Source organism: Methanobacterium spitsbergense (assembly GCF_019931065.1).
In the GTDB taxonomy this organism is placed as follows: domain Archaea; phylum Methanobacteriota; class Methanobacteria; order Methanobacteriales; family Methanobacteriaceae; genus Methanobacterium_B; species Methanobacterium_B spitsbergense.
On sequence record NZ_JAIOUQ010000017.1, the window covers coordinates 1 to 57671 of the forward strand.

Genomic DNA, 57671 nt, shown 5'->3' on the forward strand with positions numbered 1-57671 from the left:
CAGTTGGTAGCAAGTTTAACAGAGCCCGCCCCCTTATAAGAGAGATGACACAGGGGCTTGTATCGATAAATGAGTTATTGACTACGAAGATTTATCATGAATCTAGTTACAAAGAATCTTATTTTGAATTATTAAAAGGTGAGATAGGTCGACTTGCCCCCGTAATGCCTATATCTCCAAATATTATTGACAGCCTTAGTCAAGGCTTTAATTATCTGCGTAAACCAAGATTACCTTCAAATTTAAATCCTAATGTAAGGAGTACAATAAGATGAGTCCAACAAATAATGAAACTGCAAATATTCCTATAATGGGAAATGATGCTCAAGATAGGATGTTTAATGCTATTCAAAGATTTGATTCATCTTTCCGTTACCATGAATTACTCCAAGTATTAGATTTCCCATATGCAAATGAATATGAATTAGTTATGCATTATACACGTGGAAAAGCACGACCATTTGTTGATATAAAAACTCATGCTGATGTAGGGGTAGGTTTTGAATTAAACCCTGTTGGATTTAAAGATGATGCAACAGGTGACGATGCAAAGGAAAAGGCTGAAGCATTTATTAAAGAAATTGATTTAAATGGTACTTTAAAGAATTTCCTGAGATGGTACCGTATCCTTGGAAGAGGATGTATCATTGAAACACGTGATGGACTTGGTAATTATTATCAAGATCCAAATATTGGTGTTACAGGGTTTGATTCGATAAATCCTATGACATTAACATATGAAAGTATCGATAATGTAATGTCAGATCCAACAGGATTAAAACAATATCAACAGAATACAGCTTTAGGAGGCAATAAAACAGCCCCAACATTCAGTCAAGACCGTGTTATTTACCGAACTAATAGTCTTTCAAAACTATCTGTGATGGGAGATAGTAAACTTCAAAACTGTATAGTAGACCTAAGAAATGCTGGAAGATTCCCACATAATAGACGTGACCTTGCTAAAATTTACAGTCAAATATCACGTATTGTCACACTTAACATCAAACAGTTAAGAGAATTAGAGATGGGTCAAGCTGCAACTGCAACAAATGAAGCATTACAAGCCCATATGGATAATACAGCCGAGTTTTACCGTAGACAAGAAGAGAGAGGAGGAACCTTTGTTGTTCCTGATTGGGAAACTGTTATTCAATCAAGCTTTGCAGGTAAAGAAGTTAAAATGGTAGAGCTTGAGATGCAAACCTATGAAAGCATAGGACGTGAAATGGGAGTACCTTTAGCACTTGTTATGAGTGTAGCTGCAGGAGATATGAACCGTGCAACTATGGAATCTGTGACAGATCTATTTGTGAGCATGCAAGAGAAAGGTACACGTGACGAGATAGTTACCCCAATTATTGAGAGATGTGTTAATAATTATTTAAATAGTCAAGGCATAACTGAAGGAAGATTAGAAGTTGAATATAATCCATTCTTACCTGTAGATATGGAAAAAGTTGGAAGGATCATACAATACTTATGGCCTACAGGTGCAATAAGCAGACCAGATGTTAGACAGATGGCAAGACTACCAAATGCCCCATATATGGGAGGTCAAGAATGGGATGGAATGGACCCATTCCCTACACCTCAAGAAGCAGCAAGTACACCAACAGCAAGTACAGGTGAAACACTCTCAACTGTTAAAGATTTATTATTCAGGAAAGATTTACTTAAAAGATTATAAGGTCTAATTCTCATGAAAGAATGTAACGATTGTAAACACCTATCAGGGATGGTTGCAATCGATGAACTAACATTAGACGTTTTAATAACCAAAGCAGTTAACAACAATAACCAAACCAATACATCAGATAAACCTACTTTTGAACCAAATGAAAACTTTGGTGAAGGTACACCTACAAAAGATGAACTAGATTATCGTGGAGATTTAACCGGATATCTTGAAACAATCTACGATAAAACAGTTAAATTTTTATTAGACAAGGAAACATTACCTGAAGATAAAATAAAAACAATAGACATATTCATCACATCATTCATTAAAGAAGCCCAAGGAAGAGTCGAACCTTTAATCAAAGACAGATACCAAGAGGGTTATGATGGGATGAACTCTACCTTAAAGGGATATGATGTCAAACCTCCAAAACAAAAATCAAAACAACCCAGATTAGACAGTATTCTCAGACAGCAATTAATGAATATTGAAGACATTGGACTTGTCTTGAGAGGGAGGATACGACAGATATTCAACATGGATGATATCAATAGCTATTATGCATCAATAACCCAATCATCTGCAAAGACTAAAGCCGTGACCATACCTTCTACATGGACACAATGCATGAAAGATGCAAGTAAAGATCATCCCGAAATGACTGAGATAGAATTAAGAGAATATTGTGAAAATCTTGGAAGTGCAAATAGTGCATTTAATGATTCCCAAAACCGTTTAGATATATTAGGGATGTTCGGATGGGTTGAAAGTCAAAAGACAGGATGGTTAGAGGCAGGATTATTTGCAGCTGCAACTTTAACATTAGCAATAGATGTTGACTGGGTAACTGTTGGAGATGATAGTGTCTGTGAATATTGTCAAGATAATGAAGATAACAATCCATGGAGTATAACTAACATCCCTGAAGAGCACTATGGAGGACGTTGCAAATTAGTTGTTGCAGGTGTCGAATTTGATGCTTAGGATTTGAACTATTTAATTTCAAATATTATTTAATATCTTCTAAAATTGACATATAATAATCCTTAAACTCAGTTATACAATTAGAACATTCTCCTATGGGACTATTTAACCTTAAAATAATTATTCTTTCTATATTTTCTCTGGTTGTTCCTACTACTTCTGCAGTATACTTATATTCTGATAATTTTTCATTAACTTCATTTATCTTCTCTAATGGTAAATTTTCATCAAAGAAAGTTAAAATGGTTTTTTTATCCCCAATATGTCCTATATATTCTAACATTTTATCACCATTATTTAATTAAATTATACACGCTTAATAATTTGTTATTTTTTATTAAACAATTTTATAGGAGGTTAGATTAGCTTATGCAAGATTCAAAAATACTTAACAAAAGATTTAAGTTTAAAATGCCATTAATAACCAAATCGGCTGATTTTAAAAATGCTGATAGGGATGAATTTGGTTGTAAGCATATTTCGTTTGGCCTGAGTACAACAGTCGAGGATCTTCAAGGAGATACCATGACCGATAATGCCATGAATAAAATGGTCGAACTACTCAAAGAAAACCCAATAGCAATCAATGATGGACATAATCACAGCTTAAGAGATGAGATAGGCCCTACAACTGATGTATGGATTGAGGATACTGATTTAATTGTTGATCTCCGTGTCCGTAAGATGTGGGAAGATGAAATTGAGGATGTATTAAACTCAGGACTTCCCGTTGGAGGCAGTATCGAAGGTGTAACATTAGCAACTAAAACAATAACACAAAAATCCATGGATGATGGATTTATTCTTAAAAAGGAAATCATAGATGACCTTCAATTATTCGCAGGTGCATTAACTGCTATTCCTGCAGCATGGAATCTTAGAGGCACAGCAAAATCAAAAACATGTACTCATTCAATGTGTGCTCAGATTCAAAAGTCTATGGATATGAAGAATCTTGGAGTTGTCAAAATCAAGAAATCAGATTATGAATTAAATAAAGCAATGGAGGATGATACGATTTCAGTAATAAATACTGATGGCTCTTTTGAATCATTAAGAGCCGATATAGATGAAGCATTATCAGCCAAATATGCAGATAGTGAAGGGAGTGGAATGAGAGGATGTTGGATCAGATACACATTCCCTGATAAAGTTGTAGTCGAACCATGGGTTGGTGATGATGTATATGTTATACCTTATGCTCGTGATGTTAACACTGATGAAATAACACTCGGAGACCCTACAGCTGCAGAAACGCAGATAGTAACTAAAATGATTAAAGAATTTGAAGCTACAAACGATTTAGAAAAAGCAATGAAGACATTCAATGATAAAGGAGGAGATAAATTGACTAAAGAGAAAGATGAAGGATTTGTAAAAAAAATAAAAGGTTTATTTGACTCAGGACATTTAGATTTCATGAAATCAAATGAAGTTGAACCAATAGAAGAACCACCTGTAATTGATGAACCTGAAGAACAGGGAGGAGAACCTATGGAAAAAACAGCAGTACCTAGAGAAGAAATTCAGAAGATGATAGATGAAGGTGTTGATGCAAAAACTAAAGACATGAAAACTACTTTAGAATCCATCACATCAGAAAATAAATCTCTTAAACACAAAGCTTTGATTACAAAAGCTTTAGATTTACATAAAAAGATTAACCCTACAAAAGACGGAGAAACCGATATAAACGAAGAGGACTTCATGAAATCTCTTGAAGAATCCATGATAGATGAAGAGGATCCAATGTTTAATAAGGATGCATTTGAAGCAAATCCTGACTTCTTTGTTAAAACTGAAGTTAAGAGTATGGAACGTACACTTAGCAAAACTCCAGATGGAGATATTCCAAACTTTGTAGATAAAAGCCTAGAAAAACAGGCTACAGCAAATGCTGAGAAAGCTAAAAAAATTAGAAAAGATTTAAATGAACAGGGTAGGTGATTAAGATGGGTCTACAACCATTTAACGGACATGAAATAGCAATAGAAGTCACAGCAACTGAAGTTATACCTGCTTATGCTATTGTTAAATTTAATGCAAGTGATAAAACTAAAGTTGACCTTGCAACTGCAGGAGATATCCCATTAGGAGTTGCAATACCACATCCTGATGAAATGATGCCAGATGGAAACGGCGGTTTAATAAAGAGAACAGGATACCAGATAGGAGAAAGAGTTACTATCTACGATTCAGGAACTGTTTTTGTTAAATGCGGAGTTGCTAATGTAACAGCTGGAGATAAATGTGTACCAATGGCAGGAGGCCTTGGCGCTAAACTTGCAACCGACACATTCACAGATGCAGCAATAGCAACCCATGATGATGCTAAAATTAACGCTGCAATTAATGGATTAATAGATGAAGTACAGGCAGCAGCCACGGCTAAAGACACAGTATTAGGTAAATATCTAGTAACTGGTGTTATAACTGATTTAATACCTGTAAGGATTAAAATATAAAGGAGGAGATGAAGAATGGGAAATTTACCAAGGTCAATAACTGATTTTTTCGATGTAAAAGCTATACTAGCATATAAAGCACCTTTGATTGGTACTACTGTATTAGCTAGAGGTGTTGATTTACCTCTAGGAACTGGAACAGTTTCTAGGGATCAAGTCGAATATCCCGTAAGTAAAGCTAAAAGAGGGTATAGGGTAAGGGAAGTTCCAAGGGAAACTGCTGAGAGAACACCTAAAACCGTAACTGTCATAGAACATACTCATGGTTTTGATTTACATAAAAATGTATTAGCTGCATATGCTAGGATGGGTGAAGCTGCTCTTAATGGTACGGATGCCACAAACTCAGGTAGATTAGTAGCCGAATCATTTGATGATGTAGTATTCAACGGGGATTCAAATGCAGGTACAAAGGGTATTTACTCAGATGCAGGACTAACACCTTATGCGGTAGACGATGGTAAGGAATGGAATGATCCTACAGGTGCAGCCCCTGATGAGGTAATTGTGGAATGTATAGGTGAACTTGAAGCATCTCAAAAATATTTGGGACTTGATAAAAAACTCATATTATCACCATTACCATATAATGCACTTCTTAAAAGAGTTCCACAAACTTCAGCTACTTATATGGATTTTGTTGCTAAACTTTTCAAGAATGGGGTTAATGATATCTATAGAACCACTGCATTAGCTAATGGTACCGGACTTCTTGAATATTATGGTACTGAGGTTGCAGAAAGGAATGTTGAACTAGATATAGAGACATATGCTGTACAAGGAGGGGTACCTGATAAAAACAACCTGATCTATTTCAATGTTGAAACTTACCAGGCAACAGATATCCATCATTTAGATGCATTCCTTCCAATCACCAATCTCTGGGATACCGGTTAATAAAACTGATTCCATCCTAAAATTCCATATTTTTTTAATAGAAGGAGGAATTGATTATTATGCCAAAAAAGAAAGAAGAGCTAGAACAACCTGTTAAAAAACAGGAAGAAAAACCAATAGAACAACCAGTTAAAGAGGTTATAGTTGAAAAACCTATTGAAGTTAAAGATTTATCACAGACAGAACGATCTAATCTCATAGAACAGGTTAAACAACAGGATATTCAGGACCATTTAGATGCTGAAAAACAGAGGATAGAATCTACAATATGTCCTAAATGTAAAAAATCATTAAAATTAAATGCAGAAGATTATCTTAAAGAAGGGAATACACCCAAGATAGTTGAATGTCCTAATTGTGAAAGATTAATAAGGGCATATGTTAGATATCCCGGACCTATTGAAATATTTAAAGCAGAAATTACAACAAAATCTAGAGGATATGCATTTGCTACCCAAAAACCAGGGTTATGGTCTGATAAAGATACTGTTAAATGGATTGAACAGGAAGTTGAAAGATCAGACAATGGTAAATCTAGCCTATCAGCTGAAGGCCAGAAATTGTTCAGAATACAACAGTTAATCCTCAAAAAACAGAAGGTAATCAAATAAATTCTTGGAGGTCTAATTTATGACAGGAGATAAACCAATAAGTATACCTCAAGAATTAAGGAAACTGAGCAATGCAATATTAACTAAAGCATTCGCAACCGCTAACACAAATGGGACACCAACAAACGCCCAACTTATAAGTGCATTTGGAGGAGTAGCAACCGTAGGGGCAGGGTTCCAAGGAGTATTCCTTGACAGTCATGCAAGTGGTAAAACATATCGTGTCATTTGTGATGGTGTTAAATACTTTGTGAATGAAGCCACAGCAGCTGCATAATTCTATTTCTTTTTTTTGGAGGATAAAAATATGAGTTATGCAGATTCTAGTGTTGTGGAGACATTAACAAATCGATTAAAACCCGACAAGAATACTGATAAATATGAGGCATTACTTAGTGTTGCAATTGATGATGCTGAAGATATAATTAATGGAGAATTGATTAAAAACAATATCCCAATACCAACAATACTTGAGAGTATAGATCCTAAAGATCCATTGAATACACTTATAAAAGCGGGAAACCTTTATACTGCATCATTTATGTTCAATGCTTATTATTCAGACAATGAATCATTAAGTCCCACATCCAAAGCATATAAAGAATCTGCAGACGATAAGGTTAAAAGTTATATAGATATTATCCTTGGCGGATATGATGAGGATACAAAGGAACAGGGGAAACCAGATTTACCTCCTGTTGGATCATTAGTGAATAGATACTAATTGATTTATTTTAATTTACTACTTTTTGGAGATATCTTAAATGCCATCTGCATCTTTAACTTTTAAAATTGGTAAAGATAATGTATATAATCTCTATCAAAAGATAATTGATGGGTTACCAGATGATACAATTCTACTTTTAGATGATCTCGCAGAAATTTATAAGGATAATATGGACATTGAAGCTCCAAATTTAACAGGTTTCCTTATATCAATGCATGTCATTGAACAGTTAGGAACTTATGATCGTTATATCTACAGTGAAGCTTCTTATTTTGATGATGTAGTTAGCGGCCATGCAGTTTATGGACCTATCTTCTCAGATTTACAACGACGTTGGTGGTTCTGGTATTTACAGAATGTTCTCGGAGGAGAATATGAAAATAGAACAGATGGCCGTCAACCAGGAAACGATTACCCTACAAGAGCATATCACAATGCACAAAGCGCCATAGATTACAGACTTCATGAATATATAACCAATATAGGAAGGACTTAAATGTATGATTTAGAAACTGTTAAAGCAACATTCAAGACTAAACTCAAAGATTTAACAGATCCTTGGGATATATCTGAAGATCCAAAACCAATTATTGTAAATCTTACACGAGGAGAACCTGATCTTATCAGTTTACAAGATGGGGTTTTAGCAGGTCTGGTTTTTATGGGTGGTATGGAACAGCCTTTAGGACTGAATAAAAGAGGACCCATAAATGCCGTTATTAGTAAACCGAAAAGGCAAGTATGGCAATCAGATATAACTGGGGCAGTTGTATTATTTGTACCTGGAAACGATGACGATGCAGATACTGTTGCAACCCATTTAAGTGATGTTGTAAGTGATTTTTTTAAGGATCCTGATTGTTTAGGTTTACCTGGTGTAATTGTAACTCCTTTAATTACAGGAAATAGTATGAACTGGAGACCTTTAACAATAAGTTTAGAAAATACAAAAAAACCTATTAAATCTTTAACAGCTGCTATTAAGTTTAGTATTACAATTGATGATAACAAAAAACATTGAATTCACTTTTTATTTTAATTAAATTTTATTATACTATTTTTAATGGAGGTGTCTAATTTGGGAAAAATGGATAAAACAACTCTCAAAAAGATTGTTAAAAAATATACTGATAAAGGAGATGTTGAAACTGCAAAGGAACTCCTATTAACATGGGGCCCACGAATAGAAGATTTTAATATTAAAACTGAATTAAAGAAACTGGATAAAATTAAAAAATAATATTTAAAGGAGGAATAATATGCCACCAATAAGTCAAGAACAGGTTTTAATGCAGCAGAACTTTGATGTATATCTAGGAGACAAATATACGAGAGTCGCATTAACAGGATTAATAGATGGAACAAACACGGATTTTTATTTAACAGAAAATTATTACCCCATCTATCCTGGAGAACTAAGGATCACTCCAACAGTTGATGATATAGTAATAGAAACAGAAAAGGATGACGTATACACTACTGTCGCATTTGCATCCCTATTAACCACAAGAGACGATTATGGAAATGAAGTATTTGCAGGCGTGCGTCTTGCAGAGGCACCTGAAGCAGCAAGTGTGGATAGTGTTGTAGGAACTGGAAGAGCTCAATTTGCACCTGTTGTTTGTCAATCATTTGAAATGCCAACAAAACAAAAGATGGATGATGTTGAAGGTATAGGTACTACAGATGTTATATATGGGTTTGGTTCAATCAAACAAACCTTTAAAGCAGATTTGATAACATCTAAAAATACTATATTGATATCAAAAAGACTTTTCTATATCTCAGATACAACAGGGGATGAAGTTGAACCTGGTTTTGATGCAGGGGAAATGGTAAATGCACCTAAAATTCTATCAGGATTTATGGCAATTACAGATCCTCAAGATGAAACTATTATTCTAGGGTTCTATAAATTTGAACAAGTAATGATAAGTCCCGATACTCCTGGAATTAAACAGGGAAAAGCTGGAGATCTAAAATTAGAAGCAACTATCGGAGCAAAACCAAGACTCTTAACTCCACAAGTAGAGGGATCTACAAAGAGTAGAACAAGAATGACAATGACACCTAAATCCGCATCTGCAGGAGCTGCAATCACAAATCTAACTGCAGTTTTAGAAGATGGTGAAGGTAATTTAATCAGTGGAAAATCTATTACTTTCATTGTAGATGGAGTTAGTGCTGGAACAGCTACTACAAACAGTTCAGGCATAGCAACACTCGCAACATACACACCATCACCTGCATTAACTGCAGATAGTTATACACTTATAGCTGAATTTTTAGGAGATACTGCATATGCACCTTCTAATGATTCAAGCGTATTGGTGTTAAGTTAAAATACCTTATTTTTTTTAAATAAATTATTTCTTTTTTCGGACTGTACTCAGTAAAAGCCTATTTGGATGTTCAAATCATCCCAGTCCGTATCTAAAATATTTTTGGAGGCTTTAAAATTATGTTACCAAATTATTATCCAACATCAACAATCAAAGTAAATGGTAAAGAAATTGAAATTGAACCATATCGTGTAATTGAAATAAGAGATTATATCACACCTTTAGATAAAATTACAGCTAAATTATCCGGAATAATATCTAAATTAGAATATTATACTGGGGCCACTATTGACGATCCATCACTTCCTATTGTACCTACGAAAGATTTATCATTAGAAGACATTGATAAAATGGCTGAATTAGGAGAGGAAGCTGTTGATCTAAAGTTACAGGCAATGGAATTAAGTTATAAAGTAGCACAATTAGGACTTAAACGTGCATTATACAAAGAAGCTTATACTAAAGTTGGTAAGGAATTGGATGAATTTAAGGATATTGGGGTCACAGAATCCCAAACCCAAATTGTTACAAGACTTATGATGAAACTTGCAAATCAGGACATGCCCATGGTCGCTGATACAAAAAATCGGTTGAAGGACAAAAGGGAAAAAAAGAGATCTGGGAAATAATTGAAGGATGGGCATTAATTATAAGTCGAGAATTTAACAAGTTTGATTTTGAAGATATTTTAAGATGGAACATGTCTAAATTTTGGAAACATGTTGATTTTCTCATCCCTGAAGATAAAAAAGTTCAAATCACAGAGGAAGAAGCAAATATTAGATCAACCAATTCAATGAACGCTTTAAGCAAAATACAAATGAAACAGGTAAACAAAGACAAATAAACTACTTTTTTTTATTAAAGAATAACCACCAAATAATAAATCCCAGACCTAAAAGACCTATTGGGAAAAAAGCAATAGCAGTAAGTAAACCAACAAATATTAAAAAAATTTTTCCTACAAGTTTAATACTAAAAAAAGTAGCACCCTTTACATCAATATGCGTTTCCATTTTACGCCCTACATCACTTTCTTTAAGGAATTTATCTTCTTCATTTTGATCCAAACTACCTTTAAATTTTAGAGTACTTCCACATTCACAATTATTATCAAAATCTGCAGGTAATTCTCCTTCTTGGAGTTCATAATATTTGTTACATTTTTCACAAACCAAATAACTCATTATATCAATTTCCATTTTTACTTTGGAATTATTCTTATTTAAATTATCATATTATTTTTTTACATATTAATTTGCTATTTTAATTTTATTTGGAGGAATCTTTATCTCAGATACACAACAACTAGGAATCGAAGTTTTAGCAGAGGTTCAATCTGCTATCGAAGATTTAACTAACTTATTAAACACTATTAATGAATTTCCTAGTGATAAAGTTACATCTATTGATATTCAAACAGAAAATGTTGAAGCGATAACTACTGTTAAAGAAGATTTAGCAGGTATTGTAGATAAGACCGTTGATGTAACAACTGATGTTGATGAAACAGAACTTAAGAGTTTAGAATCTGAACTAACAAGTATTCCTGATAAAACAGTGGATGTGGATACATCTGTTGATGAAACAGAACTTAAGAGTTTAGAATCTGAACTAACAAGTATTCCAGATAAAACGGTAGATGTAGCTACTTCTATTGATGATTTAAATTTACAAAATCTTCAGAGTGAATTGAATAGTATTCCAGATAAAAATATTAATGTTGATATTACTGATTCGGGAATGAATGAAGTATCAACGGATGTAAATAATTTATCAACAGATTTAGAGGATGCAGGAACAAGTGCTGAAAAGTTAGGTACTGATATTGATAATATAGATCCAACTTCCATTAAACAGACAGATGAAGCAGTAACAGAATTAGATGCAGATTTGGGAGGAGTTAGTGGGGGAATGAATGATACCACGGCCTCAACTGATAATGCTAAAGGTTCAATGAGTAGTTTTACAGGAGTACTGGCAGGACTTGGTATTGGTGCATTTATTTCTCAGGCAGTATCTGGTGCAGGTAGATTTGAAGATAGTTGGACTCGGATGGGTACAGCGTTAGGAGATTTTGGATTATCAGGAGATGGTGTTAAAGAGAAATGGGGCAGTACTATAAGTAGTATTACCAGTTCTACTGGACGTGGAGCAGGGGATGTGAGAGAATTTTTTACCCAGATGGGAATTGCAGGAATCACTAATGCAGATATATTAACTGCAGGATTTGGAACCATATCTGGAGCAGCATTTATTACAGGTAAAGATATTGGTGCTATTGAGAATACTTATCAGCGTGTTGTTGCTGCAGGAACATTTAATTCACGTACTATTAAACAATTAGGATTAAATGATCAGGATGTTTATAAGGCAACTGGTAAAAGTGTTGCCCAAGTTGCTGAAGAAATGAAGACTATGGATTCTAATCAGAGAGCAGCATATCTTAATGGTATTATGTTTTCTAAATATGGATCTGATGCTAATGAGGCATATAAAAATTCATGGCAACATGTAAATGATCAACTAACTCGTTCAGGAGAATTCTTATTAAGGGTAATTGGAGGGCTAATATTACCCCTTGTTGTACCTGCCTTAAATGTCGTAAGTGGAGTTCTAGGAACTATTGCAGGTACTATTGATAAAATGAATGGTCCTTTGGGTAATGCTGCCAAACTTGTTTTAGGCGGGGTTGTAGCATTTGGGGCGTTAGTTGCTATTATCGTTGGTTTGTCCTCCGTTTATAGAGTTTTACAAATTGAACAAGCATTGATGATGACCCGTCAATTATTATCTACTGCTTATACTTATGCACAAACTGCAGCCCAGGCCGCATATGCTCTTGCTACTGAAGGAGTAAGTGGAGCATTAGCTGTTTTACGTGGCGTAACAACATTAGAAATAGGAACTGCTGCAGCACATGCAACAGCAATTAATGGAACAACTATTGCACAGAATGAAGGAAGACTTGCAACAATAGGTGCAAGTTTAGCTAGAGCTGAGAACACAGTTCAAACCGGATTATCAACAGCCGCCACAACACTTTTAACAGCTGCTACATCTGCTTATAATTTTGCTACAGGTGGAAGTGTACTCTCAACAGTAGGAGCTGGAGCGTCTAGACTTGCTTTGGCCGTTGCAAGTGGTGCTGCAACTATAGCAACCGGTGCTTTATCAATTGCTACTGGTATTTTGAACGTAATAATGGATGCAAACCCGATTATGTTAATTGTTTTGGCTTTAGCTGCTTTAGTTGCTGGTTTAATTTGGGCTTATAACAATGTTAAACCTGTTCATGATGCTGTTAATTGGCTTTGGGGATTACTTACTAGCTTTTGGTCTTGGATGACTGGTAGTGCTGGGTCGGGGGATATTTGGAATTGGTTATGGAAGGGTGTTAAATTTGCTTGGGATATGGTAACTCTTCCATTGACAATAGGGAGAATATTAATTGAAACTTTTATTAACTGGCTTACAGGTGGAGCGGGAGCATCTGGTATTTGGGATTGGATCTGGAAAGGATTGCAAGGTGCATGGGATAACATATATAATTTCTTCCAAGAACTTGCAAATTTCTTAATTGGTCTTCCTGCTAACATGAACAAGTGGGGTCATGACATAATTCTTGGATTAATTAACGGTATTATAAATGCCATACCGGGATTAAGACAAGCATTATCTGCTATTGGTTTAAATTTCCCACAATCCCCACCAAAAGAAGGACCATTAGCAGCCGTTACAGAGGATGGTGCGGAAAGTTGGACTTCTGGTATTGCGGGTGCAATGAGTAAAGGGTTATCTAAATTTAGTTTAAGTAATATTTCAAAACTTCCTTCATTATCTAATATTCCCTCTACATCTGCAGCTGTAAATAATGCAAATTCACCACAGATGACATTACATGTTGATGAAGGAGCGGTTGTAATTAAAGGAAATGCAGATAAAGATGTTATAAAGAATGCTGGAACAATCCTAGGAGAAAGCATATCCGATTCAATTTTAGAAGGATATGTTTCCAAAGGTGGTAAACCGATGGTAATGATGAGGAAGTGAATATCTATGGGAAAATATGATAACTGGCTAATCAATGGAGTACATCCAAAATGGATTGTAAGTGTGGATAAAAAACTTCCTAAAATAACACTACATTGTGCATCACAACCAGGACCTGAATTTGAAGATGCTCAAGATGAAATAGAATTATTTGAACAAATTGCATGTAACACCATTAACAATAAACCCTTGATAAATGGGGGAACAGACCTACAAACAAGCATAGACGGCAAAGTAGTAACAATCACTGATGGAATCCACACATGGGATGGTGCTATTGAGTATACGGTTCCAACAATAGATGATACTTCTGAGACATTGGTTAAATGGGATATGGTAATATATGTTCAACTCGAAAGTGCCTCATCAAAATTACCATACAGTATCTACAGACCAGATTTCCGATTATATGGAAATATAGAATATGAACCATGGACAGATAATATTTACCTGATCACTTCAGGCTATGGTAGGCCTGTTACTGGTAAAGGAGTTGAAACTGATACTTTTGATCCAATAATTTTTAATTGGGATGGTAGAGGTAAAATTTATATTGCTTCATCATGGATGGGTGTTGCAAAGGATAATCTGATAGATATAGATGATGAAATCATTGTATCCAATGGAACAGAAACAATAAGACAAGCTTATAATACTAATATTTATGCTCCCGGTAAAGCCCTTAATATCACTTCATTATTGGTAGAGGGGGATAATGAGATAACAGTTTCAATACATGATATTTATGGAGCAAAGATTGGATGTGGGCCTTTATATATTTTAAGAGATACTCTTCCATTTAATAAGGGAGGCACTGTTCAGAATGTTCCTTATGATGTATCTCAAGATAATAGTAGTGATCTTGTATGGGATAATTTAGAAACTATTCAAGAAACAGATGAGAACCTTGCAAGTGTTTATAATAACAATATGGGTCAAAGCATGGAATCTTGCAAGATAATTGCAAAAGATTTCGGTTTTGATATCCCTACAGGCATGTTAATTACAAGATTACAAGCGAATATAATGGTTGCTAACAATATTACTGAAAATATATCATCAGCAACATTAAGACAGAGAACAAAGATTAAATATCCTACCGAAGCTCATTTTCCTACAGATCCCGGCAGGTTAATTCCATGGGAAGATTTAACAAATATATTGGTAAATGATGAAACAAATCTTGCTCATGCAACAAACATTAGTACTACCGATCCATTGAAAACCACAGAAATTAGTGTAGACGATTTCGGTTTTGATATCCCTGCTGATGCAATTGTTAAAAGATTAAAAGTAAAATTAGGATATGCAAATAATAGTGAAGTCATAGATACAAGTTTAGCTGCAAGATTAAGAACCCAAAATAAATTCCCAACAGTATTTGAACAGGAAAATACTGGAATACAATGGGAAAATTTAGAGAATATTGGCGCTGATGATGATGTTTTAGCAACAACATTATCAAATACAGGAAGACCTGCATTCACTTCAAATATAACCATGAAAGATTTTGGTTTTGATATTCCAGAAGATGCAGTTGTAACGGGAGTAAAAGCAAAATTAAAGTATGCAAATAATAGTAATACTTTAGGATATACTAGAACAAGACAGGTAACAAATACTACACAAATTCTAGGTAATTTTGAGGATGGATATAGTGATCCTGATCCTTTAATAACAACTCAAAGAAATAATGTTAATGCTGGTGGAGATTTATGGAAAGGTAACCAAACATGGGACGGGATAAGTAATTCAGAGTATGCGGGTGTAGGTAATGTTGTATTAATGCAACATGGACCTGGCAATGGAAAATCAGCATTATATGTTGCCCATGTTAATTATATCCCACAAATTCCGGAGGGTTCAACAATTGATAGGGTTAGAATCCAAGTTAAATGTGGTTCACAAAATGCAAATCCCGTTTCTCCTAATGGCGATCTTGTAATATGGAGAGGGGATATAAATAATCCATCAAGTAATTCTGGTATAAATTTAGGTAGGCATCAAAGAGCAAAAGATAACCTTGAAACAATCACGGTTGATACCAACACACTATCCTCTCATTTTACATCACTTCTTTTAAATGCTGATAATTTAAGGGCTGATAATCTCTATATTGGATTTAGTGATATTGTAGGCGCAAATCAGTACAGTTGGTTAGAATATATAAAAGTTATTGTAGATTTCACTATACCAGATATTACTAAAAATAATGTAGTAAATGTAAATGGTTTAGAAACTCTAAGTGATGCGATTATTCAATCAGCTCAGAATAATCTAAAAGTGAAGGAATGGAATTTAACTAGATTTTCAAATAAACCTTCAGTATATAATAATCCGGAATTCTTTGTTGCTTATCATGCAACTGTTGGAGTAGATGATTTTGCATATATGGATAGTTTAGATGTTACAATAACCTATGAATTGACTGTTGAAAATAATGTTCATATCATAGGAGTGAATGGCCAAAAAATAGTTAGGAATTATATTAAAAGTGAATCAGATAGACTTCAAGAATTATTATTAGATAGTAATGATGGAAGTATTAATTTAGTTTCAACAGATCCTGCAACATATAATGATCCTACTTTTAATATTTCATATCAAACAACATTATCCACTTTAAAAGAAGCGTGGGTAGATTATATTGAAGTTGAAATTCTTTATGAATTAGCCATGTCTGGTAATCAAATTATTAATGTTAATGGACAAGAAATATTCTGGAATTTCAAAAAGGGTACTAACCCTAATAATATGGAACTTTTAAAATTAGACACATTGGATGGAGGCATCCCTACATTCTCAGATGATCCTGCAGTATATAATGATCCAGAATTTTATGTTTCATATAAAAATTCAGTAGGTTCCTTCAATACAATCTGGATAAAATATATCGAATTTATAATAACCTATAAAGTAGGAACATTAGCACCAATAACTAGGACTGATCCAAATGCTGAAGGGTATGAATTTGGGTTCATGCAAATAACAGAAACAAGATTAGTAAAAGAAGTTCAGGTCGTAGGAAATGCATGTAATTTACCTGCAACATTAACATTAAATGGCATTAAACAAAGCATGCATTACAGCCATGATCATAATGGGGGAGATATTGGATTGGATGGACAGGAATCATTAAGTTATACATTAAATCCACCAGTAACAGTATTAGAATTTGTATCTGAAAAACATTTACCTCCTTATGATGGTGAAGATCTAGCAGAGAATAATAAAGGAATACGATTAAGCCAAATCAAGGTGATTTACAAATGACTGAACTAGCAACATTAACAAATGCGAGTATATTGCCAGTGAAAGGAAGTATAGATGGAGATTTATACGATTACGTTGTCAATGTTACTGTAGCATATTCAAATCAAATTAAGACTGATTTCAGTGATCTACGATTTGCAGTGAATAATGTTGAAGTCAGTTACTTCTTAATAAACTATATTGAAGGCGTAAAAGCTAATTTCTATGTTTTAATCCCTAAATTACCTGCAAGTCCCGCAATTACTAATATTGCAATGTTCTCAGGGAATCCAGTTTTAGCAGATATAAGTGATACTGAAATTTTTAGTTCTGATTTCTTTGATCATTTTGAAGGAACAAGTTTAGACACTGATAAATGGGAATTAAAAAGTGGAGAAATTACTGTTGCAAATTCTATTGCAAATATTAATGGAGTTATACAATCAAAAAGAACTAATTTTGAATCTTGTAGTGTTTCAATGAAAGTTAAGATGCCTTCTATTGTTATGCCTATCTCAGCCCATTTTCTTTTAGTAGATCCTGAATCCGAAAATTTATCCTATTGGGCGGCTGATTCTACTAAGTTTATGGGATTTATAGCACAAGCCAATAATTGGATGGTAAGAACAAGCAATCCTACAGAAGGCATAGTTCCACAATATTGTACACAGGAAGTAGATACAGGTATTGTTGCTAATGATACATGGCATATATTAAGATTTGATTTCTTTAAAAAACAAGGCACAGCAATTGCGGATGATGGCGGGACCTATGTTTTAAATAATTCATTTCAAATCAAATACTATGTTGATGAAGTGTATAAAGGGGAAATTCATAATGTATTATGGTATTTTTATGGAGTCCCTGATGGTACATTTAAACTTCAATTGGGAAAAGAACAGGGTATTGCAGATATAGATTGGATAAGAGTAACTGATATTATAATGAGTTCTCCTGTTCTAAGCGAACAAACCAATTGGATTACAAATGCAGATATTTCAATTACTGATTCTGAAGGTAATAGTTTGAATACTATTCTTGTTGAATCATTATATCCTAATGATAACAGTAGAGATCAAACAATAAATCTTGGAAGTACATTACATGATCTTAAAAATGTTACAATAAAACCCGCACCATTATCAGGCGAGGACATTCCGGAAGCGATGGTAAGTGCAAGTCAAAGTTCTTATCAGTATGTGGAATTAAGTTTAGATAAAAAAAATTATTATAAAGTTTTGTATGTTCCTGAAATCAAAGCATTTACAAATCAGCTTTTATATATGCGGTGCACAATACCGGATTATTCTTATGACGGACCGTTTATGTGCGGTATTGAAATAACAGCAGAATCAGGATAAAAAATATTTGGAGTAGTGATATAATATGGCAGATCCAGTTGTAAGTTTTTATAAGGAAGATGATATTACAGAATTAAATGATTTAAATCCCGAAGATCATGGGAGTGCAATTATAGGTAGTGAAAGTGAACCTCAAATAATTCACATATGGAATGATAAAGAAGCAGTTGCAGGTTCTACACCAATGTATAACGTAAAAATTAAAGTTGTGACTGAATTATTAGGAGATAGTGGTGGAGAAAATGCAGATGGTGCTGAACTTGTTGAAGAGAGTTGGGGTTATATTAAATCAATAACTAATGAAGATGTAGAATATACTCAGATAGGGGCAGGAACAGAGTTCATAATAGGTGAAATTGATAGTGATAATTTTGTATCAATTGAACTTAAAATTGATGTTCCTTCTGATGCAACCCCAATAGTTCCAGATGGAGATATAAGATTTAAATTAGCAGTTATTTATGACTTAACAGAAACATAAATAGGTTTAGGAAGGAAACAATATGCTCATATTTAATGATGATTTTTCAACAGATTTATCCAAATGGAGTTATGTTCCCTCTGGCTGGGATATTGTTAATGGAAAATTAGTTGCACCAGATTCAGGTTATATTGATAGTGTTCCATTTCTTGTTCCAAATGATTTTATTGCAACTATTATTCACAATAATAATGGGTATGTTCCTTCTTCTTATTGGTTAGAGTTATCACTATTTAATGATGATTGGACTTCCTATATTGATTTTGGATTTAAATTTTATCCAAATAATGGAACAGCAGATAGTCATATCTTTGGAATAAGCGGTGAAAATGATAATAATGATATTCCAATTAATTTTGATGAAGATATATATATTGAAATTAGTTTAATAAATTCTGTTTTAACAATGAAAGTTAATGGTACTGTTGTAAACACCACAGATACAGATACTATTCATGGAATCATACCACCTTTTACAGGATTTGAAATATATACTACTGGACAGGGTGTGAGTTTTGATAATTTAATTATAGAATCTGTAACATCAGCCCCAAATATTTACATGGAGTATCTTGAAAATAAAGTTAATATTAGAGAAAATAGGAATATAATATATCTTGAAAATAAAATCAATATAACTCAGAATATTAGTCTAATAGAATATCTTGAAAATGAAATTAATATACGCCCAAATATCAATATAGAATATCTTGAAAATAAATTAAAAATAATACCACATAAACTAGTATATCTTGAAAACAAATTAAATATCCGGACAAATACTCAAATAGCCTATCTTAAAAACTTTGTAAATGTGACCACAAATCAACAAGTGGTTACTCTTGAAAATAAAGTTTCAATTCGTAGAGTTTGGCAGAATACTTTAACAATCCAAGGTAATGTCTTCTCAGATAGTCCAATGAATCCACCAAAACCGGATGAAGATATTGTTTTTGTTGTTGAAGGAACAGAATATCCAAATTTATCTTCCTTTAAAACGGATTTAAGAGGTAATGATTCATCTGCAAGTTTCAGTATAGTGTATGATAGCAAAGATGAACTCCTATTATTATCAGGTCAGAGTATAAGATTACGGGAAAGGAATAGTGATCCACAAGGATTTTATGAAGGTACTATACAAAAAGTTGGAATTCATTCCGAGGCAGGACAACACCAATACAGTTTATCTGGTAGAAATTTTGCATCAAAACTTGTAACTGAACCATTTGGATTAAATGCAAGTATAAATTCCCCTACATTATATGCCTCAATGCAATTATTATTAATGATAATTGATGGAACTGGAATAACATTAGGTCCATGTGTTGATATTGATGTAGGGATCAGTGGGATATCTAGTAATAATATGGCATATAATGGTTTTGCAGGTAATTGGAATACTAAAGCAAAGGCATTGACAGATTTACTTGCATTGGTAAGTGTTTTAAAAGGAAGAAATATAAATTGGTTTGTTGATTCAAAGAAATTATTAAACATATATTATACAGATATTCCGGATTCAAGTATTGGTATAATAATAAGGGAAGATAATCCTAGATTGTTAAGTATGGATACTATTGATGATTCTGAGAGTACAGCAAATAAATATAAAGGATTTGCTGGAGCAAATAATGAAATTGTTGTTGAAATGGAAGATGAAGAAAGTATCAATGGATATATCGATGAAAACACCGGTATAGAATGGCCACCATTAGGGGTTATAATAGGAGATGACTTCCAGAACAGTTCTATATTAAATAGTCAAGATTTAACAGCAAGAGTTATAAATGAATTATATCTTCATGGAAAAAGAACATTCAGTGTTTCAATTCTTTTATCAGGATTTCCAAGTGTTCAAATAGGACAGCCATTATATTTACCGGATCATTACATGTTTAAAGGAATGGTATTTATTGTAACTAATATCACAAGAACAGGTGATAATGCATCAAGAACAACACAAATAGTAGCAACAACTGATAGGGCAGTTTTAGGTCCATTAAGTAATTATGAAGCAATAATAACGGTAATTAAATCAGTGTTACAAGAATATAGTCCTACTGAAGGAAGTGTTATTGAAGTAGGTACAGATCCAAATGAGGGAATTGTTACTGTAAAACCAGTTGATAAACCTGCAACTGTAAATGTGAACAATATAGGAAAAGCATAAAATGAGTGAACAAGATAAAATACTTATTTATAAATTTCCATCTGGAAAAAGTGTTGCATTAAATCCACAGAAGGATATAGGAGACAGCGACAAAGTACTGTTACATCACACGATGAATGGTAAAAAGGAAGCTGGTCAATTTTATCCAGCTGAAGTTGAAGATACTGTTTTCATGACAAAAACTGATGCAATAAATGGAACTGGTAGCTTTTGTGATGATTCCTTTCTTGATGATACAAAAGAAATAAAAAATAAATTACTTGATAATGGAACAAGAATAGGAACAGATACAGTTTATGCTACACTTAAACATACACCATGCCAGATTGTTGAAATAAACCGTGATATAAAAATTCCACCTGCAACTGCAGTCGGTTGGAAGTTAAGTCAAACTTGTAGTGGTAGTTTTTTAGATAGTTATGGAAGTTTAGGAGATTGTTTGAATCATGCATGGCAATCTGCTTTTAAATGCCAACAAACTGAAGATCCTGAAATTTGTGCAAGTGTTAATGATCCAAATCTATGTTATCTGAATGAACCAAACCCCCTCGGTGCAGATTGGATATGTTATTTTGGCGAGTTGGGGTCATATAAAATAAGTTGGGGAGATTATGTTCAATATGATGATTTTGGTTTATATATTCAACCGGGAAGACAAATTACGGGGAACATATATCAAGAAGGAACAAGTGCATCAACCCCATTTTATGATGAATTTCCATTAAATTCTGATATATGGTATGGGTGGGTTATGGAGGATAGAAGTAATCTTTATATGGAACCATTGCCATTAGAATTTCAGGGTGAAGATAAAGATTGGTTCTATGTATCACCACTACCAGATAAATATCCTCATTGTCAAAAATGGACTAATAACAAATTTAAATATGGCAATAGTGCAAATATTGATAAAGGAACAATATTTAGGGTAGATGAACTTACTCATGGAGTTGGTACACAACCACAACTAGATATTTGGTTGATAATGGATAGGGAATTAGCTGAAGTACACCCTGAAAGATATGAAATACAATCACTACAATCAGATTCACCATGGTAAAATATTATATCAGCATATTAAAAAAATAATGAATATTTAAAATGAATGACTAGTTGCTACATTACCTGCATCAGCTGATGTAGTTTGAGTTGCTACAACATTACCATTACCATCAATAATTTGTATAGTCAAGGTGCTTGTATCAGGTGTAACTGTTCCATTAGTACTTGCAGTATTTTTTGTATTGTCTTTTGAGAAACTGATTATTACCATTCCAGGATTCTGACTTAATTGGAATGTTTGTGAACCTGTTCCTGAAACTGATTTACTACCAGAACTATCTTGTATTTGTCCCATCCATGGACCTGAAGCAATTACCTTAACTGTAGGTATTTTTCCATTTGTTGAAGATTGTGTATTTTGGCTTTGAGACTGGGACTGATTGGACATTGTTGTATTATTATTACTACTTGTACAACCTGAAGCCATAACAACTAAAACTAATATTCCGATTACACTTAATATTCCTATTTTAGATTTTTTCAAAATAAAATACCCCAAATAAATAGTATTATTTAAATGATTTAATAAATTTTGTCTTTTATTTTTTATAGAAGAAAATGAAATATACAATCAATGCAAGAACAATTAAACCTAACGGGAATAAAATAATAGCTATAAAAAATGCTCCTAATAACATTAATCCTTTAATTACCAATTCAAAAATATAGATAAAATTAATAGGATCTCTTTTACCAACTTCATGAATATCATATCCTACAGAACTTTCTTTTAAATACTGTTTATCATCATCTAAATGATGTTTTAAGCTACCGCCACAACCACATTTAGAGCTGAAGTCTTCTGGTTTTTCTTCTGGTAAAAGTTCATATTGTTGTTTACATTTATTGCATTGCAAATAATCCATATTATTATTTTTTAGTTTACTAATTATTAAATTTTTTGATTTATAAAACTAGTTTATACAAGGAGGCGTTTAATTTATGACAGGTAGAAATGAATCCGCTACAGGTGCACATATATATTATAAAGATGAAGATGGGAAAGGACATAATATTCCATTACAAGGAAAAGATGGAGCAGCTTTTGTTATTGATATTCCAAACAAGATTGTCCATACAATTATTGATAATGATACTTTTGATGAGACTGTTGAAAGTGAGGATATTGATTTAAGTCTTGTTAAAAAGGGTATAATTACCATTGTTACAGGTACAGTTACCGATACTTGTACAATGGACGTTAGTCTACAAATAAAGGATAGTAATAATAATTATATGGATTATCTGGATTTTATTGCCCCTGTAGATACATTAGATTATACAAGTATCCCTAAAACTGGCCGTATTGTATGTACCAAAGGTGGTAATGGTAGTATTGCTGGTGTTACTGTTGAATTAACTGTATATTAAGGAGGTGTTGATTTATGGCAACTAGAACAGCGAGTGTATCTGGTAATTGGAGTAATATAACAACATGGGGAGGGTCAGCTGTACCCATAAATGGTGATGCTGTTGTGATTGATAGTGATGTTGAGGTTTTATTTGATGTTGATGAAACAGTATTTACAGGATTAGCTTCAATGGATATAAATGGTATATTCCATGTTAAACCTGATATGGTTACTTGTTTAAAGATGAATGGGAATATAATAAGCACTGATGGAACGGGTGCATTATATATTGGTAAAAGACTTATTGTATCAGATTTTAGTTTAACAACAGATAAAACTAATGTTTATGAGGTAGCAAGAACTTTACTTGTTGGTACAGTTGAAGAAACATTAGGAGTAGGGTTTAATAATGCACTTGATATATTGGTGGATATTGCTGTTGATAATGAAAATATACGTCTTAAATCATTAGGCGAAGATGAAATGATGCTAGATATTTCACAAGAATTTAGAGTTAATTATCGTTCAACAGTCAGTTTATCAACAATTTTAAATTATATCGAAGATCATACAAGCACATATTATTATGATGAAACTGGGAATAACCTATATATTCATACATCTGATAGTAGTAATCCATCAACAAAGACAATAACTGTTATAGAACCAATTAATAGACCTGCTGCTGGTTCTGAAAGTAGATGTCAATTAATATTTAATTCTACTGGTACAATCAATATTCCAACTATTCGTATGTATGGGTGGTATCCAGATAAGGAATTTACTCAATTAGATGCTGATGCAGATTTAAATGCTACACAAATAGTCTTAAAAGAAGATTTAGGATTGCAAGCAGGGGATAAGATAGGCATTGGTTGTGGAACTGTAAACGGACAATTAACTGAAACAGCAAAAGGATATTACACCGTTTCAAGTTATAATGCTGAAACAAAAACAGTAACACTTACTGCCGGACTACAAACAGCAAGGTTAATTAATGATTATGTCTGTATTGGGTCACGACCTATTAAAATAAGTCGAACAAGCGGTACAGTTGAATATATTACTACAAAAATTGACAATATAGTTTTGATAGGAGTATTAATAGATACATATTTAGTACGTTATTCTGCATTAGCAACATCCGTTTATACCGAGAATACCATTATAAACCACTGTACATCCTCAAACAAATCAATAGGAATTGGTTTTATTAATTCCCAGATATTGAACACAACACGAGTTGGAGGAGCATCTAGTAGTATTTGTGGAAAAATATTTTCTTCAATAATAGACAACTGTGTTTCTATTTCGGGAGTTTTACCAATATCTGGAGGTTTTAATAGTATAATAACTGATTGTATATGTCAAAATAATGATGATACTGCCACGGGAATGAATATTAAAAATTGTATATTTAAAAATTTAAAAATGATTAGCGATTCGTATAATAAAACAAGATATAAAAATTGTGAATTTTCAAGTGCAGAAACAATAACAGAACCAACATCAACAAATTATATTTGCACAGCCATATTTGAATCCTGTATTTTTAAAGAAAATACAATCGGATATTTTCCAAGCGCATTAGGAATAAAACTTTTTAACTGCCTATTCGAAGGAACTGAATTACAAAACTATAAATGGGTTGCAAGAGACCCCTCCCAGATCATTGAAAGTTTTGATCACAATCAAATTGTAGGTAATTATAAAGCTTGGATGAAAGGTGGAAAAATAATCACAGAAAATAATAGACTTAAATTTATCTGTGAATCCTCTAGTTATCCTGTATTCCGTGACTATAAAATCCTGGTTCAAAAGAATAAAATAGAAAGATTCCGTATAATAGGAATTAAAGACTTCACCGGCGGAACAATCAAAGCTGAATTAATAGACCCAGCAAACGACCCACTCATAGATCCCACAGCAACACCCCTTGTAACTTCCAGTATGGCAGATATCAAAGATACCGATGTATCAATGAATATTAATTACAAATCACTAAAAGCCCAAGAACTCATCTTAAGAATTTCAGCAAAAAACAATACAGGAAATTATATTCTAAAAGAACTAGTACGGTTTAACCGTCGAAGTAGAGAAGTAATTCAATAAACTATTTTTTTTATTTTATGAGGAGCAGGGAGTGTTTATCCACCTATTGGGGGGGACCAATTCGGGGTGGAATTGGTAAAAAATTAGAGAAGAAAAACACATCCCATACTCCTATTTATTATATTGATTCTAAGTACATGTTAAAAATTTTGTAGGTGTTTCTATTAAGGGAGTATACTGTGATTTACTATTTAATCTACCCATATACTGCCATCTGGACCTATATTCACTACATTTAGACAGTTTATGTTTTTTTGGCCAGAAGTTTTTAAACGATTAGTTTTAGTGGTTATTTCCATAAATTCATCGGTTATAAGAATTTTAATATCTGGAAAATAGAATATTCCTGTTATTTTAAAATGATTAGGGCTAATTTCTTTAAAATCCAATAAAATCTCTTTTGTAGTTTTATTTGTTACTACTATTCGTTTATTTTCTATTTTAGTATCATATTCATCTTTAGTTGGTAGATTTTGTATAGAATTACTGTTATTCAATACTACAATAGGATCCCCCTTTTTATTTCTTAAAGTACAGTTTAATAATATTTTCCCGTCATCCCCTTCCCTGAATCTAAGTGGCTGTTTATTAAGTCCTTTCCCCACTAAATTAATAACTCCATTACAGTTTATTGCTTTATTTGAACCAAGATCAACATTAAAGTTTTTAGCTTCCACTTTAACCATCTAATCCCCCCTAATTATTAATTATTTTTTTATTATAAGGAGCAGGGAGTGTTTATCCACATATTTTGGGGACCATAGTATGGGACTTTGGTAAAAAATTAGAGAAAAAACAACATCCCTACTCCTATTTATTAGAGTGATTGAATGTTCTATTTTAAATTTGGCTTATTTTATTTTTAGATATTTATAATTAGGAGGCGGGCAGGGACGGATTAACCAAACTTCCATGGCACCCAAAAATAAAAAGAGATATTTTTTTGGTAAAAAATTGAGGTAGACAATCCCCACCCTATTTATTATATTGGGTGAATGTTGTATTTGATAATTGGGTTTATTATTTTTAATTAAATAAGGAGTAGGGGGATGTAATTCTTATTTTTGAACAATTACTTTGGGGACGGCAATATGTTAAAAAAAATGAAGTGTACATTCCCCTGCCCTATTTATTATATTTATTTGATGTTCATATGAACCCCGAACAATTCGCTTTTTAAATATGGGTTTTATTGTATTCTAATGCTTATATTTAGGGCTTATTTTTTTTTTAATTTTTTATTTGGAATTAGTGTAAACAATGGAGGAATTATTTTATGAGAACATTAGAAGCAGGTATGAGTGGAACAGATGTAACCACATTAAAAACATGGCTAAATAAATATGGATTCAAAGATGATAAAGGACTAAAACTAAACACTGGAAGTAACCTATTTGATGTATCTACCAGACAAGCACTTAAAAGATTTCAAAGGAAAGTAGGACTCGTGGACACCGGCAAATTTGATGCCATTACACAAAAAATGTTACCAAAATATAAGCCTGGTGACAGTGTACCAGTACAAAAAGATATTGATGGTTGCTGGACAAGTCCACGCTATTTGATGGATAGTAACATGAAACAAGACACTAATACATGGTGTGCCTTAAATGTAATCCAACAGGTCTGGAAAGAAATGTTTAATATATTCATCACAGAGGAAAGCCTCTATAAATATGGATACACCGGTCCATCAGGTACTGGTCCCGCTGAAATCAAAGCAATACTAATGAAATTAGCAAATAAATACAACGTCAAAATCAAAATAGAAACCTACAGTAAAAAAGAAATTTCATGGGATGACATAGGGATAGCAGTTGCCAGAACAGATAAAGGCGTATTCTAACATGAATTATACATGGGCAAGTGGGGACATTGGGATTACTGCGTATCAGTCTGTGCAAAAAATATTTACATGGCAAACAGTCTGCAAGGTAAAGTCATAGGATACCTAAAATCAGTAATGGAATCCTGGTTTAATGGAATTACAAGTGATGACAGTATATACATTGTATCGAGGGGTTAAAATGCCAAAAACAGTTTATATGAATAGTGATTTAATAAAAGATGTAAAAACAGACTTGAATTTCTTACAATCTGTGGGTAAGACATTAGATTTTTATGGAGTGCCATATAAGGCATTTGCTTATCCTAAAGAGAAAAGTCCTCATTATTGGATTTTAAAGAATGCTCCCAAAGATGCGGTGATATTACATAATTCTTTGATGTGTGCTGGCACTATTGTTGATGTTTGTACTGCCTCTTATCAGAAATTAAAGGCAAATAGGAAGTTTTTATGGAACTATTTCACACCAACAGAAGATTATGCATTCAATGTTAACACACTTCCGAGGGCCAGGGATGATAATTTCAGTCCCGCATCATTAAAAGAATTAAATCAACCTGTTAGATACATGGTACAAAAAGGAAAATTCAATATTAGTTCCACTGTGGATCCTAGAAAGATTGGAAGGCAACTTGCAATGATGGCTTATATGCCATAGGGAGGTGTTAAAACGTGCACTCCACAATCAATAGTAACATGCAACAAATGCGGTGAAATCTACAATACAGAAGTATTTGAATTCTGCCCTAAATGTAGCTCAACTGAAGACGTTAAACCTTCTCATTAATTTGAGAAGGAATCTTTTTTTATTATATGAATATGGATAATATTGCAACAATACTAGAAATTACAGCTGCAATAGTTCCTATATTTGAAACTGATTTAACAGATTTACACAGCCATTTAATAGGATCATGAATATCAGTTCCCGCAATTATTACTGTTGCTTGAACTCCATTTTCTTTGCTTTTCTCATCCATTTCATGAATTTGATTTTCAATAAGTTTAACAGATTTATGACTATAAAAAGCTAATACGCCAAATATCAAAGCTATAACCATCCATATAACAGTTTTCATGTCAAACATTAAGAGATTCTCCTTTAATTATATATCTAGATTTTAGTGACCGAGTATTACATAAAACAAATGATTATCAATTTTGAATGAACAAAGAAATTTAATCTAAAAAACATTAAAATAATTTTGAAAGATCATTTCCATTGTTATCGATTTTACGACCACAAAAGGGACAAGGAAATATATCTACATAAGATTCCTTTATCTCATTACGTGCTGTTATGTACTCTTTTTTTATTAATTTAATTTCTCCTCTACCACAAATACATAGATGAAATTCATTAATTGTTTCTGACAAAATTATCACCAATTAATAATTAATTGTATACTTAGATAAAATTGTTTAAAAGAGAATTATGTGATGTTTATCACCAAAAACCAGTCATACGTTGCGAGTGTAAAAAAAATAGAAGTAAAAAAGTAAAAAAGTATTATTCTAATGCTTTAACTGCTAGTTCAATATCTGATGCTTTAACAGTTACTCTTCCTGCGTGTTTTGCAAGTAGAAGTGCTTGTTTGGAGATATCTTCTCCACATTGTTCTAAAACTTTTGTTAAAGCTTCTTTTGCATCTTCACTTACTCTTTTTGCACCGGAATTTTTTATTATTCTTCCTATTGGAGCTATTGGTAGTTCAGTCATTTTTTATCACCATATATAATTAATAAGTTCATTTATTTAAATACATTGAATTTTAATGGATTTTCATAACGATATATACTTTTTATAAAGATTTTGTGATTATAATCACCAAAAACCGTGTAATATTAGTATAAAAAAAATAAAAATAGTTTTTAGGGAACCCCCCCTGGAACCCTAATGTTATGAATCCACCTATAACAGTTACAAATATATTATATAATCCTAACTTATTAATACTTTTATATCTAAAAGCATATATTCTTGTCCCATTTCCAGGTAGATGTTTTTTTTATCCACCTAATTGGTTTATTATTTTTTGTAGTTGGGTTTTTAAATTTTCCATTACCTTATTATATTGCTTCAGATTATTGGCACTACTTCTCAAATCCTCAGCATATGCTTTATCGTCTCCATTTTCAAAGTCATTGGCACTTTTTTGATCTATGGCTGCTGATTCGTTTGTTAAAGACGATAGGTTATTAGTGATATTCGATAGATTACTTATTTCATTAGCAAGAGTTCCTTTTCCTATTAGTTTATATGCTAAAACACTACCCGCATAAAAATTATTATAATCGGTAAAATTTTGATTTAAAAATCCAATTGGTGGAGAATTAAGATTTCGCATTTGATTAGCCATTTCAGATCTCTGGCTCTGAGACATAAACTTCAATGAAGGGTTACTCTCAATAATATCCGCAGAATTTTCTAGATCACTAATAGTAGAATTATTATTCACTGGAAGTTGAGGCATTCCATTTAAATCATTATTAAAACTATCTAGTTCCATTGGCATTAAAACATTTGTTACTGCAACATAAAACAATCCATAAATACCAATTACAGCTACTAAAATAATCAATATTAAAATTTTTTTGTTCATCTTTCACACCATTTACATCACTTAAATTGAAATTTTGTTGAATATTCCATGGAAAGTTTGATTAAAAAGATCATTCTTCATTATTATCATCTATTACACTCTGATTTAATTAAATGTTTTCAAAATATTTGTTGGTATTAAAATAAAGAAATTCAATGATAATATAAGTAATATAATAAATAAAGAATATTCTAGAGGTTCGTTTATATCGTATTAATGTTAATATATTTTGCTAAAATCTATTTAAGAGGTTTAAATGTTAAGTCGACTGCCAAAACCTAAAATTAAAGACCCTAATCATACTTTAATTGGTATTATAATCATTCTAGTGCTAATAGTAGGGTTTACTGGAGGATATATCTTATTTTCTCACTCACAAACTCCGGTTATTACGTCTAATACTAGCAACAATACTACTGTAAATAATACAACCTCACCTGTTAGCAATCAATCAATAGTTAAAAAAGAAGTAACTAATCCGCAAAAATCAAATCCACATAAGTCCAAATCCAAAAACTGATCCCTTTATTGGTTAATCATTAGTACATGTCTGATTTAATTAAATGTTTTCCAAAAAAAATATGACTAAGACTTCAACTAATAGAAATTTATTTAGAAAAATTTAAGCTTTAATAACTTAAATTGTTGATTGTAATACAGTAAATTATTTGGGGTGATATATTGAAAATTAGAGGGGATTTTGTTACTAATAGTAGTTCTGTAAGTTATATTTTAACTATGAAAGAAGATCTATTCGATATGCAAATTAAAAAATTTAAAGAGTATAAACCCGAAATAATACCTTTTCTTAATTATATTAAATCAAAAATCAAAAGTGGAGGAAATAAAGTCTTTATTGATAAAGAAGAATTATACTTTATGAAATTACAGTTTGGCAGTACTGATATTAACCATCCTGAAGGATATTCCGAAGAAAATTTCTGGTCTAATACTGATTTTAGTAGTATAAAAGATGATGAGCTAGAAGAATTGTTTAAATTAGCAATAGTAGGAGGGCAGGATTTATTCGGTATTGGTGCAACTCAAATTCTTGCTAAATAATTTAAAAAAGCTATTCGGAGGGAGTTTAATGAAAATTAGGGGAGATTTTGTAACTAATAGTAGTTCTGTAAGCTATATTTTAACTATGAATGAAGATACCTTTGATGTAAGCATAGCTCAATGTGGAGATAGTGGTACTGGTCAATTCCTTAAGTTTGTAAAAGAAAAAATTAAAAATGAAGGAACTAGAACAGTTTTAAATGACGAAGAAATATATTCTTTGAAAATAACTTTTGTTACGGATGAGGCTAGACCTATAGCTGGAATAAGTGATGATGGAACAATGGCAGAATTTTTAAATGTAATGCGTGATTTGGATATAAATAACTTAACCAATGAAGAATTAAATTCCTTTTTATATTGGACAATTTTATATCCAAATTACATTTCTAACATTGGAGCAACTAGAGTGGAGACTTATTAATTGGAGTAAAATGATTAGAAAACATTTTGAGGATTATAATTTCGTTGGGATTCCTGAAACCGGTGTAACATTTAGATGGGGTAATAATCTTAAAGAAAATCCTTATATGGCTCCATGGCCTGAATTGGCTGATATTTCCATATCCAATTATTGTACCAATGAGTGTGAATATTGTTATAGGTCTAGTAGTCAAGATGGCAAATTAATTTCTATTAATGACTATGAATTCCTATTAAAACAATTGACAAGTGATAAATATGGTGCAGTATTTCAAGTTGCGTTAGGTGGAGGGGAACCTCTTCTTCATCCTGATTTTAATGAAATTTTAAAGATAACACGAGAAAAATTCAATATTATTCCTAATTATACTACAAGTGGAAAGTTTTTTGATAAGGAGAATATTGAAGCTACGAGAAAATATTGTGGTGCAATAGCAATTTCTTATGACCCATATAGAGATTTATCTTTAGATGATATCTCAGAAATTGGGGCTAATTTAAAACAGAATAATATTAAAGCCAACATTCATTATGTCATTTCTGAAAAAACATTAAATAATGCAATTGAGATAATTGAAGGAAAATATGATGAATATCTCATGAGTTTTAATGCAATCATTTTTTTAACTCACAAACCCTTTGGAAGAGCAGATAATCAAGATTCTATCAAATCTCCAGATATGCTTAAATCATTCTTAAATTTGATTGATAATCCTATTTCTAAAGTTAGAATGGGGTTTGATGCTTGTTTTGTTCCTCTTCTAATGAAAAATACTGACGTTGACAATAAAATGATAGATAGTTGTGAATGTGGATTTTTTTCAGTTTATATCGATGAAAATTTAAATGTTATGCCATGTTCGTTTTGTAATGATGATAATTTCAAATATAATCTAAAAGAATTTAATTTTGGAGAAATATGGTTAGATAAATTCTCGGATTATAGGAACTTAATAACTGAATATGGTAGAATAGATTGTGATGATTGTGATAAATTAGATGATTGTAGAGGAAAATGTCCATTTTTCGATGAATTATTTTTATGCAAGTTGATATCTTAAAAAAAAATTGATATTATAATCGTTATATTCCCATTGGTACTTATTTTTCATAACTAAATATTTTTATGGAAAATTAACAATGTTATTTGGAGTGGGTACGAAGCATTTACAAACAATATATTAAATAAAAATTTTTAATAACAATTCTTTATTAATTAGCTTTTACATATGACTTAATAATGACTATACCGTCCTTATTAAATGATTACAGAAAATTTGAAAATATAGATAAAAATCCGGATAGAGATTATATGGATTTATCTAATATTCCATTTGTATCTCCAGCAATGCTATTGCCCACTATACATTATGCAAGATCTAATTCAATTTTAACATTACACTGCCATAATAATGCAATTGGACATATAAATAAAATTTTGGGGAAATCTAATGGTAATAGTAATATGATTCCTCTAAATGTAATTAAGCTCAAGAATTATGATGATGAGGTTAAAACTAACATTATAACAAGTATTGATCAAAAAATTCGTAAATTACTATTTCCCCATAATAAAAGAGGGCATGTTGAGTATGGAGGAGTAGGGGTATTCCCATATATAACTGGAGAAATATTCAGTAATGTGGAACAACACTCTAATGCTAATACAGTATACACTTATAGTCAAATATATCCAAATGAAGGATATATTGATGTGGCTATTTTAGACGATGGAATTTCTATTCCTGGGAAGTATGAACAATCAAGACCAGAATTCATTAATAACGACATTAATCCATACGAATTTAAAAATGATTGTGAAGCAATATTTAGATCATTGAATGGTATATCTACAAAAGAAGGGTTCAAAAAATCAATGAACGGATTAGCATCTGAAGAGGATATTGTCAGAAATGATAATATAGGTTACGGTATTAATACATCAATTAGAACAATAACGGAAGGGTTAGGTGGAAGTTTCTTAATTGCTTCTCGAAAAGGTATATGTCATCTTACTCCTAATATGAAGAAAAAGTTTATAAAAGTTAAAGATAATAATATTCTTAATGGTACTTTAATTTGTATTCGATTTAAAAAAATTCAATTAGAACAAAACGAATTCGAAGGGTATATAGAAAAGCATATTCCTATTCAAATTGAAGATGCAAAGTGGTAGGGGGTTTTATTTTATGCAGTCAATAAATGAAATAATGATCAGTGAAAAAATCAATCCAAATCTTACGATAAGAGGAGGAGCAAAAATATTTTTTGACTATATTAAAAATATCCCTGGTGATGATATATTAATTAATTTCGAAGGGTCTGAGTTCATAAGTCGCTCTTTTGCCCAAGAATATTTAAAACAAAAAAGGCTAATTAACAAAAATATTAAACAAGTTAATGTTCCCGAAAATATTAACTCCATGTTTAAAATTGTAGAAAATTCTCCTAATCCTAATATTAAAAAAATACTTGAAGGATTATAAGATTCTTAATCTACTTTTTCATTTTTAGTTTTTGATATATGTCTATGTGACATTAGTAGGATTCAAATTGGAAATGTTGATTGTACTTCTACTTTCCTTTTAGATGCTGTAACGTTTTTATGAGTAGTTTTAACTGTGTTATATATGGATGCATCTAGATAGGTTTGTAATGATGGTTCTTTTGTTAATATTGATTCCATATTCACATCTATGATGTGCACTTTTTCCATTAGTTTGGGCCAGTATCCTATTAATTTCCAGTCTTCATTTCTATCCAGGTACAGATCTATTTTATTAATATAGTTTATCTGTTCCATCATTGAAGTGTAAAAGCGGTTAAATTCATTTCTTGTAAATACAATGACTTCTTCATGGTCTTGGAACATTTCAGGGTTGGATAGTTCTGCTATTCTTCCATTGGGTATTCCTTCACTAACTCTCATAATATCATCAACTCCACTATTTTCATGGAATTGAATTTATGATATTTAGATTATAACCCACTTGAGATAGAGTGTCTGAGAAGTTTTAAAAAAATAATTATTAATAATTTATATTAATATTAATTCATATATAGATATTATAAAATATAGTTGGAGGATTTCAAATGAATGAAAAACAAAATATAATCCTTAGGAGTATTGTAGATTTGGCAATTGAAAAAGATACCCAAATAATATATTTTAAAGATATTAAAAATAAAATAAATTATTCAAACATATCCGATGAACAATTATACAATTCATTAAAGGGTTTACAATTAGAAAATTATTTAAAAATCAAGAGAACTAGCGGAGGACTCGAAAATTCAACTATAAATCTATATGTATTGGGATTTATGAGATACTTTGATAGTATAGATAATTCTGCAGATATCTGCAAATCTATTTCTTCAGCCATCTATAAAGATAATATTCTTTTCAATAAACAAATCATTGATCAAACTCGTGCTAAACCCATAATTGTTTATTATATAATTAAATACTTTGAATCCATGGGTTATATAATTTTAGATAGACCATTTAAGAAAGGTATTGAATCGATTAAAGACATCACATATGATGGAGAAAGATATTTTAAACAGTTATTAAATTGAAATCTAACAAACAGGTCATATATCTATTACTAAACTCCCAGTCTAGGTAATACTTTTTATGTTTGATACGAGCTGTACAGCTGCATGAGGTCCTGCAAGATCTTTGTTTCCCGGACAACTACCAATACTCATAGAGAATGTTTATTTTGATAAAATAAGAATGCATATCTCTTTAACTAAATTTATCTAAAAATACACTTGATATGCCAATAGTAATACTTTTTAATTAATGTTCCAACAGTGGGAACATTATATTAAATATCCCTAACACAATAATAATCAAGAATTGGAGGAGTATTATGGGAATATTAGATGTATATCAATGTCCAAACACAGACTGTTGGTGGAGTAAAAACACAGGGAAAAAGGGAGAACACTGCCCTGAATGCGGAACTGAACTAAAAAAAGTAGGATTTCGTGAAGGAGCAAAAATTACTGCCGAAAAAGATAAACTCAAAAATGATCCTGAAACATATAATAGAAAACAGGCATATAAAGAAGAACAAAAAGCACTTAAAGTACAAGAAAAGGAAGAAAAACGTTTAGCACAATTATTATTTTCAACTAGAGTTACCGATGACGATCTTAAGAGATCCATAGAATCTGATATGAGTAACCTTGCAAGTCATGAAGCCGGTACAAAGTGGATGCGGGTCGGTACACTTCTAAGCTTTAATAGTACAGAACAGATGATAGGAGCCGGTTTTAAAGCAATCATAGACCAAAACAAAATAAAAATTAAACAGAATGAATTAATTCTTCGAGAACTTAAAAAATTAAATTCAAAATAAATTCAAGAACTGGGAACTAATTAAATCTTAGTTTTAATTAATTGGAATAGTAATTAGTAGTCAGACTCTTTTTATTTTGGATAGTCTGCTATTTCTTTCTTAAACCTCCAAAAACTAGTTCTAGATAATTCTTTTTTTGCTTGTTCAATTATAAAATCAGGATTTTCATATTCCCATTCCATTCTTTGATAAAATTTGACATCCTGTAATTCTAGAAGTTCAAAGGGAGTTAAATCATTAACATCTTTTTTTAGAATATTATTGGGGTCATGATTTTTAGGTTTGAATCTATCCTTGCGACCTTTCCATTGTAAAACAAATTTCCATATTTTCGATTTATATTTTTTACCATTTCTCTTTTCTTTGTTTTCTTTTAAATGACGTTCACGATATAATGCTCGTTTAATATCGTTATAATTCCATTTTATATCATATTCTTTAGGCAACATAAGATATAATAAATTAGTAATCTTTTCATACCCATACAATTCACATAGTTGGCTTAAATAATAAACAGCTGAATCTTGTTCATCATTTTCAATTATGGAGTCTTCTAAATAAACTGATAACTTCAAATGATTCCATGTTTTTTCTAGGTTCATTTCTTCCATTTTAATCACCACGTCTATCTCTGATTTTTGAACCTTATAAAATGTTTCAATTTACAGTAATTTGAAACAAATATAGTCGAAAAACAGATCTAATTTTTAACATATCAGAAATTCCTAATAATTTATACAAATAATATGTCAAATTGGTAGTCATAAAAGTAGTCAAATTAACAATAGGTAATAAAAAACTTTAAGAAAGTATAGTAAAAACAGCCCTAAACCATAGTTCTTTTAAGATAGAACCAAAGTATTTCCATTTAATATCACCATGAATTTGTTACAATAATGTTTCAATTAAATTCAGAACAATTTAAATCATCAATTTGTTAGAAATTTTAAATTCAAGTTTTCATGTGCTTGATTTATTTTACTATCTTCCTTATTATTAGTGAAGTGCTTTTGATACTAAAAAAGGTTATTGTTTAATGGGTATTGTAATCCATATCAATCCTAATTTTTATTAAATTCAAAAGTATACTTCAATGTTGGTTAATTAGTGTTAAATAATTTTATTTTAAAAATAATTGATTCTTCAGTTATATTATAAAAAAAATTTCGAAAATATAATATAAACTAATACCATTTTTAAAACAGTTTTTATCCATTAATTATAAATTTTAGGTTTATTTATTGGTTAATAACCAAAATACTTATATATTTTCCTTTATAAACTATATATTAACTGTTTAGGAGGGTGAAATGATGAAAGAACAAACGAAAGAAGTTAAATCACAAGTTGCTGGGACCATTTCCACTTTGATGACTGTGGCATTTGGTTTAATTGCTGCTCTGGCTTGGAACTCAGCTATTCAGGCAATTGTAAGCCAGTTATTTCCAAAAGGAAATGATATATTAGGGTTGTTAATTTATGCAATAATCATCTCAATAATAGCTGTTGTTGCTACCATAGTAATTGCTAGAGCACTTGGAAAACCACCTGTACAAGAAGTAAGAATAGTGGAATAGCACCAAAAAAAGGAATTATACCCTTTTTTTATCATTTTTTAGAAAAAATCTTTTAATACCTTAACTCAAAAATCTATTGGAAAAAAATAAATTACCTCAAATCTAAAACATTCCAATCTTCAGTATTAATGTTTATATCATCAAGCTGATCTTTAACCGACTTTTCAGGGCTGTATGGTAATATCTGACCATTTATATAAGGTTTTTTTTGGTTCAATGATCTTATGTTATCTTGTGCTGTTTTTTGCCAGAGTTCAAGCCAACCATTTATTGGTTGATTTAGAGATGTTATTCCATATCCAAGATGTTCATTCCATAAGGAGTTTCTAAAACTTTCAATAGAATTTTTTGAACCTTTATTATCCAAGATCATAACATTTATTTCCATACTTCTATGAAATTTTGAATCAAAAAATCCTTTAAGTTCATTTACATGGGTTAGAGATGTACCATCCAAGTTTGCTGTGCCCACAGTAGCCCATATATCATCAATTACAGCAGCTTTAGTATGCACATAGATTGGTTGTATTTCATACTGATTCTCTCCCCATCCTGAAGACCATAAACTGAAAAAACCTATCTGTGGATGTTTCAAATTATCTTCAGTATTTTTAATTCCAAGTTTTTTAATTGCCTTATTCTGCCATTTCTTATATCCTGGTAACTCAGGATCTTCATTTATCAAAAATATAACTTGAAGATCATCGTTGAATTTAATTACATTTTGTAATGCTTTCAATATACTGTTGTTGGTAAAATACTGATTTTCAAGGTATATAAAATCCGATGCTTGTGCTATTGCCTTTCTATAACCTTCAAATATTCCCAACTCTCCCTTTTTAGTTAATGTGTCTTTTGTTACAGATCTAGCAATTTGAATATGGTCTTCGCCGGAGCTAATTGGGTGGAAACTTATATTGAGTTTATTTTTTCCATTGTAATCTTTAGATGAGATATAATTCCACATTTCAACAAATAATTCTTCAACATAATATACGGATCCGCCATTCAGTTTCACAGATATGTCATGAACTGGTCTTACAAGTTCAGGTTCCCGCCTTGGATCGTTAATTAAATGCATTGAAGTATCCCAATAATCTGGAATAAATGCAGATCCTATAACAAATGCTTCATAACCATCAACAATCAAGGTTTTTGCATGCATCACATGGAGACCATTGGACTTAAATCCCCTGACTTCAACCCCTGTTGATTTGAATTTGTCCTTAATTTTTTTTAATGAATCAGTTAGTGTAAGATTTTCATTTAAAATTATTTTTACATTGACCCCTCTTTCATCTGCATTTTTTAAAACATCAACAAGAACATCCTTTGGAGATAGATCATCATCTGAATTAAATGTAGCAACAAAATCCGGGTCAAATTCAATTTGCGATAGATACACATAGGATCTAGCATTATTGATCGACTTAACAATACATTTTAATTCTTTTTCATTATCAATTAATATTTCAAAATCATTATCAGATGTAAATCTTGACTTATCTGTACCACCTAATGTTATAAACCAGCCATTTGCCCAATTACGATTTATATGGATATCTTCAACTTTTTTTATTGGTTCGGATACAGCAGAGAACTTATCTGTTTTATAAAGTTCTGTAATATCTAACATATCTTTAACAACCAGCCAAATATCAGGTTTTTCATCAATAATGGTTTTATAATTGTTTGGTGAATATGTTATCCTGTAAAACCCATCTTTATCTGTTCTGGATTTACCTAGTTCATGATCAGGTATCAGTGAAACAGGTGAAACTTTATCTGCTAATTTTACTAGTTTGCTATTCATTATCGAAGCTTCTGTCTTCCCTTCCCCTTTCGCTACCACAACCAAACCCATAATAGGTTTGGCATTTTCATCTAAAATTCTTCCTCGAACTCCCATGTTGGGTTCTTCATTTGTTGTCATATTATCTTTGGACATCTTAAAGAAATTTAAATGGTTTTTTATAGAAAAAAAATTTAATTTATCCAGATTTATTTAATAATATTTAGATAAATCCCCTTGAAACGATCATTAAATCTGGATTATACGGAAATTTATCTTCTTCTCTTTTGGATGGTTCGTACAATCAGTAATATAATGGCACCAATTGCACCTCCAACTGCACCGATTACAATTGCAATGATTAGTTCTTGAGGAGTGTTAATTGGAACATATGTTGATAACTGTGAAGAAAATGTTGCAATAGCTCCTTTAAATAAGCTTAGTAACCAAAGAATTATTGCACCTACAACACCCATTAATGCTCCATTAATCATTCCATCAATTATTCCACTATATGAAATGTAACCAACAACTATTCCTGCAAGGAGAAATCCTAAAAGAAACCCCTGTAATCCCAATACCGAACCAAAACCTAGTATGGAGATAATTACAGTAAATATAATAACTAATATAAATCCTTTAATGATAGCACCTATATTTACCATGGATCATCTCCTAAATTAGTAAAAGATCATTTAATCTCTACTTTATGTTTAGCTTCCATTATTTTTGGAAGATCAACTGTTAAAACAGAGTCTTTGAATTTCGCTTTGGCTTTTTTTACATCAATTTTGGCAGGCAATACCATGGACCGTCTTGTTTCACCATAACTTCTCTCTTTTCTGAGATAGTTAGCTCCCTCTTCTTCAATTTCTTCATCAAACTTTGCAACAATTTCAATTGTATCTTCAGAAATGTCAACATCTACATTTTCCTTTTTAACACCTGGAAGGTCAGTAATTACCGTAATGGAATCGTCAGTTTCCATAATATCAACCAATGGCTTTTGAAAGGACATAGTATACTCTGATAGACTTTTCCCCAATTCTTCTTGTTTTTCTTTTATAGTATTCACTATATCTGTCAACACACTTTCTGTTGGGGTTTTCTTTTCTTCAAACTCTTCCTCATCACCAGTTCCCATTGCAATAGGTACGTCTTTATCTACCATTTTAATTCACACTCCGAAATAATTATTTTTTACTAGAAATCTTTCCTTTAACCTTTCCTTCAATTTCTTTAGTCTTTCCCTTAACTTCACCTTCTAATTTTTTAGTTTTACCCTTTAATTCACCCTTTAACTCTTTAGCTTTTCCTTTAATTTCACCTGTTTTTTCATCCATATAATCCCTCGATAAATAATCAACATCCTAATTCAACTTATAATATCTATATACATCCAATATTATAAATTTTTTGTAGAATGTTAAAAAAAATTTATTAAATCAAAAATAATTATTTTTATTCACTTTGAAGAAGAATTATTATCCAAATTCTGATACCATCCATTAGCTGTACTTTCTGTGAGTTTTGGAATAATAAGGCTTAATTGTATTGTAAGGAATGTGGGGCTAAAATAGAAGAAGGAAATTTCTGTCAAGAATGTGGTAATATTATTGAAACTGAAACTCCAATTAACAAAAAAAGTTCTAATGAATAAATTAAGAATAGATTAGCTTCGCAAAGAGAAAAATCAATTAATAACCCAAAACCAGTTCCTAAAGTAAGTCGCAAAGAAATTTTAATTGCATTTATTCTTATTTTAATAATAGCAGGAATAGGCGTGTTAGGAGGGCTTCTTTTCAAATGTTTAAAGGCTAATAGTTAGTATAATGGGAGTCTAATTAAAATAGTAATAACTGAATATATTATGAAATATAATGATTTATTAAGTAGTATTTAGTATTTAATATTTGGAGTTGTAGGAATGGTTAAAATTATTAGGAGTTTCAAAAATGGATTATTAAATAAGAGTGACCAATATCGTTATTATAAATCCGAATATATGCGATTAAAGGAAAAATTATCATCTGCTCAAAAAAAAATAAAATATCTTGAAACTAACATATTAAAAGGAGAGAATAACAACCGAAAGTTGCCCAAAAAGATAGAAGAACTAAAATTGGAAAATCAACATATAAAAGAGGATATAAAGGGAAATTCACATTATAAAAAACGTAAAAAGCTAGCAGATATCCGCACAAGCCATAATCGTGAGTCTTTGGAAAATGTTTCTATTGGAGAATACACTTATGGAAATCCTAAAATTAGGCGTAATGTAAAAAAAGGCAAGTTAACAATTGGAAAATTTTGTAGCATAGGTGAGGAAGTAACTATATTAATTGGAATGGGCCACCATCTATCTTATGCTACTACTTTTCCTTTTACAACTTTCCTGAAGATAAAGCCTCAGAACGTTGGAAAAACACAAGAAAAGTCTATACCCGAAGAGACTGTTATTGGTAATGATGTGTGGATTGGATATGGTGCTTTAATTTTATCTGGAGTTACAATAGGTGATGGTGCTGTAATTGGGGCAAGAACTGTTGTATCAAAGGATGTCGAACCTTATAGTATAGTGGCTGGTAGTCCTCTTAAACATTTACGTTATCGTTTCCCTAAAGATATAAGAGATATTTTAGTAGAGAAGAAATGGTGGGATCTACCAGAAGAGAAAATAGAAGAGTTAGTACCTTATCTTTTAGACTTAAACATTCATAATTTACTTGAAAAGTTGTAATTAACCAACTAATCAAAAAAAAATGAATTAATTTGAATAAATCAAACAGTAATGTTAATAAATCCAATCTAATTAGGATAGCAATAACTGAATATATAATGAAATATAATGAATTATTAGAGTAATTATGTTATTAAAATGAGGTTTTTTAATGGTTAAATGTCCTGATGTGGTATATATATAAATGATATCCTCCAGATTCACTTTTGCGGATAAATGTTTTACCATAAACTTTTAATAAAAAATCTTTATATTCTTCTGCTTTGGATCCATCACAATCAAATACTGTAATAAATTTACCATCTTTTTGTTTTCCACTTCTAAAACCTATGTCTAAGCCCTTTTTGATTTGGATATTTAATATATTCCTTGGGAGTTCTTCTGGAAGTTTCCAGAAACATTCCATGAAATATATTCTCCATTTTTACTCCAAGCATCTTCTGAAATGCTAGAAAATGGAATCTCTAAAAATTGACATTTTTTAATAATATCTTTCTTTCCAATAGACCAAACACTTTTAGCAACTGTTGGAACGAGGTTACTTGTTTTTAATTGTATGGGATATCCATTTAATCACCCTTCCATCCCAACCTAGAAAAGTTACTTCTTATCCTTATGTTCTTGGGTTACTAATTGATTCCAAATACGTGGTTTAACAGATAGTGTCTTAAAATCATTAAAAACCAGATCCTCCATCCATTGAGGTTTATAATATAAAGTATCACTTAACTCAATAGCCTTATCATATACTGATTTTAAATAGTCTCTCATTTCATGAGTTGGTTGGACCTTATGAGGATTAAATGGTAAAATACTGCGAACTCCATATTTGGGTTCCATTCCAATGTCAAAGATACCCCAAAATAACATAATCATTAATTTTATTGGAAACTTCATCTTACCAATATGAAGGAAGTTCTTTTTTTATTATGGTCCTGATATCCTCTGGAATAATTTTTGGAGATTTCATTCAGATCCCTCCAAGGAATTGAGACCTTCTATTATTACATCTTCAACACCCTGACTGAAAGATGGATATTTATTTTGATAATTCTCTTTAAAAATTAAACTTAATCTTAAACGTGATTTTTCTCTTATTAATACATTAAACGCATATTTACTATTGCTAACGCTCATTGTACTCTCCTAGTCTAATGTTCCAAAAACCTTTAATAGGGGAAAGAACCAACATTACTCTGTCAGAAGGTAAGGTCCTTTCGCCAAGGGCTATTTCTATCTTTTTTAATTTTCTTTTATTCTCTCATATTTCAACTCCATATCAATTTTATGTAGTCATTTTCAATTTTAAAGATACAAAAACTGCTAAATGCAACGATAATTAAGTTTAATAATAAAACGAACTGTATTAATTATAGAATAAGATAAATTTTAAAAAATAATTTATACCATGAGTATAATACAACAAGGTCTATAATATTTTATGAAGTATATTATGATTAAATAAAATCTATAATTACATAATAAACTATTAAAATTATTAATAAGTAATATATATACAAAGTAAAGGAATTTTACACTATTTTAGACTTATATTTTAAGAGGAGAATTAGATGAGCAAAGATAACATACCAGCAGACTATGATCACTTGAAAGAAGCAGAATGGCAAACCCGATGGGAAGAAAACCATGTGCATAGATTCATTGGTGATGGTACACGTCCAAGGTACATAATAGATACGCCGCCACCATATCCAACAGGCTCTATACACATAGGACATGTTTTAAACTGGACATTTATTGACATTATTGCACGTTTTATGCGTATGAAAGGTTATGATGTTATGTTTCCACAGGGATGGGACTGTCATGGATTACCAACAGAAGTTAAAGTCGAAGAAATAAATAATATCCGAAAAAATGATGTTCCTAGGGATGAATTCAGAAACATGTGTATAGACCTTACCCATGACAACATTAAGCAGATGAAAAGCCAGATGCAATCATTAGGTTTTTCACAGGACTGGTCAAGGGAATTTGTAACCATGACTCCCGAATATCGTGCAAAAACCCAGTTATCATTCCTTAAACTATACAATCAGAACTTAATATATAGGGCAGTGCATCCAGTTAACTGGTGTCCTCGTTGTGAAACAGCAATTGCATTTGCTGAAGTGGACTATAATGAAAACACAACATTTCTGAACTACCTGGAATTTCCAGAGACAGATGGTGAGGGTAAAGTAACAATTGCAACAACAAGACCCGAATTATTATCTGCATGTGTAGCTGTAGTTGTACATCCTGAAGATGAGCGTTATAAACATCTTGAAGGTAAAAATGTTGTTGTACCACTCTACAACAGACCCGTTAAAATAATTACAGACACCGATGTTGACCCTGAATTTGGTACCGGTGCTGTTATGATATGTACCTTTGGTGATAAAACCGATGTTTCATGGGTAAACAGATACGGATTGGATATAATAGAATCTATAGATGAAACAGGTTTGATGAAAGATGTTTCAGGTAAATATGTAGGACTCACAATACCCGAATGTAAATCAGCAATTATTGAAGATCTTAAGGATGAAGGATGTCTCATTAAACAGGAACCAACATACCAAAACGTTGGTCTTTGCTGGAGATGTAAAACACCAATAGAGATACTGGTAAAAAAACAGTGGTTTGTGGCTGTAAAAGAACTTGAAAACCAGATACTTGAAACCGCAGAAGAAATAGACTGGATTCCGGAACATATGAAGATCAGACTTCTAAACTGGACAGGTTCGATGGACTGGGACTGGTGTATATCGAGACAGAGATTGTTTGCTACACCCATACCGGTATGGTACTGTAATGAATGTGGAAAGGTCTACCTACCAAAACCTGAAGAACTTCCAGTTGATCCTTCGGTTGAAAGTCCCCCTAACAAATGCGAATGCGGGTGCAATAATTTTACAGGAGAATTCGATGTATTAGATACATGGATGGATAGTTCAATCACACCTATGGTAATTGCTGGATGGCCGTCACCCGACTTTAAAAAATACTACCCTGCAGATCTAAGGCCACAGGGGCATGATATAATAAGAACCTGGGCATTTTACACCATATTAAGATGCAAAGCACTTACAGATGAAAAACCATTCGAAAGGATCGTTGTTAATGGAATGGTCTTTGGAGAAGACGGACATAAAATGAGTAAATCTAGGGGTAATGTCATTGCACCCGAAGCAGTTGTTAATGAATATGGTGCCGATGCAATGCGGTTATGGTCAGCAAACAGCGTTCCAGGCTCAGATGTTCCATTCGACTGGAAAGATGTTAAAAATGGATATAAATTCCTTAGGAAATTCTGGAACGCCTTCAGATTCATAAACATGCATATTGCAGATTATAAAATGGTAGAATCAAACAGGGATTATTTAAACCCTATGGATAGATGGATTTTATCCAAACTCAACCAACTTGTGGCGGATGTAACAGAAACCCTTGAAACCTACAACTTTGCAGATGCAAGGAATAAAATACAGGCATTTGTATGGCATGATTTCTGCGATGAATATATTGAAGCTGTTAAATACCGGCTTTATGCAGATTCAGAGGATCTTCAAGCTTCTAAAGAGGCAGCCAAATACACACTAAAAACAGTCCTATTAACCTCCCTTAAACTCTTATCACCAATAACTCCCCATTTCACAGACGAAGTAAACCAGTACCTTGATGAAGGTAATGAAAGCATACACCAGGAAAAATGGCCATTAGCTGATAAAAGTCTTATGGACAGTAAAGCCGAAAAACTGGGTGAAACTGGTGTTAATATAATTGGAGATATTAGAAGATTTAAATCAGCAACTAAAAGACCATTAAACACTCCCATAAAATCTGCAACAATCTACACCACCGAATCAGAATTGTACAACGATTTGAAAGACCTTGAATCCGATATAATTGGTACAATGAGGATCAAAGAACTTAAAATTGAAATGGGAAAACCAGATATTCGAGAGAGGGTTGTTGAACTAACACCTGTAATGTCAAAGGTTGGTCCTGAATTTAAAAAGGATGCACCTTTAATTGTGAAGTACCTTGAAGCTAATGATCCCCATGAAATAGCTGAAACCATTGAAAGGGATGGAAAAATAGTAATCAACGGTCTCACACTAACCAAAGAATATGTTACAAGTCGTAAGGAAATTGTTGGAAGTTCAGGGGAGAAGGTTGAAATATTACACTCTGAAGAGTTGGATGTTGTATTGGAGATAGTGATCTAATGGAACTTAAGGTTCAAGCAGCCAGCAGAATGGACGGTATTGTTAAGGCCCCACCATCAAAGAGTTACACGCATAGAGCATTTATAATGGCGTTCCTTGCAGAGGGCACATCAAAAATAAATGATCCACTGTACTCTGACGATACAATGGCCTCTTTAAATTCCTGCAAAGCTCTTGGATCCAAGGTTGAAAAACATAGCTCATACTGTGAAATCACAGGCATTAATGGAAAACCTTCTACACCCGATAATGTACTTGACCTTAAAAATTCAGGCACAACTCTACGTATTTTAACAAGTATTGCAACATTGACAGATGGTTACACTGTTTTAACAGGTGATAAATCACTTAGAACCCGCCCAATGCAGGACATACTCAGTGCACTTAAACCCCTGGGTGTTACAGCCTTTTCAACCAAAAACAATGGCAAACCACCCATAATAATAAAAGGCGGATTTAAAGGCGGTGAAACTACAATAAATGGAAATGTAAGTTCACAGTTTATATCTTCAATTCTCATGGCCTCCCCTTATGCAGAAACACCAGTTCATCTCAATGTTAAAGATAAGTTCATATCAAGACCCTACGTTGAAATGACAGTTGAATTAATGGAAAAATTCAATGTAAAAGTTGAATATGAAAGGGAAAAAAAATCATTCCATATAGACCCTCAAATATACAGATCAACTGACTACACTGTAGAGGGTGATTATTCATCAGCATCTTACCTTATTGCTGCTGCTGCAAGTCTTAATTCAGAAGTCACCATCAAAAATTTAATGAAAAATAGTAAACAGGGAGATAAACTCATACTGGACATTGTGGAGGATATGGGTTCTGAGGTTAATGTTAAAAATAATGAAGTTAAAATATATGGACAGGGAAGACTCAACGGAGTTGAAGTAAATCTTAAAAATGCACCTGACCTCTTACCAACAGTTGCAGCTCTTGGTGCAATGGCCAAAGGAACTACATATATAACAGGAGTGGAACATGCACGTTTCAAGGAAACAGACAGAATACATACCTGTGCAATTGAACTTGCAAAACTGGGAGTATCAGTCACAGAAAAAGATGATGGACTCATAATAAGGGGAGGAGTTCATGGGGGAGTTGTTAAATCCCATATGGATCATCGACTTGCCATGGCATTTTATATTATTGGGTTGAAGGTGGGCAACGTCGTTATAGAAGATGCATCTGTTTACAATGTTTCCTTCCCAGATTTCCCTGAGATCATTGAAAAATTAATTGCAGGAACTGGAAAATGAAGAGAAAAAAAGAGCTTAAAATTGTTGTACTTGGATCATACAATTCTGGTAAAACAACCACCCTTGAAACCATATGTGAAAAAAAGGCAAAAATAGAATATAAAGGAACAACCATTGCCCTTGATTATGGAAATACCATAATAGACGGTGAAAAAGTACATATATTCGGATCTCCAGGACAGGAAAGGTTTGAATTTATGAGGGAAATATTATCACAGGGTCTTGACGGTGCAATTGTGGTAATAGATAGTTCAAAGGGCCTAACAAATGTTGATGAGGCAATAATCAACAAACTCAACCTACAGGATGTCCCATATGTTTTATTTGCAAATAAACAGGATATCAGTAAGAATATTATAGAACATCATACAATCAAACCAGACACACCAATAATCCCAACAGTTGCTACAAGTGGACATGGGGTTAGTGAAGGGCTTTTAACTCTTATAAAAATGATTAAAACTTAATTTGATAATTTTAATTATTAATAAATATACTAAAATTATATTATTTCCAAATTCATGTTATAAATGGAGTTGTTTAGTATACCTAGTAGGATCCAGATTATAATTGAAAGATTAGAGGAATTATACACTCTCAGAATATTTGAAGACAGTGACCCCTTCCGTGTGCTTATAAGAACCATATTATCACAGCGTACAAGGGATGAAAATACAGATGCAGCATCTGCTCTATTATTTAAGAAATTTTCAACTCCTGAAGCCATTGCATATGCTCCTGTTGATGAATTAGAAATTTTAATAAAAAAATCTGGATTTTATCGTGTTAAAGCCCGGCGAATTAAGGAAGTTTCACGCATAATACACGAAGAATATGACAATGTAGTGCCAGATGATCTTAAAGAACTTTTAAGTCTTCCAGGTGTTGGTAGGAAAACAGCAAACTGTGTTCTTGTCTACGGATTTCATGAAGATGCAATTCCTGTAGATGTCCATGTTCACAGAATATCCAACCGTATTGGGCTTGTTAACACTAAAACACCCGATGAAACAGAAGCAGAATTAAGGAAAGTTATTCCAAAGAAGTACTGGCTACCATTAAATGATCTTTTTGTTCAGTTTGGACAGAGCATCTGCAGGCCAATAGGACCAAAACATGAAATTTGTCCAATAACCGAGCTTTGTGATCACTACAATAAAATGGAAAATCCTTAAAAAAATTAGAAAAAGAGTAAGATTACTCTTGGAGAACAATTATGAATATATATGCATTTATATCCCTTTTTTCTTCCATAGTAGTCTTCTTTTTGGGTAATTACATTTACTACAAAAATCCTGACAATAGATTAAACCAATTGATAGCTATTCTATGTTTTTTAGTTGCTTATCTTTCATTTGCGGAGTATGGTTTACGAAATGCAGATAACATCACAAATGCCATCTTCTGGTCAAAAACAACCTTCATCTGGCCAATGTTGACACCGTTACTCTTGACAATAGTTCTAATTGTTACCAAGAGAAATAAAATTCTTAAAAATAAATTAATCATTATTTTACTCTTTCTTCCATCAACAGTAATATCATTAACAGGGTTACTTACAAATCAGTTAAATAATGGATTAACAAATGCATACTGGGGTTGGACAACAATACTCAACTTAAATTCCCCTATTTTATTATTAACAGTTCTATGGATAATTATACTCGGACTTACATCAATTATTCTGAGTTATATGTACTATAGAAAAAGTAGTGGTTCTGAAAAAATTCAGATAACCTATATTTTAATTGGCTTAACTGTGGTCTTGATTGTGAGTTTAATAACAGAATTAATTCTTCCACTCAACTCAATAGAATTCCCTGAATTAACCTACTTCTCATCAGCTTTTGGGTTATTATTCATATCTTATGGTGTAGCCAATTACAGGTTACCATCTCTTACACCAGAAATAGCTGCAAATGAAATTGTAAGAAATATTACTAATTTTCTGGTTATTACAGATTGCAATAAAAAGATAAACTATGTAAATCCTGTGGGTTTGAAATTATTGGGATATATTAAAAGCGAAATATATGGGAAATCAGTTGACTTGATCTTCCCAGAACACAATAAAATTCGTTCAAAGGATTTGCAACATAATGGTTACACAAAACATTTTGAAACAACATTAAATCTAAAAAATAATGATTCTATTCCCATCCTATTATCTGCATCTTCAATTTCTAAAAAAACCTCTCCAATTGGAATTTTATATATGGGTACAGACATACGGAAGAGAAAGGCTATTGAACAGCAAAAAAGATCAATTGCCAAACAAACAATAGCACGTCAGAGTGTACTACTTGAACTTTACAAGGAAGATATATCTGAACTTGAAAAAACCTTAAAACATCTAACTGAAACAGTGTCCAAAACATTAAATGTTGACCGTGTAAGTGTATGGTTCTTTAATAAAGAAAAAACTGTATTAACATGTACCGATATCTATATTCTAGATACAGATGTTCATGAAAATGGACTTAAGCTCATAGCACAGGATTATCCAAAATATATTAATGCACTTAAAAATTCACACAATCTCACAGCCGAAAATGCGCTTACACACCCTGACACAGCTGAATTTAAGGACAGCTATTTAAAACCTAATGGAATTATTTCTATGATGGATGTTCCAATATGGCTTCAAGGGGAAATGGTTGGTGTTCTTTGCCATGAACAAACCAAAAATATGCGAAAATATACCTTTGAAGAACAAGACTTCGCAGCTTCAATTTCATATATAATATCCCTTTCATTAGAAGCTTCAGAGAGGGATAAAGCCCAAAAACAGATTATCGATTCTCTTGAGGAGAAAAATGTACTGCTCAGAGAGATACATCACCGTGTGAAAAATAATATGCAGATTATTTCAAGCCTTCTAAGCCTGCAGTCAAGCACAATAGAAAATCCCGAAATGAGAGAAGTTTTCCATGAAAGTCAAAATAGGGTAAAATCAATGTCAATGATACATGAACAACTGTATCAGACAGATAACCTTTCAAAAATTGATTTTAAAATCTATATAAACGGATTGATAAAAAGCCTATTCCAGATATATTCTTCAAGTTTGAAGCAAATTAAATGGAATGTGGATGTTAAGGATGTAAAACTAAACCTTGAAACATCAATACCATGCGGATTAATAATTAATGAACTTATAAGCAACTCCTTAAAACATGCATTCAAAGAACGTGATAGTGGAAAAATAACTGTTAAAATGGACAGTTACAATAATTTAATCACACTAATAGTGGCAGATAATGGAATTGGAATTCCAAATAATTTTCAGATAGAAAATACTTCAACTCTAGGTTTGAAACTTGTAACAACTCTAGTTAAACAGCTTGATGGTGAGATGATTGTAAATAAAGAAAATGGAACATCATTTACAATTACATTTAAAGAAATCACTTATATGAAACGTGAATAATATTTAAAATATCATATTAATAGAAAAATTCTTTTTTTTTGAATAATACTCCCATTTAAAAAAATAATTAATTATTGGCTTTAAAAATAAAAAAATAATGTGCATTTTCTTTAAAATAAAGGTTTTAGAGAAATAGAAATTCTATTCTCCCAAGCTTGCTACTTCCCTTGCAAATGATTCTAAAACTTTCTTGGAGAGCCCCTCAACAAATTTCAGTGACCCTGCACATTCATGGCCTCCACCATCAATTCCAGCTTCAGGTATTTCATTAGCGAGTTTCCATACTATTTCATTCAGATTAAATCCAAACATTTCATTAACTGCATCTGTTGCCCTTATAACACTGAAGTCTGGCCCATATGCAAGTGTAATTATTGGTGTTTCCTCACCATATTTTTGAACAATATTATCATGTACAAATCCACAGGTTTTTCCAGGTGCAGGGAACGTAAATTTATGTGCATACTTCTCAACATCCAATACATTGAAAATAACTCCATTAGGAAGTTTTTGTGTTTTTAAATTTGGAAGTGCTGCCCTGAGCTGTGTTTGTACACGTTTCATAGATTCATTATAAAGGGCTGTAATTAGTTTTCCATGCTTTTCCTTGTTTCCAAGTCCTAATATGGTGTCAATTATACCCCTTCCATTCATAAATCTGAGATAGAATGCTTCGAAATCAACGCATGATGCAACTTTATCTAATTCATCCCTTGTATAACCCCTTTCAGCTGCAATTTCAATGTATTTATTAGCTTCATCAGAAGCTGCATGGTCTCCAACAGCAGCAATTCCTGGCAAATGCATGAGCCTTTCAGTTACCTCAGGATTTATCATGTTTGCAACCTCAACTGCTAGTGCTCCTGCTGTGATCTGTGAATCTCCACCAACAAGGTAGGGATTTACATGCACATCAACGTATTCATCCACTGCAACTGTACCATCAACTACTTCACCAGGGAAATGATGGTCTATAACAACTACTTCGATATCATATATTTTAACCTTCATTAAAGCGAGCATATCCTCTTCGGTTGATCCATTATCCAGTAACACTATTAATGGGAGTTTCTGGCCGTGTCTTTCAACATCTTCAAGAGCAAATGAAAGATCTTTCACTACATCTTCAATTTCATAAAATGGAGCTTTACTTGGTGCTCTTTTAAAGTAATGCCATTCAGCATCACTATTATTATTTGCCTCTTTTAAAAGTGGAACAACAGCCTTTTCTATTGCTACTCCTGCACATATTCCGTCTGCATCTGCATGGTGCCTTACAAGGATGGATCTTCCATCTAGTATTGCCCTTCTTATTGCTTTGGCAGCGTTGTGCATCATTGGTCGTAGTTTGTTAAGGGTTTCACTTTCTATTAAGAATTCTGTTTCTTCGGGCTCTGCTCTTTTATCTATTGCCTCATCAATAAGTTTCCTTATTTCAAGTGAATCTTTTCCTGTGAGCCTGTCAATTGATTCTGATTCTATCTGTATTTTACCTCCATGGAGGTTGACTTCACCCAGTACTTCGGCTATGTTTCCAGTGTTAACACCGGGATAAACCCTGACACCTGGTTCATCAAATGCAGCAGCCCAAGTTGTGCCGGTTTCATCTGCAATTGTGAATATAGTTGGCCCTGATGTCTGCTGGACTTGTACAACTTCACCAACAATCCTGACAGTTTTACCCATGAATTTGTTGTTGATATCACCTATTTTAGTACGTGAAATATTCTTTCTGAGTTTAATAATTTCATAGGAACCTTTTATTGTGGATGGTGAAAGATCCACCTCTCCTCTGGCTCTTTTAATTTCCATTACTTTTACAAAGAGTTCGTCTCCAACAGAATAATTGGGTGATCTTAATCTTAGAAGTCCAAATACCTTTTTTGAAAGACTTACAAATACTCCATAGTTTTCTACTCTTGTTATTTTACCCTTGTATTCGCTTCCTATTTCCAGGTCGTCCATATCGCAGGCTGGGTGGAGTATGTAGACAATGTCCTTAGGTTTACAGTCATTGCAGTAATCTCCATTTTCTAGGGGTTTTCCACATTTTCTGCAGACATTTAATTCTCCTTTTCCGTCACATGCAGGGCATTTTTCTGTTACTTCTATTTCGCCCTTACCATTACATGTTCCACATGGAACTTCCTGTTCCTCATCTAATTCAAATCTCTTGACAGCGTTAGCTGATACTCCTTTTATGTGATTTTTGAGATCCACTTCACTTTTTACACCGGTTCCATGACATTTTTCACATACCTTGTAACTTGTGACATTGTGACCTATACCTTTACATTCTAAACATTTCTTTATCATTCTTTACCTCTAAAAATTAGTATTTATATTAAATTATTTAAATTTACCCGGGTTTTGCTTAACAATTGCCTCTCTTTGGCTGTTAAAATCTGTTGCTTTATTCATAAACCCATTAGCATTACCCAGATGGTTATTAGCGTTTATAGTATCATTATTTATTAAGTATGGAATTGCGGTTTTAAGTTCGCTTGTTGCATTGAGTTTGGCATCTATCTCATCTAAAACATACTGCATGTAGTTTATGTATACTGTGTCATTAGAATTTGTAGCATATGTAAATCCCTGAGAAGCAAATGTTCTTGCCTGGTTAAATTCAGAAGTTGCATTATCACAGTTTGATAATGCCTCATCATAAAGGAACTTGTTTGTGTTGTAACTTGCATTATTAAAATATCCATCACCATTTTTTAGATGAAGGTTTATAGAAGTTGATAGTCCATCAATCTTAGAAGCATCTGACTGTATACATCCGCTTAAAAAAATGATTAATGTAATCAACCCTACAATTATAATCTTATTATCCATACTATCCTCTTTTAATCAATTCAATAAATTTTTTTTATATCCTTCTTTAAGTTATTAATGTTTGTTTTAATTTAAAGTTTTGTATACCTAATTATGAATAAAATATTTAAAATATTAAATTTAAAGAATTATTTTCAGTATTAAAGAAAAATAATATGTTTTTAATCAATAAACTAAAAAATTAATACTTATTTTATAATTTAGAGAAAAATTTTATGATAATTAATTTTGTTTAAATAACTGTTATTAATCTGAATTTGAAATTTAAAGCGTTTTCTTAAACTATTTATATTGTATTAATGTACTAATGATTATTAAGATAAAAAAATTTATTTGGGGAGTAAAATGAAGATTACAGTTATAGGGGCAGGATATGTGGGGCTAGTTACAGCAGCGTGTTTTGCTGAATTAGGTAACCATGTTTTATGCGCTAAAAAAACAGAAAAAAATTTAGAAAACCTTAAAAAAGGAATTTCACCTATATTTGAACCGGGATTAGAAGAAATTTTACAAAGAAATATAGATGAAAATCGTTTGCATTTCACAACAAACATCAAAGATGCGTTTAATTTCTCTGATGTGATATTTGTCTGTGTAGGTACTCCTCAAAGTGAAACAGGAGAAGCAGATTTATCTCAAGTAGAAGAAGTGTCAAGGGAAGTAGCTCAAAATATGGATGGATATAAATTAATTATTGAGAAGTCTACTGTGCCTGTTAATACCCATAATTGGATTGAAAAAACTATAATGAGATATCGAAGTGATGCAGTTGATTTTGATGTTGCATCTAATCCTGAATTTTTAAGAGAAGGTTCTGCAGTTATGGATTTTATGAATCCAGATCGTATTGTTGTTGGTGTAAAGAGTGAAAAAGCAAGATCAATATTTGAGGAATTATATAAACCCCTGACTGAACAAGGTATTCAAATAATCTTTGTAAGCCCTGCATCTGCGGAACTTATCAAACATGCTTCAAACTCATTTTTGGCAATGAAAATATCCTATATTAATATGATTGGTGATCTATGTGAAAAGGTGGGTGTTGACATCAAATCTGTTGCTGAAGGTATTGGAAGCGATATGAGGATAGGAAACCAATTTTTTGATGCAGGTATAGGATATGGTGGGTCTTGTTTTCCTAAAGATGTTAAAGCATTCATTAAAATTGGAGAAAATCATGGTCTAGATTTCAAACTTCTGAAGGCCACTGAAGATATTAATTTTAAATGTAGAGAAAATTTTCTAGAGAAAATCGAAAATATATTATGGATTAACAAGAATAAAAATATCGTTATATGGGGTTTAGCTTTTAAAGCCAATACAGATGACATCCGAGAAGCACCATCAATGGATATAATTAAGAGACTTTCCAATAAAGGAGCAAATCTTAAATTATATGATCCACAAGCTTCAAAGAACTTCCAAAAATATTTCCCTGAAGCTGAATCTATTACTTACTTCAATGATAAATACGAAGCAGTAAAACAAGCTGATGCCCTAATTATTCTCACAGATTGGGAAGAATTCAAAGAAGCAGATCTTAAATTAGTAAAAGACTTAATGCGGATTCCTATAATAATTGATGGCAGAAATATTTACAATAAAGAAGATATTAAAGATTTTGAATACTATGGTGTTGGAAGGAATAGATTTGATAGATTGGAGATTTCTTAATGAGAAAAGTACTTATTACCGGTGCAGCAGGTTTTATTGGAAGTCATTTATGTGATAAATTTTTAGATAACAATTCTAAAGTTGTTGGTATTGATAACTTCATAACTGGAGATTGGAATAACATTTCGCATCTTGAGGAAAACAAGAATTTTCAATTTATTGAAAAGGATGTAACTGAATCCTTTGAATTATCTGGAAAATTTGATCTGGTACTTCACTTTGCATGCCCAGCTAGTCCAGTTGATTACCTTAAACATCCTATTGAAACACTCAAAGTTGATTCTTTGGGTACATTCCATCTTTTGGAGATTGCTAAAGAATCTAATTCAAGATTCATTCTGGCATCAACTTCGGAAATTTATGGAGATCCAATTGTTCACCCCCAAAAAGAGGAATATTGGGGTAATGTGAACTCTGTAGGAATACGTTCAGTATATGATGAAGCTAAACGTTTTTCAGAAGCTTGTACTATGGCTTTTTACCGTGAATACGAGCTTGATGTACGCATACCTCGAATATTCAATACTTATGGGCCACGAATGCAGCTGGATGATGGGAGAGTTGTTCCCAACTTCATATCACAAGCACTTGCAAATGAAGATATAACTATATATGGTGAAGGTAGTCAAACCCGCAGCTTCTGTTATATAGACGATTTAATAGAAGGTATTTTCAACTTATCAATTATAAATGGACTTAATGGTGTGGTAATGAATCTAGGTAGTCAAGAGGAGTATAGAATTTTAGATTTTGCTGATGTAATTATTGAAAAATTGGATTCAAAATCCAAAAAAAAGTTTTTACCTCTACCTGAAGATGATCCTAAACAAAGATGTCCTGATATCAACAAAGCTCAGCGTTTAATAGGCTGGACAACAAAAACATCGTTAGATGAAGGTTTAAAAAATACAATAGACTATTTCAAAAATATAAATTAAAAAATTAGTAAGTTTAAAAATATTATTAAATTTTTTATTTTTAAAACTAATTTTGAATAATTTTTTGCAATTTTTTAATGTAAAATCGTGTTCAATGAAGATTATCTTTTTTTTCAACATTAAATTAATTTAAACAACTATTTGTTTAAAAAAAGAAATTTTGAGAAATTTAGTTAAAGTGCTATTGTGCAGTTATATATTCATCAATAATTAGAAATATTTTTTATTCTCTAAATAAAAAAAAAGGTTAAATAAATATGCTAAATTTTATTTTATCTAGTTTTATTAAATCTTTTATTCAGATCTCCATAGTCCATGGATTATACAGTATTCTTTAGCATATAGATTGTTTGTATTATCAACATTGAAATTTGCTTCAGGAGCATCCCCTGGTTTTAGAAAAACCCTTTGTGTTCCATTGTCGGTTATGATCTCTATCCATGCAATGTAATGTTTTTCTTCCATAGGGTGTGGTATTTCTCCAACTTTAACTTTAACACCGGTATCTGTTTTTTCAATGATGGGTATGTGTTTTTCTGCCCCAACACTCTTTGGTTTGTCGCTTAAAATCTCAAGCTCGGTACCACAACAGGCTGGTGTTCCACCGCCGACATAAATCAGTTCAAATATGTTCCCACAAGTATTGCATCGGTATATATCTCCTCTTTCTACCATTCTATCAGTACTCCTCGCTTAATATTTCATAATATTTAGTTGGGTGGTCGCATGCAGGACACTTATCAGGGGGTGTAAGTCCAGTGTGCACATAACCACATTTTGAACATAACCATTTAACTTCATGGTCTTTTTTGAAAACTGTACCACTTTCAACAGTATTTAGAAGTCGTTTGTATCTTTCTTCATGGTGTTCCTCTGCCCTTCCTATTGCACGAAGTCTTACAGCCATATCATCTAGCCCCTCATCGTCTGCAACATCCGCAAATTCAGGGTACATTTCACTGTTTTCGTAGTGTTCACCTGCTATGGCCGCAATAATATTCTCAGGCGTGCTTTGCATAATTAATGGAGCTTCAGCCTCAACAGTTATGGACTCAACATCACCTGTCTCTTTTCTGAGTTCCTGAATCATTCTAAATAACCATTTTGCATGTTCCCTTTCATTATCTGCAGTTGTTAGGAAAATTTCAGAAATTTGAGGGTAACCCTCATTTTTAGCTATCTTAGAATATAATGTATATCTATTTCTTGCTTGACTTTCACCAATGAAAGCCTTGGTTAAATTCTCCAATGTTTTTTTCATAATAGACACCTTTATTAATCTTTGTTGTTACTCTACTATAAATTTTTGTTTGGTA

At 32.1% G+C, this 57671-nt stretch carries 65 protein-coding genes; 43 read left to right on the forward strand and 22 right to left on the reverse strand.

Annotation, left to right across the window (positions count from 1 at the left end; all coding sequences use genetic code 11):
• The 3 genes from K8N75_RS13290 to K8N75_RS13300 all read left to right on the forward strand — a co-directional run.
• Positions 1-275 (forward strand): hypothetical protein (locus K8N75_RS13290; RefSeq protein ID WP_223792537.1); only part of this gene is annotated, 275 nt, incomplete at its 5' end.
• On the forward strand, positions 272-1690 hold the full coding sequence (locus tag K8N75_RS13295) for a hypothetical protein (protein ID WP_223792538.1): 1419 nt from the start codon (positions 272-274) through the stop codon (positions 1688-1690). The genes K8N75_RS13290 and K8N75_RS13295, both read left to right, overlap by 4 nt.
• 12 nt (positions 1691-1702) lie before the next feature.
• Positions 1703-2665, forward strand: coding sequence for a hypothetical protein (locus K8N75_RS13300; RefSeq protein WP_223792539.1), 963 nt, complete (start codon positions 1703-1705; stop codon positions 2663-2665).
• Between the two features lie 25 nt (positions 2666-2690).
• On the opposite strand, the gene K8N75_RS13305 is transcribed toward K8N75_RS13300, so the two are convergent.
• Positions 2691-2948: a hypothetical protein gene (locus K8N75_RS13305; RefSeq protein ID WP_223792540.1), complete on the reverse strand. Its 258-nt coding sequence runs from the start codon at positions 2946-2948 to the stop codon at positions 2691-2693.
• Between the two features lie 86 nt (positions 2949-3034).
• Here K8N75_RS13305 and K8N75_RS13310 point away from each other — a divergent pair, with 86 nt between their 5' ends.
• From K8N75_RS13310 to K8N75_RS13365, 12 genes are all read left to right on the forward strand, one after another.
• The gene (locus tag K8N75_RS13310) at positions 3035-4612 is read left to right on the forward strand and encodes a hypothetical protein (protein WP_223792541.1); all 1578 of its coding nucleotides are present in this window, start codon (positions 3035-3037) and stop codon (positions 4610-4612) included.
• 5 nt (positions 4613-4617) lie between these two features.
• Positions 4618-5130, forward strand: coding sequence for a hypothetical protein (locus K8N75_RS13315; RefSeq protein WP_223792542.1), 513 nt, complete (start codon positions 4618-4620; stop codon positions 5128-5130).
• A 15-nt stretch (positions 5131-5145) separates the two neighbouring features.
• Complete coding sequence (locus tag K8N75_RS13320; protein ID WP_223792543.1) at positions 5146-6027, forward strand: encapsulin; 882 nt, start codon at positions 5146-5148, stop codon at positions 6025-6027.
• 59 nt (positions 6028-6086) lie between these two features.
• A complete protein-coding gene (locus tag K8N75_RS13325; RefSeq protein ID WP_223792544.1) occupies positions 6087-6638 on the forward strand; it encodes a hypothetical protein in 552 nt (183 codons plus the stop codon).
• 19 nt (positions 6639-6657) lie between these two features.
• Complete coding sequence (locus K8N75_RS13330) at positions 6658-6915, forward strand: hypothetical protein (protein WP_223792545.1); 258 nt, start codon at positions 6658-6660, stop codon at positions 6913-6915.
• A 30-nt stretch (positions 6916-6945) separates the two neighbouring features.
• The gene (locus K8N75_RS13335) at positions 6946-7362 is read left to right on the forward strand and encodes a hypothetical protein (protein WP_223792546.1); all 417 of its coding nucleotides are present in this window, start codon (positions 6946-6948) and stop codon (positions 7360-7362) included.
• A 40-nt stretch (positions 7363-7402) separates the two neighbouring features.
• Positions 7403-7861, forward strand: a complete 459-nt coding sequence (locus tag K8N75_RS13340; protein WP_223792547.1) for a hypothetical protein — start codon at positions 7403-7405, stop codon at positions 7859-7861.
• Entirely contained in the window at positions 7862-8386 is a 525-nt protein-coding gene (locus tag K8N75_RS13345) for a hypothetical protein (protein ID WP_223792548.1), read from the forward strand.
• 57 nt (positions 8387-8443) lie between these two features.
• Positions 8444-8605 carry a hypothetical protein gene (locus K8N75_RS13350; RefSeq protein ID WP_223792549.1) on the forward strand — a complete coding sequence of 54 codons (162 nt, stop codon included), beginning with the start codon at positions 8444-8446 and terminating at the stop codon, positions 8603-8605.
• Between the two features lie 19 nt (positions 8606-8624).
• Positions 8625-9707, forward strand: coding sequence for an Ig-like domain-containing protein (locus K8N75_RS13355; RefSeq protein ID WP_223792550.1), 1083 nt, complete (start codon positions 8625-8627; stop codon positions 9705-9707).
• A gap of 119 nt (positions 9708-9826) precedes the next feature.
• Complete coding sequence (locus K8N75_RS13360; RefSeq protein ID WP_223792551.1) at positions 9827-10336, forward strand: hypothetical protein; 510 nt, start codon at positions 9827-9829, stop codon at positions 10334-10336.
• Positions 10337-10407: 71 nt separating this feature from the next.
• Complete coding sequence (locus K8N75_RS13365) at positions 10408-10554, forward strand: hypothetical protein (RefSeq protein WP_223792552.1); 147 nt, start codon at positions 10408-10410, stop codon at positions 10552-10554.
• Position 10555: 1 nt separating this feature from the next.
• Here the strand turns inward: K8N75_RS13365 and K8N75_RS13370 are convergent, their stop codons facing one another.
• Positions 10556-10894 carry a hypothetical protein gene (locus K8N75_RS13370; RefSeq protein WP_223792553.1) on the reverse strand — a complete coding sequence of 113 codons (339 nt, stop codon included), beginning with the start codon at positions 10892-10894 and terminating at the stop codon, positions 10556-10558.
• Positions 10895-11267: 373 nt separating this feature from the next.
• On the opposite strand from K8N75_RS13370, the gene K8N75_RS13375 reads away from it, so the two are divergent.
• Genes K8N75_RS13375 through K8N75_RS13400 form a run of 6 tightly spaced genes read left to right on the forward strand, consistent with a single transcriptional unit; the run spans position 11268 to position 22084 of the window.
• The gene (locus tag K8N75_RS13375) at positions 11268-13760 is read left to right on the forward strand and encodes a hypothetical protein (RefSeq protein ID WP_223792554.1); all 2493 of its coding nucleotides are present in this window, start codon (positions 11268-11270) and stop codon (positions 13758-13760) included.
• 6 nt (positions 13761-13766) lie between these two features.
• The gene (locus tag K8N75_RS13380; RefSeq protein ID WP_223792555.1) at positions 13767-17033 is read left to right on the forward strand and encodes a hypothetical protein; all 3267 of its coding nucleotides are present in this window, start codon (positions 13767-13769) and stop codon (positions 17031-17033) included.
• Positions 17030-18373, forward strand: coding sequence for a DUF2341 domain-containing protein (locus K8N75_RS13385; RefSeq protein ID WP_223792556.1), 1344 nt, complete (start codon positions 17030-17032; stop codon positions 18371-18373). Before K8N75_RS13380 ends, K8N75_RS13385 begins: the two co-directional genes overlap by 4 nt.
• Before the next feature lie 25 nt (positions 18374-18398).
• Entirely contained in the window at positions 18399-18854 is a 456-nt protein-coding gene (locus K8N75_RS13390; protein WP_223792557.1) for a hypothetical protein, read from the forward strand.
• Between the two features lie 22 nt (positions 18855-18876).
• A complete protein-coding gene (locus K8N75_RS13395) occupies positions 18877-21024 on the forward strand; it encodes a hypothetical protein (protein WP_223792558.1) in 2148 nt (715 codons plus the stop codon).
• A 1-nt stretch (position 21025) separates the two neighbouring features.
• Positions 21026-22084, forward strand: coding sequence for a hypothetical protein (locus K8N75_RS13400; RefSeq protein WP_223792559.1), 1059 nt, complete (start codon positions 21026-21028; stop codon positions 22082-22084).
• A 36-nt stretch (positions 22085-22120) separates the two neighbouring features.
• On the opposite strand, the gene K8N75_RS13405 is transcribed toward K8N75_RS13400, so the two are convergent.
• The gene (locus K8N75_RS13405; protein WP_223792560.1) at positions 22121-22570 is read right to left on the reverse strand and encodes a hypothetical protein; all 450 of its coding nucleotides are present in this window, start codon (positions 22568-22570) and stop codon (positions 22121-22123) included.
• 55 nt (positions 22571-22625) lie between these two features.
• Positions 22626-22943, reverse strand: coding sequence for a hypothetical protein (locus K8N75_RS13410; RefSeq protein ID WP_223791825.1), 318 nt, complete (start codon positions 22941-22943; stop codon positions 22626-22628).
• An 85-nt stretch (positions 22944-23028) separates the two neighbouring features.
• Here K8N75_RS13410 and K8N75_RS13415 point away from each other — a divergent pair, with 85 nt between their 5' ends.
• Positions 23029-23457, forward strand: a complete 429-nt coding sequence (locus K8N75_RS13415) for a hypothetical protein (protein ID WP_223792561.1) — start codon at positions 23029-23031, stop codon at positions 23455-23457.
• 14 nt (positions 23458-23471) lie between these two features.
• Entirely contained in the window at positions 23472-25550 is a 2079-nt protein-coding gene (locus tag K8N75_RS13420; RefSeq protein WP_223792562.1) for a G8 domain-containing protein, read from the forward strand.
• Positions 25551-25741: 191 nt separating this feature from the next.
• On the opposite strand, the gene K8N75_RS13425 is transcribed toward K8N75_RS13420, so the two are convergent.
• The gene (locus K8N75_RS13425; protein WP_223792563.1) at positions 25742-26236 is read right to left on the reverse strand and encodes a hypothetical protein; all 495 of its coding nucleotides are present in this window, start codon (positions 26234-26236) and stop codon (positions 25742-25744) included.
• 590 nt (positions 26237-26826) lie between these two features.
• Here K8N75_RS13425 and K8N75_RS13430 point away from each other — a divergent pair.
• From K8N75_RS13430 to K8N75_RS13440, 3 genes are read left to right on the forward strand one after another with little or no spacing between them, the layout of a single operon-like run.
• On the forward strand, positions 26827-27396 hold the full coding sequence (locus tag K8N75_RS13430; protein ID WP_223792564.1) for a peptidoglycan-binding domain-containing protein: 570 nt from the start codon (positions 26827-26829) through the stop codon (positions 27394-27396).
• 12 nt (positions 27397-27408) lie between these two features.
• Positions 27409-27576, forward strand: coding sequence for a hypothetical protein (locus tag K8N75_RS13435; protein ID WP_223792565.1), 168 nt, complete (start codon positions 27409-27411; stop codon positions 27574-27576).
• A 1-nt stretch (position 27577) separates the two neighbouring features.
• The gene (locus tag K8N75_RS13440; protein WP_223792566.1) at positions 27578-28054 is read left to right on the forward strand and encodes a hypothetical protein; all 477 of its coding nucleotides are present in this window, start codon (positions 27578-27580) and stop codon (positions 28052-28054) included.
• Positions 28055-28205: 151 nt separating this feature from the next.
• Here the strand turns inward: K8N75_RS13440 and K8N75_RS13445 are convergent, their stop codons facing one another.
• From K8N75_RS13445 to K8N75_RS13460, 4 genes are all read right to left on the reverse strand, one after another.
• Positions 28206-28484, reverse strand: coding sequence for a hypothetical protein (locus K8N75_RS13445; RefSeq protein WP_223792567.1), 279 nt, complete (start codon positions 28482-28484; stop codon positions 28206-28208).
• 106 nt (positions 28485-28590) lie between these two features.
• Positions 28591-28773: a hypothetical protein gene (locus K8N75_RS13450; protein WP_223792568.1), complete on the reverse strand. Its 183-nt coding sequence runs from the start codon at positions 28771-28773 to the stop codon at positions 28591-28593.
• Positions 28774-28906: 133 nt separating this feature from the next.
• Positions 28907-29116 carry a histone family protein gene (locus K8N75_RS13455; protein WP_223792569.1) on the reverse strand — a complete coding sequence of 70 codons (210 nt, stop codon included), beginning with the start codon at positions 29114-29116 and terminating at the stop codon, positions 28907-28909.
• A gap of 289 nt (positions 29117-29405) precedes the next feature.
• Positions 29406-29999 carry a hypothetical protein gene (locus K8N75_RS13460; RefSeq protein WP_223792570.1) on the reverse strand — a complete coding sequence of 198 codons (594 nt, stop codon included), beginning with the start codon at positions 29997-29999 and terminating at the stop codon, positions 29406-29408.
• A gap of 256 nt (positions 30000-30255) precedes the next feature.
• On the opposite strand from K8N75_RS13460, the gene K8N75_RS13465 reads away from it, so the two are divergent.
• The 6 genes from K8N75_RS13465 to K8N75_RS13490 all read left to right on the forward strand — a co-directional run bounded on the left by K8N75_RS13465 (position 30256) and on the right by K8N75_RS13490 (position 33970).
• Complete coding sequence (locus K8N75_RS13465) at positions 30256-30519, forward strand: hypothetical protein (protein WP_223792571.1); 264 nt, start codon at positions 30256-30258, stop codon at positions 30517-30519.
• 161 nt (positions 30520-30680) lie between these two features.
• A complete protein-coding gene (locus K8N75_RS13470) occupies positions 30681-31061 on the forward strand; it encodes a hypothetical protein (protein WP_223792572.1) in 381 nt (126 codons plus the stop codon).
• A 28-nt stretch (positions 31062-31089) separates the two neighbouring features.
• Complete coding sequence (locus K8N75_RS13475; protein WP_223792573.1) at positions 31090-31485, forward strand: hypothetical protein; 396 nt, start codon at positions 31090-31092, stop codon at positions 31483-31485.
• 10 nt (positions 31486-31495) lie between these two features.
• On the forward strand, positions 31496-32545 hold the full coding sequence (locus K8N75_RS13480; RefSeq protein WP_223792574.1) for a radical SAM protein: 1050 nt from the start codon (positions 31496-31498) through the stop codon (positions 32543-32545).
• Between the two features lie 251 nt (positions 32546-32796).
• Complete coding sequence (locus K8N75_RS13485) at positions 32797-33660, forward strand: hypothetical protein (RefSeq protein WP_223792575.1); 864 nt, start codon at positions 32797-32799, stop codon at positions 33658-33660.
• A 13-nt stretch (positions 33661-33673) separates the two neighbouring features.
• Positions 33674-33970 (forward strand): hypothetical protein, encoded by a 297-nt coding sequence (locus K8N75_RS13490; protein ID WP_223792576.1) that lies wholly within the window; start codon positions 33674-33676, stop codon positions 33968-33970.
• A gap of 62 nt (positions 33971-34032) precedes the next feature.
• Here the strand turns inward: K8N75_RS13490 and K8N75_RS13495 are convergent, their stop codons facing one another.
• On the reverse strand, positions 34033-34413 hold the full coding sequence (locus K8N75_RS13495) for a hypothetical protein (protein WP_223792577.1): 381 nt from the start codon (positions 34411-34413) through the stop codon (positions 34033-34035).
• Positions 34414-34577: 164 nt separating this feature from the next.
• Here K8N75_RS13495 and K8N75_RS13500 point away from each other — a divergent pair, with 164 nt between their 5' ends.
• Both K8N75_RS13500 and K8N75_RS13505 read left to right on the forward strand, forming a co-directional pair.
• Positions 34578-35066: a hypothetical protein gene (locus K8N75_RS13500; RefSeq protein WP_223792578.1), complete on the forward strand. Its 489-nt coding sequence runs from the start codon at positions 34578-34580 to the stop codon at positions 35064-35066.
• 299 nt (positions 35067-35365) lie between these two features.
• Complete coding sequence (locus K8N75_RS13505) at positions 35366-35857, forward strand: hypothetical protein (protein WP_223792579.1); 492 nt, start codon at positions 35366-35368, stop codon at positions 35855-35857.
• Positions 35858-35928: 71 nt separating this feature from the next.
• Here the strand turns inward: K8N75_RS13505 and K8N75_RS13510 are convergent, their stop codons facing one another.
• Entirely contained in the window at positions 35929-36468 is a 540-nt protein-coding gene (locus K8N75_RS13510) for a hypothetical protein (RefSeq protein WP_223792580.1), read from the reverse strand.
• Between the two features lie 702 nt (positions 36469-37170).
• Between K8N75_RS13510 and K8N75_RS13515 the strand changes: the two genes are divergently transcribed.
• Positions 37171-37434 carry a DUF5654 family protein gene (locus K8N75_RS13515; RefSeq protein WP_223792581.1) on the forward strand — a complete coding sequence of 88 codons (264 nt, stop codon included), beginning with the start codon at positions 37171-37173 and terminating at the stop codon, positions 37432-37434.
• Between the two features lie 91 nt (positions 37435-37525).
• Here K8N75_RS13515 and K8N75_RS13520 read toward each other — a convergent pair whose 3' ends face one another.
• From K8N75_RS13520 to K8N75_RS13535, 4 genes are all read right to left on the reverse strand, one after another.
• Positions 37526-39367, reverse strand: a complete 1842-nt coding sequence (locus K8N75_RS13520; protein WP_223792582.1) for a phospholipase D-like domain-containing protein — start codon at positions 39365-39367, stop codon at positions 37526-37528.
• A gap of 131 nt (positions 39368-39498) precedes the next feature.
• Complete coding sequence (locus K8N75_RS13525) at positions 39499-39891, reverse strand: DUF5518 domain-containing protein (protein ID WP_223792583.1); 393 nt, start codon at positions 39889-39891, stop codon at positions 39499-39501.
• A gap of 26 nt (positions 39892-39917) precedes the next feature.
• Entirely contained in the window at positions 39918-40397 is a 480-nt protein-coding gene (locus K8N75_RS13530; RefSeq protein WP_223792584.1) for an Hsp20/alpha crystallin family protein, read from the reverse strand.
• Positions 40398-40419: 22 nt separating this feature from the next.
• Positions 40420-40569 carry an LEA domain-containing protein gene (locus K8N75_RS13535; protein ID WP_223792585.1) on the reverse strand — a complete coding sequence of 50 codons (150 nt, stop codon included), beginning with the start codon at positions 40567-40569 and terminating at the stop codon, positions 40420-40422.
• Positions 40570-41153: 584 nt separating this feature from the next.
• Here K8N75_RS13535 and K8N75_RS14200 point away from each other — a divergent pair.
• Positions 41154-41966 (forward strand): CatB-related O-acetyltransferase, encoded by an 813-nt coding sequence (locus K8N75_RS14200; RefSeq protein WP_275952390.1) that lies wholly within the window; start codon positions 41154-41156, stop codon positions 41964-41966.
• Positions 41967-42114: 148 nt separating this feature from the next.
• On the opposite strand, the gene K8N75_RS13545 is transcribed toward K8N75_RS14200, so the two are convergent.
• The 3 genes from K8N75_RS13545 to K8N75_RS13555 all read right to left on the reverse strand — a co-directional run bounded on the left by K8N75_RS13545 (position 42115) and on the right by K8N75_RS13555 (position 43103).
• Complete coding sequence (locus K8N75_RS13545; RefSeq protein ID WP_223792586.1) at positions 42115-42372, reverse strand: bifunctional DNA primase/polymerase; 258 nt, start codon at positions 42370-42372, stop codon at positions 42115-42117.
• Between the two features lie 194 nt (positions 42373-42566).
• Positions 42567-42806, reverse strand: a complete 240-nt coding sequence (locus K8N75_RS13550) for a hypothetical protein (protein ID WP_223792587.1) — start codon at positions 42804-42806, stop codon at positions 42567-42569.
• A gap of 126 nt (positions 42807-42932) precedes the next feature.
• Positions 42933-43103: a hypothetical protein gene (locus K8N75_RS13555; RefSeq protein WP_223792588.1), complete on the reverse strand. Its 171-nt coding sequence runs from the start codon at positions 43101-43103 to the stop codon at positions 42933-42935.
• 434 nt (positions 43104-43537) lie between these two features.
• Here K8N75_RS13555 and K8N75_RS13560 point away from each other — a divergent pair, with 434 nt between their 5' ends.
• The 5 genes from K8N75_RS13560 (at position 43538) to K8N75_RS13580 (ending at position 50902) form a co-directional block, all read left to right on the forward strand.
• Positions 43538-46201 (forward strand): valine--tRNA ligase, encoded by a 2664-nt coding sequence (locus K8N75_RS13560; protein WP_223792589.1) that lies wholly within the window; start codon positions 43538-43540, stop codon positions 46199-46201.
• Complete coding sequence (gene aroA / locus K8N75_RS13565; RefSeq protein ID WP_223792590.1) at positions 46201-47472, forward strand: 3-phosphoshikimate 1-carboxyvinyltransferase; 1272 nt, start codon at positions 46201-46203, stop codon at positions 47470-47472. The genes K8N75_RS13560 and aroA overlap by 1 nt, the downstream gene beginning before the upstream one ends.
• On the forward strand, positions 47469-47939 hold the full coding sequence (locus tag K8N75_RS13570) for a GTP-binding protein (protein ID WP_223792591.1): 471 nt from the start codon (positions 47469-47471) through the stop codon (positions 47937-47939). Before aroA ends, K8N75_RS13570 begins: the two co-directional genes overlap by 4 nt.
• 63 nt (positions 47940-48002) lie before the next feature.
• Positions 48003-48647 (forward strand): endonuclease III domain-containing protein, encoded by a 645-nt coding sequence (locus K8N75_RS13575; protein ID WP_223792592.1) that lies wholly within the window; start codon positions 48003-48005, stop codon positions 48645-48647.
• Positions 48648-48688: 41 nt separating this feature from the next.
• Positions 48689-50902: a histidine kinase dimerization/phosphoacceptor domain -containing protein gene (locus K8N75_RS13580; protein WP_223792593.1), complete on the forward strand. Its 2214-nt coding sequence runs from the start codon at positions 48689-48691 to the stop codon at positions 50900-50902.
• A 141-nt stretch (positions 50903-51043) separates the two neighbouring features.
• Here K8N75_RS13580 and K8N75_RS13585 read toward each other — a convergent pair whose 3' ends face one another.
• Together K8N75_RS13585 and K8N75_RS13590 are read right to left on the reverse strand one after the other, a co-directional pair.
• A complete protein-coding gene (locus K8N75_RS13585) occupies positions 51044-53218 on the reverse strand; it encodes a DHH family phosphoesterase (protein WP_223792594.1) in 2175 nt (724 codons plus the stop codon).
• A gap of 33 nt (positions 53219-53251) precedes the next feature.
• A complete protein-coding gene (locus K8N75_RS13590; RefSeq protein ID WP_223792595.1) occupies positions 53252-53743 on the reverse strand; it encodes a hypothetical protein in 492 nt (163 codons plus the stop codon).
• Between the two features lie 345 nt (positions 53744-54088).
• On the opposite strand from K8N75_RS13590, the gene K8N75_RS13595 reads away from it, so the two are divergent.
• Together K8N75_RS13595 and K8N75_RS13600 are read left to right on the forward strand one after the other, a co-directional pair.
• Complete coding sequence (locus K8N75_RS13595) at positions 54089-55417, forward strand: UDP-glucose dehydrogenase family protein (RefSeq protein WP_223792596.1); 1329 nt, start codon at positions 54089-54091, stop codon at positions 55415-55417.
• Positions 55417-56355: a UDP-glucuronic acid decarboxylase family protein gene (locus K8N75_RS13600; RefSeq protein ID WP_223792597.1), complete on the forward strand. Its 939-nt coding sequence runs from the start codon at positions 55417-55419 to the stop codon at positions 56353-56355. The genes K8N75_RS13595 and K8N75_RS13600 overlap by 1 nt, the downstream gene beginning before the upstream one ends.
• 294 nt (positions 56356-56649) lie before the next feature.
• Here the strand turns inward: K8N75_RS13600 and K8N75_RS13605 are convergent, their stop codons facing one another.
• Together K8N75_RS13605 and rbr are read right to left on the reverse strand one after the other, a co-directional pair.
• Positions 56650-57030 carry a desulfoferrodoxin gene (locus tag K8N75_RS13605; protein ID WP_223792598.1) on the reverse strand — a complete coding sequence of 127 codons (381 nt, stop codon included), beginning with the start codon at positions 57028-57030 and terminating at the stop codon, positions 56650-56652.
• 4 nt (positions 57031-57034) lie between these two features.
• Positions 57035-57616: a rubrerythrin gene (gene rbr / locus K8N75_RS13610; protein ID WP_223792599.1), complete on the reverse strand. Its 582-nt coding sequence runs from the start codon at positions 57614-57616 to the stop codon at positions 57035-57037.
• Positions 57617-57671 lie beyond the last annotated feature (55 nt).

What these genes read in the sequence shown, in the direction of transcription:
- K8N75_RS13415 (WP_223792561.1), top strand. Translation starts at nt 23,029, where the DNA reads ATGACAGGTAGAAATGAATCCGCTACAGGTGCACATATATATTATAAA.
- K8N75_RS14200 (WP_275952390.1), top strand. Translation starts at nt 41,154, where the DNA reads ATGGTTAAAATTATTAGGAGTTTCAAAAATGGATTATTAAATAAGAGT.
- K8N75_RS13485 (WP_223792575.1), top strand. Translation starts at nt 32,797, where the DNA reads ATGGATTTATCTAATATTCCATTTGTATCTCCAGCAATGCTATTGCCC.
- K8N75_RS13530 (WP_223792584.1), bottom strand. Translation starts at nt 40,397, where the DNA reads ATGGTAGATAAAGACGTACCTATTGCAATGGGAACTGGTGATGAGGAA.
- K8N75_RS13490 (WP_223792576.1), top strand. Translation starts at nt 33,674, where the DNA reads ATGCAGTCAATAAATGAAATAATGATCAGTGAAAAAATCAATCCAAAT.
- K8N75_RS13380 (WP_223792555.1), top strand. Translation starts at nt 13,767, where the DNA reads ATGGGAAAATATGATAACTGGCTAATCAATGGAGTACATCCAAAATGG.
- K8N75_RS13455 (WP_223792569.1), bottom strand. Translation starts at nt 29,116, where the DNA reads ATGACTGAACTACCAATAGCTCCAATAGGAAGAATAATAAAAAATTCC.
- K8N75_RS13475 (WP_223792573.1), top strand. Translation starts at nt 31,090, where the DNA reads ATGAAAATTAGGGGAGATTTTGTAACTAATAGTAGTTCTGTAAGCTAT.
- K8N75_RS13570 (WP_223792591.1), top strand. Translation starts at nt 47,469, where the DNA reads ATGAAGAGAAAAAAAGAGCTTAAAATTGTTGTACTTGGATCATACAAT.
- K8N75_RS13445 (WP_223792567.1), bottom strand. Translation starts at nt 28,484, where the DNA reads ATGTTTGACATGAAAACTGTTATATGGATGGTTATAGCTTTGATATTT.
- rbr (WP_223792599.1), bottom strand. Translation starts at nt 57,616, where the DNA reads ATGAAAAAAACATTGGAGAATTTAACCAAGGCTTTCATTGGTGAAAGT.
- K8N75_RS13395 (WP_223792558.1), top strand. Translation starts at nt 18,877, where the DNA reads ATGCTCATATTTAATGATGATTTTTCAACAGATTTATCCAAATGGAGT.
- K8N75_RS13420 (WP_223792562.1), top strand. Translation starts at nt 23,472, where the DNA reads ATGGCAACTAGAACAGCGAGTGTATCTGGTAATTGGAGTAATATAACA.
- K8N75_RS13435 (WP_223792565.1), top strand. Translation starts at nt 27,409, where the DNA reads ATGGGCAAGTGGGGACATTGGGATTACTGCGTATCAGTCTGTGCAAAA.
- K8N75_RS13535 (WP_223792585.1), bottom strand. Translation starts at nt 40,569, where the DNA reads ATGGATGAAAAAACAGGTGAAATTAAAGGAAAAGCTAAAGAGTTAAAG.
- K8N75_RS13330 (WP_223792545.1), top strand. Translation starts at nt 6,658, where the DNA reads ATGACAGGAGATAAACCAATAAGTATACCTCAAGAATTAAGGAAACTG.
- K8N75_RS13595 (WP_223792596.1), top strand. Translation starts at nt 54,089, where the DNA reads ATGAAGATTACAGTTATAGGGGCAGGATATGTGGGGCTAGTTACAGCA.
- K8N75_RS13600 (WP_223792597.1), top strand. Translation starts at nt 55,417, where the DNA reads ATGAGAAAAGTACTTATTACCGGTGCAGCAGGTTTTATTGGAAGTCAT.
- K8N75_RS13480 (WP_223792574.1), top strand. Translation starts at nt 31,496, where the DNA reads ATGATTAGAAAACATTTTGAGGATTATAATTTCGTTGGGATTCCTGAA.
- K8N75_RS13580 (WP_223792593.1), top strand. Translation starts at nt 48,689, where the DNA reads ATGAATATATATGCATTTATATCCCTTTTTTCTTCCATAGTAGTCTTC.
- K8N75_RS13585 (WP_223792594.1), bottom strand. Translation starts at nt 53,218, where the DNA reads ATGATAAAGAAATGTTTAGAATGTAAAGGTATAGGTCACAATGTCACA.
- K8N75_RS13510 (WP_223792580.1), bottom strand. Translation starts at nt 36,468, where the DNA reads ATGGAAGAAATGAACCTAGAAAAAACATGGAATCATTTGAAGTTATCA.
- K8N75_RS13320 (WP_223792543.1), top strand. Translation starts at nt 5,146, where the DNA reads ATGGGAAATTTACCAAGGTCAATAACTGATTTTTTCGATGTAAAAGCT.
- K8N75_RS13305 (WP_223792540.1), bottom strand. Translation starts at nt 2,948, where the DNA reads ATGTTAGAATATATAGGACATATTGGGGATAAAAAAACCATTTTAACT.
- K8N75_RS13325 (WP_223792544.1), top strand. Translation starts at nt 6,087, where the DNA reads ATGCCAAAAAAGAAAGAAGAGCTAGAACAACCTGTTAAAAAACAGGAA.
- K8N75_RS13515 (WP_223792581.1), top strand. Translation starts at nt 37,171, where the DNA reads ATGAAAGAACAAACGAAAGAAGTTAAATCACAAGTTGCTGGGACCATT.
- K8N75_RS13460 (WP_223792570.1), bottom strand. Translation starts at nt 29,999, where the DNA reads ATGAACAAAAAAATTTTAATATTGATTATTTTAGTAGCTGTAATTGGT.
- K8N75_RS13560 (WP_223792589.1), top strand. Translation starts at nt 43,538, where the DNA reads ATGAGCAAAGATAACATACCAGCAGACTATGATCACTTGAAAGAAGCA.
- K8N75_RS13590 (WP_223792595.1), bottom strand. Translation starts at nt 53,743, where the DNA reads ATGGATAATAAGATTATAATTGTAGGGTTGATTACATTAATCATTTTT.
- K8N75_RS13555 (WP_223792588.1), bottom strand. Translation starts at nt 43,103, where the DNA reads ATGAGCGTTAGCAATAGTAAATATGCGTTTAATGTATTAATAAGAGAA.
- K8N75_RS13465 (WP_223792571.1), top strand. Translation starts at nt 30,256, where the DNA reads ATGTTAAGTCGACTGCCAAAACCTAAAATTAAAGACCCTAATCATACT.
- K8N75_RS13520 (WP_223792582.1), bottom strand. Translation starts at nt 39,367, where the DNA reads ATGACAACAAATGAAGAACCCAACATGGGAGTTCGAGGAAGAATTTTA.
- K8N75_RS13390 (WP_223792557.1), top strand. Translation starts at nt 18,399, where the DNA reads ATGGCAGATCCAGTTGTAAGTTTTTATAAGGAAGATGATATTACAGAA.
- K8N75_RS13360 (WP_223792551.1), top strand. Translation starts at nt 9,827, where the DNA reads ATGTTACCAAATTATTATCCAACATCAACAATCAAAGTAAATGGTAAA.
- K8N75_RS13345 (WP_223792548.1), top strand. Translation starts at nt 7,862, where the DNA reads ATGTATGATTTAGAAACTGTTAAAGCAACATTCAAGACTAAACTCAAA.
- K8N75_RS13315 (WP_223792542.1), top strand. Translation starts at nt 4,618, where the DNA reads ATGGGTCTACAACCATTTAACGGACATGAAATAGCAATAGAAGTCACA.
- K8N75_RS13495 (WP_223792577.1), bottom strand. Translation starts at nt 34,413, where the DNA reads ATGAGAGTTAGTGAAGGAATACCCAATGGAAGAATAGCAGAACTATCC.
- K8N75_RS13365 (WP_223792552.1), top strand. Translation starts at nt 10,408, where the DNA reads ATGTCTAAATTTTGGAAACATGTTGATTTTCTCATCCCTGAAGATAAA.
- K8N75_RS13295 (WP_223792538.1), top strand. Translation starts at nt 272, where the DNA reads ATGAGTCCAACAAATAATGAAACTGCAAATATTCCTATAATGGGAAAT.
- K8N75_RS13525 (WP_223792583.1), bottom strand. Translation starts at nt 39,891, where the DNA reads ATGGTAAATATAGGTGCTATCATTAAAGGATTTATATTAGTTATTATA.
- K8N75_RS13430 (WP_223792564.1), top strand. Translation starts at nt 26,827, where the DNA reads ATGAGAACATTAGAAGCAGGTATGAGTGGAACAGATGTAACCACATTA.
- K8N75_RS13545 (WP_223792586.1), bottom strand. Translation starts at nt 42,372, where the DNA reads ATGGAATGTTTCTGGAAACTTCCAGAAGAACTCCCAAGGAATATATTA.
- K8N75_RS13300 (WP_223792539.1), top strand. Translation starts at nt 1,703, where the DNA reads ATGAAAGAATGTAACGATTGTAAACACCTATCAGGGATGGTTGCAATC.
- K8N75_RS13335 (WP_223792546.1), top strand. Translation starts at nt 6,946, where the DNA reads ATGAGTTATGCAGATTCTAGTGTTGTGGAGACATTAACAAATCGATTA.
- K8N75_RS13355 (WP_223792550.1), top strand. Translation starts at nt 8,625, where the DNA reads ATGCCACCAATAAGTCAAGAACAGGTTTTAATGCAGCAGAACTTTGAT.
- K8N75_RS13440 (WP_223792566.1), top strand. Translation starts at nt 27,578, where the DNA reads ATGCCAAAAACAGTTTATATGAATAGTGATTTAATAAAAGATGTAAAA.
- K8N75_RS13310 (WP_223792541.1), top strand. Translation starts at nt 3,035, where the DNA reads ATGCAAGATTCAAAAATACTTAACAAAAGATTTAAGTTTAAAATGCCA.
- K8N75_RS13605 (WP_223792598.1), bottom strand. Translation starts at nt 57,030, where the DNA reads ATGGTAGAAAGAGGAGATATATACCGATGCAATACTTGTGGGAACATA.
- K8N75_RS13400 (WP_223792559.1), top strand. Translation starts at nt 21,026, where the DNA reads ATGAGTGAACAAGATAAAATACTTATTTATAAATTTCCATCTGGAAAA.
- K8N75_RS13505 (WP_223792579.1), top strand. Translation starts at nt 35,366, where the DNA reads ATGGGAATATTAGATGTATATCAATGTCCAAACACAGACTGTTGGTGG.
- K8N75_RS13385 (WP_223792556.1), top strand. Translation starts at nt 17,030, where the DNA reads ATGACTGAACTAGCAACATTAACAAATGCGAGTATATTGCCAGTGAAA.
- K8N75_RS13370 (WP_223792553.1), bottom strand. Translation starts at nt 10,894, where the DNA reads ATGAGTTATTTGGTTTGTGAAAAATGTAACAAATATTATGAACTCCAA.
- aroA (WP_223792590.1), top strand. Translation starts at nt 46,201, where the DNA reads ATGGAACTTAAGGTTCAAGCAGCCAGCAGAATGGACGGTATTGTTAAG.
- K8N75_RS13500 (WP_223792578.1), top strand. Translation starts at nt 34,578, where the DNA reads ATGAATGAAAAACAAAATATAATCCTTAGGAGTATTGTAGATTTGGCA.
- K8N75_RS13550 (WP_223792587.1), bottom strand. Translation starts at nt 42,806, where the DNA reads ATGGAACCCAAATATGGAGTTCGCAGTATTTTACCATTTAATCCTCAT.
- K8N75_RS13425 (WP_223792563.1), bottom strand. Translation starts at nt 26,236, where the DNA reads ATGGTTAAAGTGGAAGCTAAAAACTTTAATGTTGATCTTGGTTCAAAT.
- K8N75_RS13575 (WP_223792592.1), top strand. Translation starts at nt 48,003, where the DNA reads ATGGAGTTGTTTAGTATACCTAGTAGGATCCAGATTATAATTGAAAGA.
- K8N75_RS13340 (WP_223792547.1), top strand. Translation starts at nt 7,403, where the DNA reads ATGCCATCTGCATCTTTAACTTTTAAAATTGGTAAAGATAATGTATAT.